General features: G+C 42.1%; 55 protein-coding genes (2 of these 55 only partly in view). 33 read left to right on the top strand and 22 right to left on the bottom strand.

Annotated elements, in window-relative coordinates:
* Positions 1 to 785, bottom strand: partial view of a surface lipoprotein assembly modifier gene (locus C727_RS0105065; protein ID WP_017444546.1) — the 5' portion only. Its footprint begins 568 nt before the window's first position; the window shows 785 of its 1,353 coding nt (coding positions 1-785); its start codon is at positions 783 to 785; its stop codon lies beyond the left edge, outside the window.
* Positions 786 to 926: 141 nt separating this feature from the next.
* Positions 927 to 2,015 (bottom strand): polysaccharide deacetylase family protein, encoded by a 1,089-nt coding sequence (locus C727_RS0105060; RefSeq protein WP_017444545.1) that lies wholly within the window; start codon positions 2,013 to 2,015, stop codon positions 927 to 929.
* On the opposite strand from C727_RS0105060, the gene C727_RS0105055 reads away from it, so the two are divergent.
* On the top strand, positions 2,006 to 3,319 hold the full coding sequence (locus C727_RS0105055) for an MATE family efflux transporter (RefSeq protein ID WP_017444544.1): 1,314 nt from the start codon (positions 2,006 to 2,008) through the stop codon (positions 3,317 to 3,319). The genes C727_RS0105060 and C727_RS0105055 overlap by 10 nt on opposite strands.
* On the opposite strand, the gene C727_RS0105050 is transcribed toward C727_RS0105055, so the two are convergent.
* From C727_RS0105050 to C727_RS0105040, 3 genes are all read right to left on the bottom strand, one after another.
* Positions 3,285 to 3,554, bottom strand: a complete 270-nt coding sequence (locus tag C727_RS0105050; protein WP_017444543.1) for a hypothetical protein — start codon at positions 3,552 to 3,554, stop codon at positions 3,285 to 3,287. The two genes, C727_RS0105055 and C727_RS0105050, sit on opposite strands and share 35 nt — an antisense overlap.
* Before the next feature lie 14 nt (positions 3,555 to 3,568).
* Entirely contained in the window at positions 3,569 to 4,147 is a 579-nt protein-coding gene (nfuA, locus tag C727_RS0105045; RefSeq protein WP_026052572.1) for a Fe-S biogenesis protein NfuA, read from the bottom strand.
* A gap of 88 nt (positions 4,148 to 4,235) precedes the next feature.
* Positions 4,236 to 5,117: a LysR family transcriptional regulator gene (locus tag C727_RS0105040; RefSeq protein WP_017444541.1), complete on the bottom strand. Its 882-nt coding sequence runs from the start codon at positions 5,115 to 5,117 to the stop codon at positions 4,236 to 4,238.
* 102 nt (positions 5,118 to 5,219) lie between these two features.
* Between C727_RS0105040 and C727_RS0105035 the strand changes: the two genes are divergently transcribed.
* The 5 genes from C727_RS0105035 to C727_RS0105015 all read left to right on the top strand — a co-directional run bounded on the left by C727_RS0105035 (position 5,220) and on the right by C727_RS0105015 (position 10,477).
* Complete coding sequence (locus C727_RS0105035; RefSeq protein WP_017444540.1) at positions 5,220 to 5,843, top strand: glutathione S-transferase family protein; 624 nt, start codon at positions 5,220 to 5,222, stop codon at positions 5,841 to 5,843.
* Between the two features lie 14 nt (positions 5,844 to 5,857).
* A complete protein-coding gene (locus C727_RS18035; protein ID WP_017444539.1) occupies positions 5,858 to 6,772 on the top strand; it encodes a pyridoxamine 5'-phosphate oxidase family protein in 915 nt (304 codons plus the stop codon).
* Complete coding sequence (locus tag C727_RS0105025) at positions 6,765 to 7,415, top strand: cupin domain-containing protein (protein WP_017444538.1); 651 nt, start codon at positions 6,765 to 6,767, stop codon at positions 7,413 to 7,415. Before C727_RS18035 ends, C727_RS0105025 begins: the two co-directional genes overlap by 8 nt.
* 22 nt (positions 7,416 to 7,437) lie before the next feature.
* Complete coding sequence (locus tag C727_RS0105020; RefSeq protein ID WP_017444537.1) at positions 7,438 to 7,851, top strand: nuclear transport factor 2 family protein; 414 nt, start codon at positions 7,438 to 7,440, stop codon at positions 7,849 to 7,851.
* A 208-nt stretch (positions 7,852 to 8,059) separates the two neighbouring features.
* Complete coding sequence (locus tag C727_RS0105015) at positions 8,060 to 10,477, top strand: M14 family zinc carboxypeptidase (RefSeq protein ID WP_155949174.1); 2,418 nt, start codon at positions 8,060 to 8,062, stop codon at positions 10,475 to 10,477.
* Here the strand turns inward: C727_RS0105015 and C727_RS18980 are convergent.
* On the bottom strand, positions 10,474 to 11,205 hold the full coding sequence (locus C727_RS18980) for a ComF family protein (protein ID WP_017444535.1): 732 nt from the start codon (positions 11,203 to 11,205) through the stop codon (positions 10,474 to 10,476). The genes C727_RS0105015 and C727_RS18980 overlap by 4 nt on opposite strands.
* 11 nt (positions 11,206 to 11,216) lie before the next feature.
* On the opposite strand from C727_RS18980, the gene bioH reads away from it, so the two are divergent.
* Together bioH and C727_RS0105000 are read left to right on the top strand one after the other, a co-directional pair.
* Positions 11,217 to 11,960, top strand: coding sequence for a pimeloyl-ACP methyl ester esterase BioH (gene bioH / locus C727_RS0105005; RefSeq protein WP_017444534.1), 744 nt, complete (start codon positions 11,217 to 11,219; stop codon positions 11,958 to 11,960).
* 52 nt (positions 11,961 to 12,012) lie between these two features.
* Positions 12,013 to 12,867, top strand: coding sequence for a putative metalloprotease CJM1_0395 family protein (locus C727_RS0105000; RefSeq protein ID WP_017444533.1), 855 nt, complete (start codon positions 12,013 to 12,015; stop codon positions 12,865 to 12,867).
* On the opposite strand, the gene pyrE is transcribed toward C727_RS0105000, so the two are convergent.
* The 3 genes from pyrE to moaE all read right to left on the bottom strand — a co-directional run bounded on the left by pyrE (position 12,864) and on the right by moaE (position 14,741).
* Entirely contained in the window at positions 12,864 to 13,505 is a 642-nt protein-coding gene (gene pyrE, locus C727_RS0104995; protein WP_017444532.1) for an orotate phosphoribosyltransferase, read from the bottom strand. The two genes, C727_RS0105000 and pyrE, sit on opposite strands and share 4 nt — an antisense overlap.
* An 11-nt stretch (positions 13,506 to 13,516) precedes the next feature.
* Positions 13,517 to 14,230: a ribonuclease PH gene (gene rph / locus C727_RS0104990; RefSeq protein ID WP_017444531.1), complete on the bottom strand. Its 714-nt coding sequence runs from the start codon at positions 14,228 to 14,230 to the stop codon at positions 13,517 to 13,519.
* Between the two features lie 67 nt (positions 14,231 to 14,297).
* On the bottom strand, positions 14,298 to 14,741 hold the full coding sequence (moaE, locus tag C727_RS0104985; protein WP_017444530.1) for a molybdopterin synthase catalytic subunit MoaE: 444 nt from the start codon (positions 14,739 to 14,741) through the stop codon (positions 14,298 to 14,300).
* A gap of 131 nt (positions 14,742 to 14,872) precedes the next feature.
* Here moaE and C727_RS0104980 point away from each other — a divergent pair, with 131 nt between their 5' ends.
* Both C727_RS0104980 and C727_RS0104975 read left to right on the top strand, forming a co-directional pair.
* Positions 14,873 to 15,433 (top strand): YfaZ family outer membrane protein, encoded by a 561-nt coding sequence (locus tag C727_RS0104980; RefSeq protein WP_017444529.1) that lies wholly within the window; start codon positions 14,873 to 14,875, stop codon positions 15,431 to 15,433.
* A gap of 17 nt (positions 15,434 to 15,450) precedes the next feature.
* Complete coding sequence (locus C727_RS0104975; protein WP_040459171.1) at positions 15,451 to 16,503, top strand: aldo/keto reductase; 1,053 nt, start codon at positions 15,451 to 15,453, stop codon at positions 16,501 to 16,503.
* Positions 16,504 to 16,531: 28 nt separating this feature from the next.
* On the opposite strand, the gene prlC is transcribed toward C727_RS0104975, so the two are convergent.
* The 5 genes from prlC to proB form a co-directional block, all read right to left on the bottom strand.
* A complete protein-coding gene (gene prlC, locus C727_RS0104970; RefSeq protein ID WP_017444527.1) occupies positions 16,532 to 18,568 on the bottom strand; it encodes an oligopeptidase A in 2,037 nt (678 codons plus the stop codon).
* Between the two features lie 99 nt (positions 18,569 to 18,667).
* On the bottom strand, positions 18,668 to 19,711 hold the full coding sequence (locus C727_RS0104965) for a substrate-binding domain-containing protein (RefSeq protein ID WP_017444526.1): 1,044 nt from the start codon (positions 19,709 to 19,711) through the stop codon (positions 18,668 to 18,670).
* A 140-nt stretch (positions 19,712 to 19,851) separates the two neighbouring features.
* On the bottom strand, positions 19,852 to 20,112 hold the full coding sequence (locus C727_RS0104960; protein WP_017444525.1) for a hypothetical protein: 261 nt from the start codon (positions 20,110 to 20,112) through the stop codon (positions 19,852 to 19,854).
* A gap of 88 nt (positions 20,113 to 20,200) precedes the next feature.
* On the bottom strand, positions 20,201 to 21,451 hold the full coding sequence (locus C727_RS0104955; RefSeq protein ID WP_017444524.1) for a glutamate-5-semialdehyde dehydrogenase: 1,251 nt from the start codon (positions 21,449 to 21,451) through the stop codon (positions 20,201 to 20,203).
* Between the two features lie 11 nt (positions 21,452 to 21,462).
* Entirely contained in the window at positions 21,463 to 22,563 is a 1,101-nt protein-coding gene (gene proB / locus C727_RS0104950) for a glutamate 5-kinase (RefSeq protein WP_017444523.1), read from the bottom strand.
* Between the two features lie 158 nt (positions 22,564 to 22,721).
* On the opposite strand from proB, the gene C727_RS18025 reads away from it, so the two are divergent.
* The 7 genes from C727_RS18025 (at position 22,722) to zur (ending at position 29,387) form a co-directional block, all read left to right on the top strand.
* Complete coding sequence (locus tag C727_RS18025) at positions 22,722 to 23,885, top strand: GAK system CofD-like protein (protein WP_017444522.1); 1,164 nt, start codon at positions 22,722 to 22,724, stop codon at positions 23,883 to 23,885.
* Positions 23,886 to 23,966: 81 nt separating this feature from the next.
* Positions 23,967 to 25,847, top strand: coding sequence for a biosynthetic arginine decarboxylase (speA, locus tag C727_RS0104940; protein ID WP_017444521.1), 1,881 nt, complete (start codon positions 23,967 to 23,969; stop codon positions 25,845 to 25,847).
* Positions 25,848 to 26,083: 236 nt separating this feature from the next.
* Complete coding sequence (gene rpoH / locus C727_RS0104935; protein ID WP_017444520.1) at positions 26,084 to 26,944, top strand: RNA polymerase sigma factor RpoH; 861 nt, start codon at positions 26,084 to 26,086, stop codon at positions 26,942 to 26,944.
* 75 nt (positions 26,945 to 27,019) lie between these two features.
* Positions 27,020 to 27,268 (top strand): YkgJ family cysteine cluster protein, encoded by a 249-nt coding sequence (locus C727_RS0104930; RefSeq protein WP_017444519.1) that lies wholly within the window; start codon positions 27,020 to 27,022, stop codon positions 27,266 to 27,268.
* Between the two features lie 12 nt (positions 27,269 to 27,280).
* Positions 27,281 to 28,462 (top strand): formate-dependent phosphoribosylglycinamide formyltransferase, encoded by a 1,182-nt coding sequence (gene purT / locus C727_RS0104925; protein WP_017444518.1) that lies wholly within the window; start codon positions 27,281 to 27,283, stop codon positions 28,460 to 28,462.
* Positions 28,463 to 28,465: 3 nt separating this feature from the next.
* Positions 28,466 to 28,855 (top strand): SMU1112c/YaeR family gloxylase I-like metalloprotein, encoded by a 390-nt coding sequence (gene gloA2, locus C727_RS0104920; protein ID WP_017444517.1) that lies wholly within the window; start codon positions 28,466 to 28,468, stop codon positions 28,853 to 28,855.
* 82 nt (positions 28,856 to 28,937) lie between these two features.
* Positions 28,938 to 29,387 (top strand): zinc uptake transcriptional repressor Zur, encoded by a 450-nt coding sequence (zur, locus tag C727_RS0104915; protein ID WP_017444516.1) that lies wholly within the window; start codon positions 28,938 to 28,940, stop codon positions 29,385 to 29,387.
* 1 nt (position 29,388) lies between these two features.
* On the opposite strand, the gene C727_RS0104910 is transcribed toward zur, so the two are convergent.
* Positions 29,389 to 30,924, bottom strand: a complete 1,536-nt coding sequence (locus tag C727_RS0104910; protein ID WP_017444515.1) for a CYTH domain-containing protein — start codon at positions 30,922 to 30,924, stop codon at positions 29,389 to 29,391.
* Between the two features lie 214 nt (positions 30,925 to 31,138).
* On the opposite strand from C727_RS0104910, the gene C727_RS0104905 reads away from it, so the two are divergent.
* Positions 31,139 to 31,750, top strand: a complete 612-nt coding sequence (locus C727_RS0104905; RefSeq protein WP_017444514.1) for a TIGR04211 family SH3 domain-containing protein — start codon at positions 31,139 to 31,141, stop codon at positions 31,748 to 31,750.
* A gap of 1 nt (position 31,751) precedes the next feature.
* On the opposite strand, the gene C727_RS0104900 is transcribed toward C727_RS0104905, so the two are convergent.
* Both C727_RS0104900 and purU read right to left on the bottom strand, forming a co-directional pair.
* Positions 31,752 to 32,132, bottom strand: a complete 381-nt coding sequence (locus C727_RS0104900) for an ATP-binding protein (protein WP_017444513.1) — start codon at positions 32,130 to 32,132, stop codon at positions 31,752 to 31,754.
* 6 nt (positions 32,133 to 32,138) lie between these two features.
* Positions 32,139 to 32,990: a formyltetrahydrofolate deformylase gene (purU, locus tag C727_RS0104895; protein WP_017444512.1), complete on the bottom strand. Its 852-nt coding sequence runs from the start codon at positions 32,988 to 32,990 to the stop codon at positions 32,139 to 32,141.
* A 95-nt stretch (positions 32,991 to 33,085) separates the two neighbouring features.
* On the opposite strand from purU, the gene ppa reads away from it, so the two are divergent.
* The 13 genes from ppa to C727_RS18970 all read left to right on the top strand — a co-directional run bounded on the left by ppa (position 33,086) and on the right by C727_RS18970 (position 48,937).
* Positions 33,086 to 33,616, top strand: coding sequence for an inorganic diphosphatase (gene ppa / locus C727_RS0104890; RefSeq protein ID WP_017444511.1), 531 nt, complete (start codon positions 33,086 to 33,088; stop codon positions 33,614 to 33,616).
* A gap of 265 nt (positions 33,617 to 33,881) precedes the next feature.
* On the top strand, positions 33,882 to 34,322 hold the full coding sequence (locus C727_RS0104880) for an Hsp20 family protein (protein ID WP_026052569.1): 441 nt from the start codon (positions 33,882 to 33,884) through the stop codon (positions 34,320 to 34,322).
* A 108-nt stretch (positions 34,323 to 34,430) separates the two neighbouring features.
* Positions 34,431 to 35,225 (top strand): HAD family acid phosphatase, encoded by a 795-nt coding sequence (locus tag C727_RS0104875; RefSeq protein WP_017444508.1) that lies wholly within the window; start codon positions 34,431 to 34,433, stop codon positions 35,223 to 35,225.
* Positions 35,226 to 35,234: 9 nt separating this feature from the next.
* Positions 35,235 to 35,693 carry a copper chaperone PCu(A)C gene (locus tag C727_RS18020; protein ID WP_017444507.1) on the top strand — a complete coding sequence of 153 codons (459 nt, stop codon included), beginning with the start codon at positions 35,235 to 35,237 and terminating at the stop codon, positions 35,691 to 35,693.
* A gap of 8 nt (positions 35,694 to 35,701) precedes the next feature.
* Positions 35,702 to 36,670, top strand: a complete 969-nt coding sequence (locus C727_RS0104865) for a DUF2333 family protein (RefSeq protein ID WP_017444506.1) — start codon at positions 35,702 to 35,704, stop codon at positions 36,668 to 36,670.
* A 154-nt stretch (positions 36,671 to 36,824) separates the two neighbouring features.
* Positions 36,825 to 39,353 (top strand): TonB-dependent receptor domain-containing protein, encoded by a 2,529-nt coding sequence (locus C727_RS0104860; protein ID WP_017444505.1) that lies wholly within the window; start codon positions 36,825 to 36,827, stop codon positions 39,351 to 39,353.
* A gap of 53 nt (positions 39,354 to 39,406) precedes the next feature.
* Entirely contained in the window at positions 39,407 to 41,005 is a 1,599-nt protein-coding gene (locus C727_RS18015) for a tryptophan halogenase family protein (protein ID WP_017444504.1), read from the top strand.
* 114 nt (positions 41,006 to 41,119) lie between these two features.
* On the top strand, positions 41,120 to 43,207 hold the full coding sequence (locus tag C727_RS18010) for a hypothetical protein (RefSeq protein ID WP_017444503.1): 2,088 nt from the start codon (positions 41,120 to 41,122) through the stop codon (positions 43,205 to 43,207).
* 90 nt (positions 43,208 to 43,297) lie between these two features.
* Positions 43,298 to 44,566 carry an extracellular solute-binding protein gene (locus C727_RS0104845; protein ID WP_017444502.1) on the top strand — a complete coding sequence of 423 codons (1,269 nt, stop codon included), beginning with the start codon at positions 43,298 to 43,300 and terminating at the stop codon, positions 44,564 to 44,566.
* Positions 44,553 to 45,605, top strand: coding sequence for a carbohydrate ABC transporter permease (locus tag C727_RS0104840; RefSeq protein WP_017444501.1), 1,053 nt, complete (start codon positions 44,553 to 44,555; stop codon positions 45,603 to 45,605). The genes C727_RS0104845 and C727_RS0104840 overlap by 14 nt, the downstream gene beginning before the upstream one ends.
* Positions 45,592 to 46,908 carry a carbohydrate ABC transporter permease gene (locus C727_RS18975; protein WP_017444500.1) on the top strand — a complete coding sequence of 439 codons (1,317 nt, stop codon included), beginning with the start codon at positions 45,592 to 45,594 and terminating at the stop codon, positions 46,906 to 46,908. Before C727_RS0104840 ends, C727_RS18975 begins: the two co-directional genes overlap by 14 nt.
* Before the next feature lies 1 nt (position 46,909).
* Positions 46,910 to 48,049, top strand: a complete 1,140-nt coding sequence (locus C727_RS18000) for an ABC transporter ATP-binding protein (protein WP_017444499.1) — start codon at positions 46,910 to 46,912, stop codon at positions 48,047 to 48,049.
* 15 nt (positions 48,050 to 48,064) lie between these two features.
* Complete coding sequence (locus C727_RS18970; protein ID WP_017444498.1) at positions 48,065 to 48,937, top strand: LysR family transcriptional regulator; 873 nt, start codon at positions 48,065 to 48,067, stop codon at positions 48,935 to 48,937.
* Here the strand turns inward: C727_RS18970 and C727_RS0104820 are convergent.
* The 5 genes from C727_RS0104820 to C727_RS0104800 all read right to left on the bottom strand — a co-directional run bounded on the left by C727_RS0104820 (position 48,934) and on the right by C727_RS0104800 (position 55,546).
* Complete coding sequence (locus C727_RS0104820) at positions 48,934 to 49,473, bottom strand: DUF924 family protein (protein ID WP_017444497.1); 540 nt, start codon at positions 49,471 to 49,473, stop codon at positions 48,934 to 48,936. The two genes, C727_RS18970 and C727_RS0104820, sit on opposite strands and share 4 nt — an antisense overlap.
* A complete protein-coding gene (locus C727_RS0104815) occupies positions 49,473 to 50,081 on the bottom strand; it encodes a beta-phosphoglucomutase family hydrolase (protein ID WP_017444496.1) in 609 nt (202 codons plus the stop codon). Before C727_RS0104815 ends, C727_RS0104820 begins: the two co-directional genes overlap by 1 nt.
* A 65-nt stretch (positions 50,082 to 50,146) precedes the next feature.
* Entirely contained in the window at positions 50,147 to 50,611 is a 465-nt protein-coding gene (gene ybaK, locus C727_RS0104810) for a Cys-tRNA(Pro) deacylase (RefSeq protein ID WP_017444495.1), read from the bottom strand.
* A 190-nt stretch (positions 50,612 to 50,801) separates the two neighbouring features.
* Entirely contained in the window at positions 50,802 to 52,736 is a 1,935-nt protein-coding gene (locus C727_RS17990) for a phytase (protein WP_017444494.1), read from the bottom strand.
* A gap of 92 nt (positions 52,737 to 52,828) precedes the next feature.
* Positions 52,829 to 55,546: a TonB-dependent receptor gene (locus tag C727_RS0104800; RefSeq protein WP_017444493.1), complete on the bottom strand. Its 2,718-nt coding sequence runs from the start codon at positions 55,544 to 55,546 to the stop codon at positions 52,829 to 52,831.
* 324 nt (positions 55,547 to 55,870) lie between these two features.
* Here C727_RS0104800 and C727_RS0104795 point away from each other — a divergent pair, with 324 nt between their 5' ends.
* Together C727_RS0104795 and C727_RS0104790 are read left to right on the top strand one after the other, a co-directional pair.
* A complete protein-coding gene (locus tag C727_RS0104795; RefSeq protein ID WP_017444492.1) occupies positions 55,871 to 56,749 on the top strand; it encodes a GGDEF domain-containing protein in 879 nt (292 codons plus the stop codon).
* On the top strand, positions 56,746 to 57,671 hold the 5' portion of the coding sequence (locus tag C727_RS0104790) for an AraC family transcriptional regulator (protein ID WP_017444491.1). It continues 79 nt past the right edge of the window; 926 of the gene's 1,005 nt are visible here — the first part of the coding sequence; it begins with the start codon at positions 56,746 to 56,748; its stop codon lies beyond the right edge, outside the window. Before C727_RS0104795 ends, C727_RS0104790 begins: the two co-directional genes overlap by 4 nt.

The raw sequence follows: 57,671 nt of genomic DNA, 5'->3' as shown, positions 1-57,671 counted from the left end.
CAAAATTTCTGCGCCATTAAACTTGTGTTGTACTCGTAACGACCTTGCTGACGACGATAACCAGCCATCAAATTTAAATAACTTTGCTCTAACTGATCCAGATCTGAATAAAAGGTTTTTTCCGCATTTAACGACACATAATAATGGCTATACTTGTTTAGTGGCTGTTGATATAGCGCCATAGCCGCGAGTTTTTGCAATTGTTCCCCTTGCTTTGGAAATTGAAAATCCGCAATGCCAATACCAGGAATAGGGATAGGGTACAATTCGTCACCTAAACCAAAATTAACGTTTGAATCATAACCCAAGCCGGCTTTAACAAAACCATGCCATGCACTGCCACTAGCTTCACGTTTTTTATCAATTTGGGCTAAATAAGCACTCACTTTATCTCGAATGCCTGGTTCGTTAGCTTGCTCTCGAGCCAATAAAAATTGAGTTTCAGATGCCGCTAAATTACCCACTTGATAATACTCTACGGCCAACGCTAAACGCGCATTCATATGATTGGGTTTTGCCATCAGAACGCGCTCAAATGCAAAAATTGCTTTTTGATGATAGTCATTGGCACGTGCCGTTAAACCATATAGATAGTCAAAATCCGCATCACCAGCATAGTCAGAAAATAGACTTTCTGCGGTTTGATACGCACTGATGTAGTCACCTTGTTGGATTTGCGCTATTAATAATTTGCGGGGGTCTTCACTGGCAGCAGAAACAAAAAAAGAGCTGCTTAATAAACAAGCTAGCATCAGAGAAGGCAATTTACCCGATGAGCAATACATACAATATTTTTACTCCATTTCACTACGCCACTCAGCTCGCACTAAGATCTGCCAAAAAGATTTACTAAGTGAACTTATTATAGTCTAATAAAGCTATTGTTATTGCATGCGGCGCAGTTTGCAACCAATAAGTTAATTTTATCAGTCGTGTTGAAGTTCAGGCTTATAAACCAACCAAAGCTGAGATAACCAATAAAAAACACCTGCTTTGTCAGTTGCCATAGTGCAATTATACCGCGAACGGCCATTCGGTAGCTCGCGATCAGCCGTCACTTCAAACACCCCATCCCCGTTTGATTCAACTTTACTTTTAGCGGCGCCACTAACAAAACAATTTAGATGTTTTACCGTTTTCATGGCAGTTAAATCGAGTTTAAGTCGTGGTGGGTTTTGTTCGCTCGCGACCAAAGGGCTTGGTAAATGGCTATGATCCATAGGAAAGGCCTCACTCATTAATTTTGTAGACAGAGTTTCTAAATCGGCATAATTACCCGAAGCAGGATAACGCGGCAAGGCGGTAAAATTAGATTGGGCCGAGACCGCACCACTATGCTGACCAAAACCAATTAAACCTTGCTCCGCAATCCAGTCCTGGATCCAAGTATCATATTCGCCATAAGGGTAAGCTAACATACCCGTAGTCGAGCCTAGATGTTTTTTAATTGCTTTTTCTGTTTGTTTAATCGACTTTTTAATTCTTGCCTGCCATTTTTTTTGGTCACCACGACCACCACGGACCCAATAATCATGCTGCCAACCATGGTTGGCTATCGTCATGCCTTTATCCTGCCATTCTTTTAGCTGCTGCCAGCTTAAATAATGTTGGTTATGTTGCTGTAATAAGCCCGGATTAACAAAAATGGTGGCAGGCCAGCCTTTTTCGGCCAACAATGGCAACGCAGAATCCGCTAAATTTAGATAACCATCATCAAAAGTGATCGCCACCGCATTTGCCGGTAACGCTTGTTTATTTTTTAACTTTTTAATCGCACTATGTAAATCAACCACGTTAAAGTTATGTTCAGCTAGATATTGCATATGTTTGCGAAACGTCTCAGCTGTCACGCTGGTTACAGGCGGCGTGCTGTCAGCAACATGATGGTATTGTAAAATGACCAAACCACCTCTTGTTAGTTCGGATTGTGCTGGGTTGGCGTAGGCTTCTTTGTTAACATAAACCACTGACAACAAAGTGACTGCCACAACAAGAAGTTTTTTTAATGTTTGCATTTAATTACCTTAAGTCCTCTCAATACAAAATTATTTTGGCAATCGCAGTGCCAATGATCATTTCTAATATCACTACCCCTTTATTAGGTCTGGTTGACACTGCGATTCTTGGCCATTTACCTCATCCACATATGCTAGCTGGGGTGGCGCTTGCCACCGCCGTTATTTCAAGCCTAGTTTGGTTATGCGGATTTTTGCGTATGTCGATCACCGGTTTAACCGCACAAGCGACTGAACAGCCCGATGCTTCAACTAAAACCACGGTTTTGCTTTACCAAGGTGTGTTTTTAGCTCTGCTACTTAGTTTACCTGTGTATGTATTTCACACAACCTTACTCGAGTTTGCACTTAGCCTGTCTGATACGACCAAAGAGGCTGCACAAAGTGCCACAAGTTATTTTTCAATTCGTATTTTGGCGTTTCCGGCCAGTCTGATCAACCTAGTATTAACTGGCTGGTTGCTTGCACAAGGGCAAGCTAAAACTATCATGTTTATGCAAATAAACATTAATTTGATCAATTTATTTTTAGATTTGGTTACTGTATATGGTTTTAACATGGGCGTTGAAGGTGTTGCCCTTGCAAGTATGGTCGCTGAATGGACTGGCACTGTGCTGTTACTTAGACCTGTTCTCCAACGCCTCGATTCGAAGGGGGTACGATCTGCTTATCAAGCCTTATCTTTAAAGCGCAGCAAAGCGTTTTTAACGACCAACACGGATATTTTATTGCGCTCTTTGTTATTGCAAAGCAGTTTGATTTTTATGACTTTTCAGGGCGCTCGATTTGGTGAAAATATAGTGGCCGCTAACGCGGTACTGATGAATTTTTTAATATTTATTGCATTAGGACTCGATGGTATTGCCTATGCCGCAGAAGTTTTATGTGGACGTCATTTTGGCGCGCATAACAAACAAAAATTGCACGAGACAATAATAGGTTGCGGCTTGTTAACCTTTTATTTAGCTGTGTTTTATACCTTATTATTTGCGTTTTCAGGTACATTTATTATTCAGCTAATGACAGACTTAGACAGTATACGTGCAACGGCAAATCAGTATCTCATTTATATTATTCTACTGCCGGCATGTGCAGCGGGCTGCTTTTTACTAGACGGCATATTTGTCGGTTTGGCCGACGGCAAAGCAATGCGAAATAGCATGGCAATCTCTGTGCTTGTGGTCTATTTTCCACTGTTTTTTATGTTACAGGAGCTTGAAAATCATGCCCTGTGGCTTGCTCTGCTGGCGATGATGTTAATGCGTAGCATTACTCTAACTTGGCGTTTGCGTCTTTATATTTAGCTTGTTGTATACGCAAACGGTAAATACGGTTGGCAAGTATCCCTAAATAACCAAAGCAGGCGATAAAAAAGTTAAGCAAAACTGCGGCAGCTAACATATAAAACTGCCACCTAGTCAAATATTCAAGCGATATGACTAAAACAATCGCAAACAGCCAAAACAAAACGGCGCCAAATAAAAAGCGCCGCCAGCTCCGGCTAGGCTGTTGCCCAAATCTTTCGCTCCAATGCATCACTTACAAACGACTCATTAATAATAAGAATGTGAGCCCGCTTGATGCTCGGTGACATCTTTAACGCCCGTTAACTCGTCTGCGAATTGCTCCAACAATTGCTTTTCGATCCCTTCTTTTAGAGTAACGTCAACCATAGAACAACCATTACAGCCGCCACCAAATTGTAAAATCGCAACACCCTCATCTGTAATTTCAATCAGATCAACTTTCCCGCCATGGTTAGCGAGTTGAGGATTCACCTGGCTAACCAAAGTGTATTGTACGCGTTCGAACAAACCAGCATCATCACTGACTTTACGCATTTTTGCATTTGGCGCTTTTAAGGTGAGTTGCGAACCCATTTGATCTTGCACAAAATCGATCACAGCTTCGTCTAAATAAGGTTCACTGTCAGGATCGATTACAGCGCTGAAAGGCCCATAATTAAACTTTAAGTCTTTCTCTTCAATGGCGTCGGGCGGACAATACGACACACCACATTCTGCATTCGGTGTACCAGGATTAACAACAAAAATTCGAATCTGAGTTCCCTCAGGCTGACTTTCCAATAATTTGGCAAAATGAGCCTGGGCCGACTCAGAGATAGACACCAGAGGTTGATTTTCACTCATAACTATTTACCTGACTAATTTACTCAAGAATAGACTATGATACCGAAATCAGGCTCAACAAAAAAGCTTTCTAAAACTTTTGCCGGATAAATTCAACAAAGCGCGCTATTTTAGCGGGCAAATATTGGCGATGCGGATAAATTAAGTACCAACCAATCTCACCCGCATGATATTGGCTTAACACGGGCTGCAAATTGAAGTTGGCGCAGGTTTGTTCAGCAAAAGATTTGGGCAATAAAACGATGCCACCTGAATGGGCTGCCAAAGAAGCACCCGCTTGTGAGTCATTCACGGCAATTGTCGTATTGAGCTGGGGTAGATGAGATTGACCTGCACTGTCTAATAAACGCCAATAGTCTAATTGGCTGAAGTTATTATCGATAATGCATTGATGACTGGCCAGATCCACTAACTGGGTCGGCTCGCCAAAAGTTTTTAAATAGTCAGCGCTCGCGTACAAACACATAAGATCACTTTTCAAATGGCGCGCAATCATGCTTGAGTCATCAAGTCGTCCTACTTTAAAGCGCACGTCAATACCTTCTTCAACCATATTGACAGCTCTGTTATTTAATTTTAGTTGCACCTTCAAATGCGGATGCAAACGCTTAAACTCAGTAAGCCAGGGTGGCAGCGTAAGGGTGCCAAAAGTAAATGGTGCACTTATCGTTAAAATGCCATGTAGTCCTTGCTGTTCGCTGCGTGTATTTTCTACCATTTGTTCGTAAGCCGATATTACGTCAATGGCGTTTTTATAATAAATTTGGCCAGCTTCAGTTAACCATACACGCCTTGTTGTACGGTTAAACAGTCGCACACCCAATTCTGATTCTACTTGTGTAATGTATTTACTTAATAAGGCTTTTGATATTTCTAGGCGCTCACTAGCGGCCGTGAACGAGCCTGTTTCAACAACCGCAACTACCGCCTGCACACCGAACATAGAATCCATTATTGTTTACCACACGTTGACAATTATTTTATAAAACACGGGTTTATCTAAAAATGACCAACAATGATAATAACACCATGATTAAAAGTTGAGGAATCATTTATGTCTGAACGAATTTTGCACCAAGTGACCCTATCTGGCCATTGTCACAAAGTACGCTTATTTTTATCGCTACTTGGTTTAAGCTTTACAGTAAAAGAAATTGATATGGCCGCCGGTGAACATCAAACCAGTGCGTTTTTAGCACTCAACCCGCTGGCACAAGTCCCGGTACTTATTGATAAAGGTCTGGTTATTACGGATTCCAACGCCATTCTAATTTATTTAGCACAAACTTACGCCAGCGGCTCTCACTGGTACCCTGACAATACGTTAGTGCAAACACAAATCCAAAAATATCTATCACTTGCCGCTGGCTTGTTAGCCGAGGGCGCGGCGGCGGCACGTTTGATTAACGTTTTTAAAGCACCGCTAGATAAAGCGGCTTGCTTGCGTAAAGCCGATAGATTATTGACTTATTTAAACCAAGTGCTCAGTAACCAAAACTGGTTAGCCGCTGAACAAATTAGCATTGCTGATATCGCTCATTATTCTTATATTGCTCATGCACCAGAAGGCGATGTTGATTTAACCCTTTATCCAGCCGTTCAGCAGTGGCTGCAGCGAATAGAAACGAACAGCCGATTTGTTGCCATGCCAAAAACTTTTGTTGGTTTACAAAAATAAACAGGTCAAATCAAATGAAATCGCCCTTTCATGATGGTGAGCGTCACTTGCAAACTCAAATAAAAGTACAGGACAAAATCGCCTCAGTGGGCGCTAGCTATGTTCGTGACTATCTCCCTTTACAACACAGAAACTTTTATCATCAATTAGCGATGATTTTTACCGCATGGATGGATCATAGGGGACACGTTTGGGCCTCTGTATTATGTAACCCTGCTGGGTTTATCAAAAGTCCCGATGAGCAGCATTTGCAGATTGTTGCATCTCCTTTGCCCTGCGACCCTTTAAACCAGCTTTCGACTGGCGATCATTTAGGTTTGCTCGGTTTGAGTTTTCATAACCAACGCCGAAATCGAGCCAATGGCTGGGTAACCAAACGCAGCAGTGAAAGTATTCAAATTAAAATAAAACAAACGTTTGGGAACTGCCCCAAACATATTAAGCAACGTTTTGCCCAACACCGCACTGACTTTAGGCTTAACCCACACACCTGCAAAACCGTGCAAGGTTTGGATAATAGTGCCGTTGAACTGATTAAAAATGCTGATACATTTTTTGTTGCCAGCGCGAGTGGTCAAAAGTTTTCAATTCAGCGGGCATCCGATGGTTTGGATATTTCTCATCGTGGGGGACCTGCTGGGTTTATTCAAATGATCAGTGATCGAACTTTGTTAATACCAGACTATAAAGGAAACCAGTTTTTTAATACTTTAGGTAATATATTGCTCTACCCACAGGCAGGATTGTTATTTATCGACTTTAATAAAGGACACCTATTGTCGTTAAGCGGCACAGCTCAACTGCTCCCCAACGTCCAGCCGTCGTCCTCGGCACTGCAGCGCCCGCAAAATTGGTCTTTTACTATCAACCAAGGGGTTTGGTTGTATCATGCCCTACCATTTTTTTGGAGAAACAAAAACAATGCTTAATATGGATTTCAGCCAAATGGTCAGCATCAATACCAACGAACAAAACTGGCAAAGCAGCCCCAAAAACGGCGTCTGGCGTAAACTACTGGCGCGTGAATTCAAAGAGCATGGGCATGCAACCAGTATTGTAAAATTTGCGCCCGGCGCCTCCTTTTCGTTACACAAACACCCCGGCGGCGAAGAAATTTTTGTATTAGACGGCGTTTTTTCCGACCATACGGGCGACTATAAAGCCGGCCACTACTTTAGAAATCCACAAGGTTTTCATCATGCTCCTTTTACTAAATCCGGTTGCCTTTTATTAGTTAAACTACATCAATTTGCGCCAACTGATACTCAGCATATTCAGCAAAAAGTGGAATTAGACTTTGCCCGTATAACCCCGCAAAACATCAGTATACAAGTACTGCACGAGTTCGATCAGGAGATCACTCAAATTGAATACTGGCTGACGGGTAGCTCGCAAATGGCGCCAATCACATCATTTGGAGAAGAAATTTATGTCATATCTGGCTGCCTGAAAGATGCGGATAAAACCTACCCTGCCGGCACTTGGCTAAGAACACCGACCGCCCTACAAGGCCCTAGAGTGGCCCTACAAGACACTATTTTATTTAAAAAAATTGGCCACTTAGGTCGCTAATTTTACCTTTTTAGGAGCTATTATGAGTGAACAAAGACACCCGCTACCGCCCTTCAACGAGGCCACAGCCATACAAAAAGTGCAAGCAGCTGAAGATGCTTGGAATACGTGTGATGCGAAAAAAGTAAGTCAGGCTTACAGCCTAGATTCACGCTGGCGTAATCGAGCTGAATTTATTGAGGGGCGAGCGCAAATCGAAGCATTTTTGACCCGGAAATGGCAAAAAGAGCTGTCCTATAAGCTCAAAAAAACTTTGTGGGGGTATACCGACAACCGTATTTCTGTGACTTTTGAATACGAATGGCACGATGATTCAGGCAATTGGTTTCGCAGTTATGGCAACGAATTGTGGGAATTTGACAAAAATGGTTTAATGGCGCACAGGATCGCCAGCATTAATGACGCCCCGATCAAACCCGAAGAACGCCGCTTATAAAGATATCTTAGGCTGCTGATCGCTAAAAAATGAGCAGCCGACTCGTCTCGCAACAGAACTTAAACGGTTTAGATCCTATCACTTACGAATTATGATATAGTGCTAAGGTTTTTTCACTTTAGTGCGGAGTTCTTAAACAGTGCGAACGGCCTTGCGTATTTTTGTGTGTTCAATATTGATATTAGTACAGCAGCCTGCTTGGGCAATAATGAGTTTTGCAGAATATAGTCACCCGCTTCCAAACGGGCATTTTGCCGATTATCAGCTCATTTTAAACTACCAAAACTACCTTGCTGAGCAAAGCCCTAATGTCGCTCTGATCGATGCAGGTTATAGTCGCGAATACCGTAAAATGCAGCTATTAGCCGTCTCTTCTCCAGCCCGTATCAAACAACTAAAAAAAAGTCCAGACAGCCTGCCAAACTTCGTCAAACAACCACTGGTTATCTGGTTAAGTTTTGCCGTGCATGGCAATGAAATTAGTGGCACTCAAGCTGCACTAAAAATTCTTCATCAGTTAACCTCTACTCAAGACCCGGATACAGCTGCTTGGTTGGAATCAACAGTGATCCTATTTGAGTTGGTTGGCAATCCCGATGGTTACCAGAGATTTATTCAGAAAGTAGGTCAATACCTAAGTGCGTATCCGGTCGCAGATCATCAGCACCAACAGCATTTAACGCCCTGGCCAGCAGCCCGCGGCAACCATTATTGGTTTGATCTCAACCGTGATTGGCTGGCAGCCAGTCAACCCGAAACGCAAAACCGAATGCAACTTTACCACTTATGGCAACCACATTTATTAGCCGATTTTCATGAAATGCCAAGCGGCAACCGCTACTTTTTTCAACCGGGTGTTAAAACTCGTATTAATCCACTCAGTCCGACACAAAATTACCAGCTGACTAAACTGTTTGCTAGTGCATTAGCTCGCCAGTTTGACAGTGAGCAAACTCGCTACTTTAGCGAAGAAGAGTTTGATGATTTTTTTATCGGCAAAGCCTCAACCTACCCTGATTTGCAAGGCGGCATAGGTTTATTATTAGAACAAAGTAGTAGTAAGGGACAGTTATTGGCAACCGAAGATGGACTGCTGAGTTTTCAACAAAGCATAGATAACCAAAAAGTAGGTATTCGATCTGTCATCAATACTGCTATCGCAAGCCATCAAAAGTTGCTCAGCTATCGGGATAATTACCAACAAAAAATTCAAACACAGCAGCAAGCAGATCCCCTCTCCGGCTATCTAGTGACAAGCGGCGGAAACCGTTCCCGTCTGCAAGACTTCCAGCAGCTATTAAACATGCACAATATCGACAGCCTAATACTCAGCCGCGATATGCAAATAAAAAATACTCTATATCCCGCAAATAGCAGTTTATTTATTCCACTAGAGCAAAAACAGTATCTGCTGATAAAAAGCTTATTTTCACAACAGAATAAGTTTAAAGATACCTTGTTTTATGATGTCAGTAACTGGAACCTGGCGCTCGCTTATCATTTGCAACCCGTGGCGGTTAGTAAATCACAAACACAACCGCAAACTCGTCCAGGCAAGGTCCAACTTAAACAAGCCACTGAATATCCGGGTATCACTGCACCTCCGTATGCCTGTTTAGTCGATTGGCATGAGGACACAAGCGCACCTTTGCTGTATCAGTTATTAAAACAAAAAGTCAAAGTAAGGGTAGCCAAAGAAGCTTTTCGAGGGATTAACATGCAAGGTCCTGCTAACTACCCGGCTGGCAGCTTATTGGTTTTATTAAGTGAAAATTCGGCTACAACAATGCTGCACGCCATGCAAACAATGCAAGAACATAATGCACCGTGTCAGCGTCTGCTTAGTGGTCATACCGAGCAAGGACCAGACTTAGGCAGCCGCCAGTTTACCCAATTGCATCCGGTGCAAGCGGCCATTTTAACCGGCGAGGGTACCCAAGCCAGCGAAGTTGGTGAAATCTGGTATCACTTTGAACACCAGTTAAAAATGCCGCTAGCGTTATTAGACAAATCAGATGCTGAACAACTTAGTTTAAAAAACTATAGCCATTTAATTATGACTGATGGCAACTTTCAGGATTTACCGTCGCAATTTGTCAGTCATTTAGAATTCTGGTTGCGCCAAGGCGGCACTTTAATTACCACCAAAAGAGCCAGCGTGTTTGCCAGCCAACATAATCTAATTCGCAACGAGTTTTTATCAGAGCGAGATTTAAACTCGTCATTTGCACTGGATAATTTAACGTTCGCCGATAAAGAAAAATTACAGAGCAAAAAAATGCTGACTGGTAGTGTTTTTAACGTTGAACTCGACCTTAGTCACCCACTTGCTTTTGGTTTTAAACAAGCAAAAATACCATTGTTTAGAAACGACCGTATTGTATTGTTGACTGCCGCCAAACCTTTTTATGACGTAGCCAAATATACTGACAGTCCACTGCTGGCTGGTTATAGCAGCTATGAAAATATCCGTATGATTAAAAACTCTACGGCGTTGACCACCCATAAACATGGTCAAGGACAAGTGATCGCTTTTGCCGATAATCCTGTATTCAGGGGTTACTGGCGAGGCACAGCCAGATTATTGAATAATGCGCTGTTTTTTGCACCGCTTGTTGCGCATTAATAACCACGACTGACACTTGCAGCCGCTGACCAACTGATAGTCACAGCATTGACATGCTCAATACCTGCCGCTTTTAAAACCTGCGCCAAAGTATTGAGCGTTGTGCCTGTGGTGACCACATCATCGACTAAAAACACCGGCTTCGGCCATTGCATTGAAACAAAAGCAGCTTTATTTAATACAAACGCATCCTGCAAATTTTTACGCCGCTGTAACGCTTCTAAACCAGCTTGGCGCTGAGTGTATCGAGTTCGCTTTAATAATGGTAAACACTGTCCTTGATATTGCTTTGCTAACTGTTCTGCTAGCCAGTTTGCTTGATTAAAACCACGGTACAAACGGCGTAACCAATGCATGGGAACAGGAATAAAAATAGCGTTTTCAAAAGCCTCCTGATGACAGTACGCCATTAATTCGATTAAAGCGGAACCGGCTAACAAGTCTTGCTGGTATTTGAATCGCCGGATCAGCGCCGCTACTTGTTGCTGATGCTGATTTAAACAATAGATGTGCGCCAAGGCGCTTGCGTTAAGTGTTTTTTTAACACCGGGCATACTCAGGATATCTGCCCAAGCCAAACATTCTGAGTGCTTCCGCCAGTCATTGAGGCAATAGTGACATACGCTGTTTTGCTCTGCCAGTGGCCCATCACAAAACAAACATAACCTAGGCACAAGTTGCTTAGCTTGTGTTAATATTGGCGATACTAGGCGCTTAATCAATATCACGCTATTTTCCTATGCAAAAAAACCTCTATTTTATTCATGGCTGGGGCATGCACTCTGCCGTTTGGCAACCCATTGCCAAATATTTTGATGACACTTTTAATGTCCACTTAATCGACTTGCCGGGTTATGGTCGCCAGGCCAATCACTGCCCGTCAGATTATAGTCTAAACTCTATTAGTCGGCTGGTTGCCGAACAAATAACATCCCCCGGCATACTCATTGGTTGGTCATTAGGCGGCTTAGTCGCGCAACACATTGCTTTGGAGTATGATTGTTGTGAAGCATTGATCGCAGTCGCCACCAGTCCTTGTTTTTCTTCCCAAAACAATTGGCCAGGTATTGATGCGCAGGTACTAAATAATTTTGCCACTATGTTAGAGGCTGATGCCAAGAAGACCTTAGAGCGTTTTATCGCAATTCAAGCCATCGGCAGTGAACATGCAAGGCATGACATTAAAGCATTAGTAGAGCTGCTAGCCGCAGCACCTGCGGCCAATCAAACCGCATTAACGGGTGGTTTAGATATTTTAAAAACCGCTGATTTAAGAACACAAATAAGTGGTATTTGCTGCCCGACTTTAAGACTCTATGGTCGCCTAGATAGCCTGGTCCCGAGCAAAGCAGTGACGATGATCCAAAATCAGCAACCAAATTGTGTTACGCAAGTCATATCAAAAGCAGCCCACGCGCCTTTTATTTCGCACCCTGATGAATTTAAGCAGAGGGTGCTTAATTTTATGCAAACATTAAATTAATTTATCAGCAATAACTTCCCCTTTGAGTAATTATGGTTAATAATTAAGCGATATGAATATTTCGCCGCAGTACCCGACTAACTTAACTTTAAATCTTGCTAACCCGCAGACAGAAGCGGTAAGGCGAGAGGTATTGTCACCTCAAAAGGTCACAGAAAATCAACCGAACCAAGCGCAACCGCGCGATCCTGGTGTGTCCTCGCGGCCAGAATATCCCAAAGCAGCCAGCCAAACTCCGCTGACTTACGATTACATTCGATCAAATATCTATCAAAACAGAGTCGCTCAAAACAAAAACAATGCTTCTCAACAGCAAAATAAGCAAGAAGATGGCAATCTCACTAAAAATAACAAGCCGTATAGTGAGCAAGAGCAAAAAGAATTAACCGAGTTAAAAGCACGTGATCAAGAAGTCCGGCAACATGAACAAGCGCATGCAACCACAGGTGGCCAATATGCAGGGGCACCCAGTTATGAATTTGAGCGTGGACCTGATGGTAAAAACTATGCAGTGGGCGGTGAGGTACAGATTGATGTATCTGAAGTAGCCAACGATCCAGCGGCAACCATTCAAAAAATGGCACAAGTTCAGCGTGCTGCGCTAGCCCCTGCAGAACCTTCTGCCACCGACCGTCAAGTCGCAGCAGAAGCAGCACAAAAAGCGCAGCAAGCACGGGCTGAGTTACAACAAAAAAACGCTAAAGAGACTTTGCAAAATAATCAGCACGCAAGTCGCCAAACAACGGCTGCCGATGTATTTACTTCTCAGCCTACCCCTAGTTATCAAGCACCCGAAACACTCGAAGTACGAGATGAACGGGTCAATGCTCGGGCATTAAAAATAGCCTCTTTTTACGCAGCGAGCAGCCGTACGCACGAACAACCTGCTTTTTCGCGATACGCTTAAATACCGTATTGATTTCTATATTCAGTCACTTGCGCCAAAGTTTCGGCCTCTTCACCCTGCTCTGTTAAATAAGCAATTAAATCAGCTAACTGAATAATTGAAACGACTTGAGTATCAAAGTCGCGCTCTACTTCTTGAATGGCTGACAATTCACCCTGACCTTTTTCTTGCCGATCTAAAGCGATTAAAACGCCTCTGAGGTTAGCACCTTGTTGCTGGATAATTTGCATCGATTCACGGATCGCTGTGCCGGCAGTAATTACGTCATCAACTAGCATAATATCGCCTTTTAATTCAGCCCCAACCAGCTGACCACCTTCGCCATGATCTTTTTTTTCTTTGCGGTTAAAACAATAAGCGACGTCTTGCTGATGCTGATCTGCCAAAGCGATACTCGTGGCGGTCGCAATTGGAATGCCTTTGTACGCTGGTCCAAACAGCACATCAAACCGAATGCCTGCATCTTGCAATGCAGCGGCATAAAAACGCCCTAACTGTGCTAAATCACCGCCAGTTTTAAACAAACCCGCATTAAAAAAGTATGGACTTGTACGACCCGATTTAAGCGTAAATTGACCAAATTTAAGCACCCCACGAGACAATGCAAATTCGATAAATGATTTTTTATAAGCTTGCATCTGGATCTCCGTTAGGCTAACGCGGCTTTTTGAATATCAAAAATTTCGCGGGTGGCGTTTTTAGCGTACGTCAGCATCTCTTGCATTTCGTCAAAACTATAAGGTTCTGCTTCAGCTGTGCCTTGAACTTCGATTAAACGGCCATCTTCAGACATCACTACATTCATATCTGTTTCTGCGACAGAGTCTTCAACATATTCTAAATCAGCGATCACTTCGCCTTTGTAAACGCCGACCGAGATGGCAGCAACCATATGTTTAAGTGGATTAGTTTTTAAAATGCCTTTGCTGCGCATATAAGATAATGCGTCAACCAAAGCGACACAGGCACCTGTAATAGAAGCAGTTCGGGTACCACCATCAGCTTGAATAACATCACAGTCTAACGTGATAGTATTTTCACCTAAAGCTTTCAAATCAACGGCTGCCCGTAATGAACGGCCAATTAAACGTTGAATCTCTAATGTTCGGCCACCTTGTTTACCACGCGCTGCTTCACGGTCACAGCGGGTGTGGGTTGAGCGAGGCAACATCCCATATTCAGCCGTGATCCAACCTTCGCCTTTACCTTTCATAAATCTGGGCACACCTTCATTCACAGAAGCCGTACATAAAACTTTAGTATCACCAAATTCAATTAATACCGAACCTTCGGCATGCATAGTGAAATTTCGGGTAATGGTAATAGGTCGGATTTGGCTGGCAGTTCGGCCACTTGGACGCATATGTGTCTCCTCATAAAATGCGAAAATTTTTTGCCATTATACCTGTTACACAACAAGATGCAGCTAATTACCAGTTATCCGCTGCTTTTATATCAGACTCTCTAGCTTCAACCCAGTGATTACCTGTTTCTGTTTCTTCTTTTTTCCAAAAGGGGGCTTGGGTTTTGAGTTTATCCATAATAAATTGACTGGCTGCAAACGCAGCTTGCCGATGCGCACTGGCCACACCAACAAAAACAATCTCGTCGCCGATCAACATACGGCCGACCCTATGGACTAGGCTGACAGCTTGCAATGGCCAACGCCGCTCTGCTTCGTTCACTATCTCGCTCAACACTTTTTCTGTCATTGCTGGATAATGTTCTAACGTCAGCGCTCTGATGGTTTTATTTTGGTTGTAATCCCTAACTTGACCGACAAAAAATACCACAGCGCCTGCTGCCGCATTATTATTTGCAAGGTTTTGATAAATCTCTCCCACATTGAAGGGTTCAGTTTGAACTTTAATCATTGTCAGCCTGTATCATTTAGCAAGATTCAAATTTGAATTTTGTTTTAAACGTCTCAATATTGCAAGCGAACGCTTTACTTAAGATTCGCATGAATTAAGATCAATTCACTTTTATAGCAACGGAGTATTATATGAACATTAGAATTAAATCTGCCGCCATTATCCTGGCCACCCTGTCTAGTGCGACAGCGACTGCCAGCACGTTAACAACAGATATCAGCAATGATGCATTTAAAGTAGAAATCGCGACAGGTAATTTTGCTAAGGACACCCATTTTGCCGCTTCTGCGATGCATAACGACGATACCGATGTCAATTTATTCACAGGTACTGCCGCCGTGGTAGGTAATATTTCCCGCCAACCAAACTTTACAGCAGGTTTAGGTGGCCGTTTATATTATGCAGATACTAATGGTGACGATATGCAGGCATTGGGATTAGGTGGTTTTGCCAAATACCGCATCCCAGAAATTCAGGGGTTATCGCTGCAAGGTGAACTCTTTTATGCTCCCGGTATAGTCGCTAGCGACGAGCTAGATAACCAATTTGAGTTGGGTTTACGCGCTAATTATCAGCTTTTACCTAATGGTGCAGTTTATGCTGGCTACCGCCATATTAAAGCAGATATTGAGAATGGTGGTGAATTCGTGTTAGATAATGGCTTTCATTTAGGATTTGAATTTAGTTTCTAACCGGAGCCAATTACATTATGCAATATTCATCACTGGGCGCCAGTGGTCTCAAAGTGTCCAGGATTTGCCTGGGCACTATGACCTGGGGTTTACAAAACACCCAAGAAGATGCCAACCAACAACTTGCGTACGCACTCGATAAAGGGGTTAACTTTATCGATACTGCCGAAATGTACGCAGTCCCGCCAAGCGCCGAGACCTATGGTAAAACAGAAACCATATTAGGTCGTTGGTTAGCCAGCAATAAAAACAAACGGCAAGATCTAGTGATCGCCTCAAAAATTGCCGGTAAAGGGGTCCCTTATATCCGGGGTGGTAGTGATATCACGGGTGCCGCCGTGACCAAAGCGATAGATGACTCATTGCAACGCTTACAAACGGATTACCTTGATTTATATCAACTGCATTGGAGCAACCGCCCGCATCCGCATTTTGGCCGCCATCATCCAAACCAAATCAAGTTTACGGACGTTGATCGCGCAGCGGAACGAGATAACTTTTTAGATATTTTGCAAGCGATAGGTCAAGCAGTCAGTGAAGGAAAAATACGCCATTTTGGTTTATCAGATGATACCCCTTGGGGTATCGAAAGTTATTTAAAACTAGCTGATGAATTTAACTTGCCTAGAGTCAACTCAATACAAAATGAGTTTAATCTTTTGCATAGCAAAGATTGGCCTTATTTAATCGAAACTTGTGTACATAACGATATCGCATTTTTGCCTTGGTCACCATTAGCTGGTGGCATGTTAACTGGTAAATATTTAGATGGTCAGCGGCCTGCAGGCAGTCGTTGGACAATGTCGCAGCGTAATGGTTTGTTTAGAAATACCCAAGCCAGTGATGCGGCTATCCGGGGTTATATAGAAGTAGCTAAGGCACACAATATCACGCCGGCTCAGTTGGCTTTGGCTTGGTGCAACCAAGTAGACGGAGTGACTTCTACCATTATCGGCGCTACCAGTTTAGCTCAGCTCGAAGAGGATATTGCAGCATTTGATATCAGCCTAACTGAGCAATGCTTAACGCAAATAGGCCAAGTATTAAACCAATACTTGGCCCCCTTTTAATTAAGTCAGGGTCCCAGACCCTGATTATTTACTCGACTGAAATACCTGAGTGGCGCAATAAAGCATCAACTTCAGGTGCTCGCCCTCGAAACGCTTTAAACAAGTCCATAGGTTCGCGCGACCCACCCATCTGCAAAATATTCTGGAGAAAATCCTGCCCAGTTTTTTGGTTAAAAATGCCTTCTTCTTCAAACCTTGAAAACGCATCTGCCGACAGCACTTCAGCCCACTTATAACTATAATACCCAGCGGCATAACCGCCAGCAAAAATGTGACTGAAACCATGCTGAAAACGGTTGAATGCAGGCGGCTTGTTCACAGCTACTTTATCTCGAACCTGATCTAATTTGGTTTGTATGTCATAGTCTTGGCTGCCCGCTTCTGCGTGCATTTCAAAATCGAACAAAGAAAACTCTAATTGTCTGGCCATCATCATCGCGGACTGATAGTTTTTTGCCGCCAGCATTTTTTCTAATAAGTCGCTAGGTAGCGCTTCACCTGTTTCATAATGCCCAGAAATAAATGCAAGCGCCTCACTCTGCCAACACCAGTTTTCTAAAAACTGACTAGGCAACTCAACTGCATCCCAAGCAACACCATTAATGCCTGCCACATCACTGACAGTGACTTTTGTTAACATATGGTGCAAACCATGACCAAACTCATGAAACAAAGTTTGTACTTCGTCATGAGTGAATAACGCTGGTTTATCACCAACGGGTTTATTAAAGTTGCAGGTTAAATAAGCGACTGGTAATTGGATCTCGCCCTGGCTGTTTTCCCGCTGGCCAATACACACATCCATCCAAGCACCGCCTCTTTTTCCTTCGCGAGCATATAAATCCAGATAAAAGCTGCCTTTTAAACGCCCATCGGCAGAAAAAATGTCATAAAAACGAACGCTATCATGCCATACCTGTACATTTTCCCGGACTTTGATGGTGATATTAAAAAGCTTGCCGACCGTTTTAAATAATCCTTGAATGACCTTATCTTCAGGAAAATACGGACGTAATTCTTCATCAGAAATGGCATACTTTTGCTGCTTGAGTTTTTCTGCATAATAAGTCATATCCCAAGCTTCTAAAGAATCCACCCCCTGACTTTTGGCGTAAGCGCGGATTTCATCTAACTCTGCTTGCGCTTGTGATTTACTTTTAGCGGACAGATCATATAAAAAATCTAATACTCGCTGCGGTGATTCTGCCATCTTGGTAGCCAACGACTTTTCAGCATAATTGTCAAAACCTAGCAGCTTGGCAAGCTCATATCTAAGTTTTAAAATATCTTGCATGATCTGGCTGTTGTCCCATTTATTCGCGTTGGGGCCTTGATCTGATGCTCGGGTTGCAAATGCTGTATAAATTTCTTCTCTAAGCTGGCGATCGTCGGCATATGTGATCACAGGCAAATAGCTTGGGAATTCTAAGGTGAACAGCCAACCCTCTTTATTTTTACTTTCCGCTGTTGCTTTTGCTGCATCAATAGCACTTTGTGGTAAACCTGACAACTGCTTTTTATCGGTTACTAGCTTATGCCAGCCTTGTGTCGCGTCTAACACATTATTGGCAAACTTAGTGGTGAGTTCTGACAATTGTTGGGCTATCTCACCATATCGTTTTTTATCTTGCTCCGGCAAACTAACACCTGATAACTTAAAGTCTCGCAAAGAATTATTGATAGCTTTTTGTTGTGCTTCACTGAGATCGTTAAAAGAATCCGACTCACGGATCTTTTGATAAGCTTGATATAACCCTTGATGCTGGCCGACATAGGTAGAATATTCAGATAATAATGGCAAACAAGCTTCATACGCTTGGCGCAAGCCTTCACTGTCCGCAACAGAATGCAAATGCGAAACAGGCGACCAAATTCGGTTCAACCTATCGTCGGCTTCGTCTAGCGGCTGAACAAAATTTTGCCAAGTGTATTCTTCTTGAGCAACAACTTTATCTATCGTCAAACGGCACTGCTGGATAGCATCCTGCACCGCTGGCAGCACATGCTCAGGTTTGATGTTTTCAAACTCGGGTAAACTGCTTTCAGTCAGTAATGGATTGGTCATGGGTATCCTTTTGAAAAATTTTGTTTTGCGCAAATAGCGTAATAGCAGATATTTGGGCGCACGAGGAATTTACAAGCCCGCCCAACAATGCTGTTTAAATTACAGCGGTAAAATAAAGTTATAACCTTTTTCTTTTACCCAATTATTATCTGATTGGGTATAACTACGAAAATTGGTGTCTAACCATCCTTTTTTATCAAACCATGTTTTCACTTCTTGTGCATTTTGATGATTTAATAAACTCAAAGATGGATGTATTACTGTAGACTGGTTCGCTGGAAAAGGTTCTGCATAAAAGTGATCGTGAATCAATACCATAGCCCAAGCGCCATAGGCGCTTTGTCCACCAAACGAAAAAAAGCCAGGGTGCTGCTCGGCCAGTTCGAATGCAGGTTCTTGCCAGCCCACAGAGCCTAATAAAAAGTGCTTTGGATTAACATTTAACAACCGCTTGGCTTCATATACACCTTTTGCTAACGCGACATCGGCAGTCCAAACTAGGTTGATATTTTTTTTCGCTTTGAGTAAAACTTGTGATTGTTTAATGGCTTCTGCGACATCAAGTTTACTATGCATCACTGGGTTTAAATAAACTTTTTCGTTTGCTTGCATTACCTGTGACAAGCCATTTTGCCGCTGTCGACCTGCCGTATCATGTTTGTTACTGCCCAGTGCCATCATTTCAATTTCACGCTCAGTGAGCTTATTTTGTTTGGCCAGATTTAATAAACGTTCGGCTATCATGCGCCCTGTTTGCTCATGGTCTTGCGCTAAATGCGCAATCCAATAACGTCCGTTTTGAGTGGGTAAACCAATTTTTTTTAGTTTTTTGTCCTGCATATCAATGTCAAGTGAGACAAAATGGACTTTATTCTCAGTTGCCAAACGTATGATCTGTTTTTCAACTTCTTGGGTAAACAGGGCAATTAAATAGTCAGGTTGATGGCTAAGGATTAATGATTGCAACTTGCTAATGTAAGCAAAACGCCCTTGCTCGCCTGGTGCGAGTTCTTCAATCATTAAATTTAAATTAAGCTGTTCGGCGGCATGTTGTGTAATGTCTTTAAACGCAGGCCATTTAGCCACTTTATGCTCAGACATTAATAATAATACTTTAGCCTGCTCAGGCGCCATTAAACTCATTTGTGTAGGGCTTTGAGCCTTGCTTGGAAAGGACCAAAAAAGAATAAAAATAAGTAGGAAACTATATATCTTAGCCACGTCTATACTCCGTTAAATTGGGTCAACTCGACGGTATAGCATACGCGAAAAAAAGTAAAAAGTTATTTTAATCCGTTTTGTGACGTCAAAGTTGCTCGGTCACCAACAAAAGCCACTTTAATATGGGTACCCTGGTCGCCCCAGTAACAAAAACGGCCTTGATCCAAGGCGCTACATTGTACGGGTTCACCAAGAATTGCAACTATTTGAGCAAACTTCATACCAACTTCGAGTTTGGCATAATTATCAGGTGTGATTTTACTGCAGGCAGATAGACATAAGATAGTTATTCCTAAGCCTATAAAAAATATTTTATTAACCATATAGAACCTCCATTTAAACCAGTCCAGTTACAAAATAACTACAGACTGTTAAAAAGAGGCGCTATATTAACGTTAAATTAACACTCAATCAAGATCTAACTTGCCCATCACCCATCACAATAAACTTTTGAGTCGTTAAACTTTCTAAACCCATAGGACCATATGCGTGCAGCTTAGAAGTTGAAATACCTATTTCTGCCCCTAAACCTAATTGACCGCCATCAGAAAAACGAGATGAGGCGTTAACCATAACCACAGCACTATTGACCCGACGGATGAACTCGTTTGCACGGCTATAGTCTTGGCTACAGATCACTTCGGTGTGGCCCGAGCTATATTGTTCTAAGTGGCTGATAGCATCATCAAAGCTGTTTACTACTTTAACTGCGATTTCTAACGCTAAATACTCAGCCTCCCAATCCGCTTCAGTGGCTGGCACCGCTTGCTCAAAATAGCTAATACTGTTTTCACAAGCATGGATTTTAACACCTTTTTCTAATGCCATTTGGTTTACCGCCGGCAAAAACTCTGCCGCAACTTGGGCGTCTACCAATAAAGTTTCGAGCGCGTTACAGACCCCTGTTCGCTGAGTTTTTCCATTAATAAGCAAGTTCATAGCAACCTGAAGATCGGCAAATTGATCAACATATAGATGGCAGACGCCTTTAAAGTGCTGAATCACAGGAATACGGCTATTTTCAGTGACAAAACGAATCAAACCTTCACCACCCCGTGGAATAATCAGATCAATATCTTCGCTTAGTGTCATTAATTCGTTCATCACAGCTCGATCTGGGTCTGGAACAACTGAAATTGCATTAGGATCTATGTTCTGTTCTAACAATGCTTCGTGTAAACATTCAGCGATCACTAAATTAGAATGCAATGCTTCTTTTCCACCCCGCAAAATCACAGCGTTGCCCGACTTTAAACATAAAGCTGCAGCTTCAGCAGTTACATTCGGACGTGCTTCATAGATCATTGCAATCACGCCCAACGGAATACGCATACGGCCAACACGCATGCCATTAGGTCGTACTTTCATATCCGAAATGCTACCAACGGGATCGGTTAAGTTGATCACTTCTATCAAAGCGTTGGCTAATTCTTGAATTCGGTGCGGTGTTAATCTAAGCCGATCTATCATAGCGTCAGTTAACCCGTTTTCACGGCCTGCCGCTAAGTCACGTTCATTTTCTTCAATAATAAATTCGGTTCTTTCAATGAGTTTATCCGCCATCGCTTTTAACGCGGCGTCTTTTTTTGCTGTACTTAGATTAGCCACCGAATGCGACGCTTTACGTGCATCTTTAGCCATTTTTGCAATTGAAAATGTCATGCTACCTACCTTTAAATTAACACAAGATCATCTCTATGAATGACCACGTCACTCGGACAATACCCCAAAATGTCGGCTATCTGGCGACTTTGAATACCTTTTATTTTTGCGAGTTCTAACGCGCTATACTGACTGATGCCCTTGCCCAAAGGGGTGCCGTCGGGCGCGCATACTAACACCGCATCGCCTTTATTAAATTTGCCACGAACGGCTTGAATGCCTATTGACAACAAAGACGCACCTTTTTTACTTAACGCCGCTTGAGCCCCCAGATCAACTTGGATTTCACCATGCGATTTCAGCGTATGCTGCAACCAGTATTTGCGCGCTTTTTTTGGACTTGCTTGACGTTCAAACCAACTGCCAAGCAGTTCATTTTGCAATAAACGATCAAAAACCTGGCCGTTACGACCATTCACAATTAACGTGTGAATACCATTTAATGTCGCTTTTTCAGCCGCTTCTATTTTGGTTCGCATCCCACCTGTGGCAATTTTATTCGTGGTACCACCGGCTAACGCATATATTTGTGGCGTTATCTTTTTAATATGAGGAATCAACTCGGCATCAGCGTGAGTACGCGGATCAGCCGTATATAAACCGTCAATATCGCTGCATATCATCAAGAGATCTGCATCTGAAACTTGCGCGACTAAAGCGGCTAAATTGTCGTTGTCACCTACTTTTAATTCTTGCGTCGCAACAGAATCATTTTCATTAACTATGGGTAAAATACCATTATTCAATAACTCGCGTATGGTGTTTTTAATGTTGACGTAACGGCGACGGTCAGCTAGGTCTTCATGAGTCAATAAAATTTGCGCACAAGGAAAATCAAAAAAACGCGACCAGTTCGCCATCATTTTTGTCTGGCCTACTGCAGCCATCGCCTGTTTTTCGGCAATGGATGGAATTTCACCATGCGCGATTAAACTTCTACCTGCAGCAACACTACCGCTGGAAACTAAAACAACTTCGCGATTAAGTCGTCGACACTCATTGATATATCGAGCGATTGAAAGTAAATATTGTCCGCTGCAAGGACCGCCTTCTGGTGCTATCAGCGCACTGCCCACTTTGATTACCGCCCGTTGCCAGCCAAATAAATTCATTTAATTCCTGTCTGCTGCAATGTAAAGCACATATTATACCCAATATGAGATAAGTTGCAGTAATTGAAAATGCCAGTTTACCTTTTAAAACACTTGCTGTTATTATGCTCATTTAGCGTGGCGCAACTTTAATTACAGCTTAAAAGAGTTTATTGGGCATGAAGGACCTATATCAGCAATATCCCAACCCCAGCCAGAGCTCGGCTAAAATTTTATTTTTTAGCGGTGGGTCAGCGTTGGCGGAGTTCAGTTATGCGCTCAAACATTTTGCGCCTAACAGTACTCATATCATTACTACATTTGACTCTGGCGGATGTTCAGCGCAATTACGGCGCGTATTTAATATGCCTGCCGTTGGCGATATACGCAATCGCTTGTTAGCACTGGCAGATGATAGAGATAGCGAAGTTGCTCATTTAAAAAAAATTTTAGGGCTAAGATTTGCCCGCCAAGCCAATCCCGCACAATTAAAACAAGATTTTTTTAAAATGGCAGCCCCGCAACACCCTGTATATGCCATGCTGTCAACCGAAAATCGCATATTATTAGCCAACTATATTGCTTATTTTATCGATCAGATACCATCAGAATTTGATTTGCGTAACGCCAGTTTTGGTAATATTTGTATCACCTCAGGTTACCTGCAAACGAACAAACAACTGCAACCGACAATAAATATTTTTAGTCGGCTGCTAAAATTACGGGGCAATATTTTACCTAGCTTAGATGGTTATTATGATCTAATTGCCGAAATGGCTGGTGGCTCCGTCATACATGGGCAGCATAACTTAACCGGGAAAGAAGTCGCGCCATTAAACGAAAAAATCTACAATATTTATTTAGCAGATGCTGCGAGTGGCTCGATCACACACAGCTTTAATGCTGCCCATCATATCCTTCAAGCCATTGAGCAAGCCGATTTAATTTGTTTTCCGCCCGGCAGTTTTTATTCAAGTATCATAGCTAATTTATTGCCCAGCGGGATAGGTAAAGCGGTCGCGAATGCACGTTGTAATAAGGTGTATATTCCCAACCTAAGCGAAGATCCTGAACAAATTGGCTTACGTTTACCTGATTGTGTTGCAACTTTATTAAATTATTTACGGCGTGATTGTGGCGAACAAACACACTCAAATGACTTATTAAATTTTGTTTTGTTAGATAAAGATCACATGCTAAATATGTCTAATGAGCGACTCACCCAAGTTGAATCCCAAGGCGTACAATTATTAAATTACCCTTTGATTAGTGAATCCTCAATTCCTTATTATGATCCAATCAGACTAGCTCAAAGGTTAATCAGCCTAGCAACGAATCAATAACTAACAACAAGCGTACAAAAAATATAGCGATATAAGATAAATCGCTTTACACTAGGCGACTTTTTTTGGGTCTAATTTTGTATGTCAGTAAAAAATACCGAACACGCCAAGCAGATTTATAATATCAATAACTGGAGCGATGGTTATTTTGATATAAACCAGCACGGAGAGGTAGTGGCCCAACCCAAAGGTCAACCAGCGCAACAAGTACCTTTTACTCAAATCATTCAATCTTTGCAAGAAGCTGGTTTACGTTTACCTGTTTTATTACGTTTCACCGACATACTGAGCGATCGTGTTGTCAATTTACACAATGCATTTGAACATGCCATCAAACAACATCACTACCAAGGCTGCTATACACCCGTTTACCCGATAAAGGTGAATCAGCAGCACAGTGTCGTTGAGCAGTTGTTAACCAGCCCTGTCGAATTAGGGTTAGAGGCAGGTAGTAAAGCTGAGTTATTAGCCATCTTAGGTAGTAGTACCAAAAAACTGACCATTGTTTGCAACGGTTATAAAGATTTAGAATTTTTACAACTTGCGATCGCTGGTCAGCAGATGGGACATCAAGTGCATGTCGTCATCGAAAAGGTATCTGAACTAAAACTTTTGTTAGCCGCCAGTGAACAAATGCAAGCCTGCCCTATTATTGGCATCCGGATCCGCTTGAATTCAACTGGCCGTGGGCGTTGGCAAAACTCAGGTGGCGAAAAAGGTAAATTTGGGTTAACCGCTGAGCAATTGTTACAGGCGATTGAACTGATTAAAAAAGCCGACAAACTGGCTTATTTTAACATGGTCCATTTTCACATCGGATCTCAAATTGCCAATATCCGCGATATTCAGATTGCAATTCGCGAATGCGCTCGCTATTACGCTGAGCTTAGGCTGATGCAGGTCCCGATCAATTTGGTGGATGTCGGTGGTGGTCTCGGTGTTGATTATGAGGGCAGTGGCTCTCGTAGTCATTGTTCTACAAACTACGATATGCATGAGTATGCACGCAATATAGTGGCAGGTTTAAACGAAGTTTGCCAACAATACCAACTGCCACACCCAGACATTATCACCGAATCTGGCCGAGCGATGACCGCACACCATGCTGTTTTGATTACGAACCTTATTGATCAAGAAGCCCCGACACAAAAACTACCGCCATTTAAATTAGCGGCCGACGCCCCCAGTGAAACGCAAGAAATGGCCGCACTAGTCAATCATTTATCACCACGTAATGCGTTAGAGGTTTATCATGACGCTGTGCATTATTTTAGCGAAGCACAGCAAAAGTTTACCTTAGGTTTATACTCATTGTCTCATTGGGCCGAACTTGAGGGATTATACTTTTCGGTCCTTGCTTTGGTCAGACAACAGCTTGACAATAAAGCCCGTGCTCATCGCCTTATCAAAGATGAACTTGACGAAAAACTGGCAATAAAAATGTTTGCAAACTTCAGTTTATTTCAGTCGTTGCCTGACGCTTGGGGAATTCAGCAGATCTTTCCGGTCCTGCCACTGAGTCAACTTGACCAGCCACTGACACAAAGAGCGATTATCCAAGACATTACCTGTGACTCAGATGGTCAGATTAAACAGTATGCCGACGGCATGGGTACCGAAACTAGCCTGCCTGTGCCGCCTTACCGTCCCGAAACACCTTATTATTTAGGCATGTTTATGTTAGGTGCTTATCAAGAAATTTTAGGCGATATGCATAATTTGTTCGGCGATACGGATTCAGCACATATAGAGTTTAACGCTCGAGGACAGTTGAAAATCAACCGGATTTTACACGGCGATACCGCAGAGTCCGTATTAGCGACCGTGCATTTTCAGAAAAACAGCTTATTAGAAATGTACCAGCAGCATTTAGCTGCAAGTCAGTTAACTGACGAGCAAAAAGACGCTTTATATCTATTATTAAAAAATGGCTTGGAAGGTTATACCTATTTTGAAAATTGATAGATAAAAATAGCGTGCCACTAACTGATCGAATTGGTGGCCGCTGACGTTAATAAAAATGCAAATAAACGCACGAATTTTCGTCAATCAGGCAGCTAGGTTCTATTTATTGCTTGAACTTATTTGACTTTTGAGACTCAATAAGTAAAAGTCAATATTCAGGTAATTGAGCTGCGTTATCAGCAGTGATAAAATAACCAACGGATAAGCAACATATAGCACAACTGGAGTTAAACATGGCCACTACAGCATCAACACAACTTATGCTAGTCCCACAAACGGGTAGCCTTGATGCCTATATACAGTCAGTCAACAGTATTCCGGTATTAACAGCGGAACAAGAAAAAAGCTTAGCTGAACGTCTTGTAAACGAAGGCGACCTAGAAGCGGCACAGCAATTAATTATGTCGCATCTAAGATTTGTGGTTCACATTGCTAAAAGTTACGCAGGATATGGTTTACCGCAAGCCGATTTAATTCAAGAAGGTAACGTTGGATTAATGAAAGCGGTTAGGCGTTTTGATCCAACTGTCGGTGTGCGTTTGGTTTCTTTTGCAGTGCATTGGATCAAAGCCGAAATTCATGAATATGTTTTAAAAAATTGGCGCATTGTTAAAGTTGCGACCACTAAAGCCCAGCGTAAATTGTTTTTTAACTTGCGTAAGTCCAAGAAGCGTTTAGGTTGGTTTAATAACTCGGAAGTTGATCGAGTTGCTGATGATTTAGGTGTCTCTCGTCGTGAAGTATTAGAGATGGAAAATCGCATGAGCAACCAGGATCAAGCTTTTGATTTAGGCAATGACGATGATGACTCTAGCAACTTTGCCCCGGCGCAATTTTTGGAAGACAGCCACTCTGATGTTGCGGTATCGGTAGAAAATAATCAGTGGGAAAACCACGCAAACAAGCGTTTATTAAACGCCATTGCAACTTTGGATGAGCGCAGTCAAGACATCATCCGAGCTCGCTGGTTAGACGATGGCAATAAAATCACTTTGCAAGAATTAGCGCAAAAATATAGCGTTTCAGCGGAGCGTGTTCGTCAGCTAGAAGCGAATGCAATGAAAAAACTTCGTAATGCGATGGGCGAACTTTAAGTCGTCCGAGTATCCAGCATAAATTAAATAGCCAGCTTAGCCTGGCTATTTTTGTATTTAGGAGGTGCATAAAAAATGCAATGCCGTGCCCATTGTGGTGCTTGCTGTATCGCACCTTCAATTTCATCAAAAATTCCCGGCATGCCAAACGGTAAAAAAGCCGGTGAGCTTTGTGTGCAATTAGACAGCCAATATCAATGCAAAATTTTTGGCCAGCCAGAAAGGCCCAAAGTGTGTCGTGAGTTTCAGGCGGAACCACAAATTTGTGGCAATAATCGAGATGAAGCTTTATATATTATTGAACAATTAGAAATTGATACTTAAAAGGTAAGCACTATGTTAATAGGAACAGCCAAAGCACCAGGTGCCACTAAAGTCATGTTATTAGGTTGTGGTGAGCTTGGCAAAGAAGTGGCCATCGAGCTGCAAAGACTCGGTGTCGAAGTACTCGCCGTAGACCGATATGCCAATGCACCAGCAATGCAAGTCGCCCACCATAGTTTTGTCACTGACATGCTTGATGGCGAAGCTTTAGAGCAACTGATCCTAGAGCATAAACCCGACTTAGTGGTACCTGAAATTGAAGCCATTGCGACAGATACACTTGCAAAATTAGAGCAGCAAGGGCAAAAAATCGTCCCCACGGCAAGGGCGACTCAATTAACTATGAACCGCGAAGGCATTCGCCGATTAGCCGCCGAAACATTAAAGCTCCCCACATCAAGTTATGCATTTGCTGACAACTATGAAGACTTTGCCGCTGCCGTTGAAAAAATTGGCACGCCATGTGTTGTAAAGCCGGTAATGAGCTCTTCAGGCAAAGGCCAGTCGCTATTAAAAAACAACAGCGAGATTGAAGCTGCTTGGCAGTACGCCCAAGAAGGTGGCCGGGCCGGAAAAGGCCGGGTCATTATCGAAGGTTTTGTGGATTTTGATTACGAAATTACTCAATTAACTGTCAGTGCATCTGATGGCATTCATTTTTGCGCCCCCATTGGCCATCGCCAAGAGGACGGTGACTATCGTGAATCTTGGCAGCCAGCAAACATGTCTGCTGAAGCCATTAAAAACGCTCAACATATCGCCCAGACCGTGGTTAAAGAATTAGGTGGCTATGGTTTATTTGGCGTCGAGTTATTTATTAAAGGTGATGAAGCGATTTTTAGTGAGGTATCACCACGCCCGCATGACACTGGTTTAGTCACCCTGATTTCGCAAGACTTGTCAGAGTTTGCACTGCATGTACGTGCGATTTTAGGCTTGCCAGTGCATAGTATAGAACAATATGGACCTGCAGCCTCTGCCGTTATTTTACGCGAAGGCCACTCAAATGACATTGCCTATAGTGGTTTAGAAATGGCGCTGGCACACCCAAAGAGCCAAATTCGTTTATTTGGTAAACCATCGATTGATGGTCGCCGTCGATTAGGCGTCGCGTTAAACCGCGCAGACTCTATTGAGCAAGCAATCAAAAATGCCGTTGAAATTGCTGCTAGTGTTAAGACTCATTTTGAATAAATTATGCTTAAATTGAACAAAATTCATCATGTTGCCATTATCTGTTCGGACTATGCAAGATCTAAACACTTTTACCATGAGTGTTTAGGCCTGCCAATTGTAGCCGAAACATACCGCGAACATAGAGACTCCTATAAACTGGATCTCGCGATAAATGAACATAGCCAAATTGAGCTATTTTCATTTCCTAACCCACCCGCGCGTCCCAGCCAACCCGAAGCCCAGGGCCTTCGGCATCTAGCTTTTGAAGTAGACGATGTGAGCCAGGCTAAACAGAATTTGCTTGCTCTAGGTATTGAAGTGGAAGACATTCGGGTTGATGAACTCACAGGTAAACAATTTACCTTTTTTAAAGATCCGGATGGTTTACCACTAGAGTTATATCAAAAGTAAATTTTTTATTCATAACTAGATAATATTTTTTTTAAATTCGGGTAAGATACGCCAGTATTAAAATCATCAACTCAAGGTTAGCATGACAGAATCGCAATTACTCAAGCAAGCGCGCGCCGTATGTTTAGAAAACGGCGCTAGATTTACTCCGGTTCGTGAGCAAGTATTTAGCTTTTTAGCCGCTGCACCAGGTGCCGTAGGCGCTTATGACTTGCTTAATCAATTGCAAGCGGTCGATGCAAAAGCCAAACCACCAACAATCTATCGCGCACTTGACTTTTTAATTGAACAAGGCTTCGTACATAAAGTTGAATCGCAAAACGCGTATGTATTATGCAGCCACTTTAGTAAACAACATAAAGCTCAATTATTGATATGTGATAGCTGCGGTTTTGTTAAAGAAATTGATAATAAAACCATACACCAAGCGCTGCTAGAAGCCGCTGACAATAATGGTTTTGAAATCCAAAAACAGACCGTAGAGGTTCATGGTTTATGCAGCAACTGCCAATCGGCAGCCGCTGATCAATAAATTACCAATAGGGTGACATTTTTAACGCTGATTGGCGAGACTGCTCCATAATTTCAACCAGCTTTGCAATTTTGTTCTCGCCCCAACTGCGTAGTTGAGCTTCATTATCTTCGCGGTAGTTTTCTAGATAATAAATAAACAAATTCAGTGTTTTGAGATCTGAAATACCTTGCAATATATCTAACCAAGGTGAGCGGAAATTCTCTCGCAATTCACTGTCGTATAGGTTGCCAACACAAGCGCCTGTTAACAAACCTCGGCTAATCGGTCGCTCTGATGCAATATAATCAGCCAACTCAAACTCTTTTTTCAGCGGCATTTGCTTTTGAATCTTTATCCAACTTTGCTGGTTAAGCTCATTCGCCACTGTGGCGATATTTTGCGCTAATTTTTGCTCCTCAATCTCGCTATAACAACGCCAGCCGCGCTCTATGATCCAACGCATTAATTTTAGAATAAGACGGTTATAACGCGCACTGTAAAACAAAGGGATCACTGCGTTTTCTTGCACTTGTGATTCAAAGCTTTTTTCTAAATAAGCTAAAAGCTTTTCATCCTCACCAATGCGTTTACGGTAATTGCCTTTTTTTGAGGTTAATTGTTTGACATGTAACGCCTCGTCTAACCAGTCAAATTGGCTGCTGAGCCATTTCAACTCTTTTCGAATTTCGGTCGATGCTTTTTTAGGAATAAAACTTCGATACATCCATAACGTGTGACGCACTAACCAGATACCAAGCAAAACTCGTTGCAATGTTTTAATTTTGCCCTGGCTGACATAGTTTTCTTCATGGTACTGCCAAAACCCTAAACCGTGCTGGATAGCCTGTGAAAACGCAGTTTCCACGTCCATGTCAGGTTGCACATCAACCACACCTAAAGCAGGTTTATCGGCTGGCGTTTGCCCTAAAAATAGTCGATAACCACGTGCTGCTTTGCTGTCATTAGACAAGCGTAATGGTAATTCATCAAGCAGTTGCTCAGCTAGGTTAAATAGCTCTCGCATATCACCGTCGATGAGTTCCATTTCAATTTCATGGATAGCTTGCTGACTGTTTTGTGCGGCCACTTCACCTATATCGTACACCACTTCGATTTCGCTGCCATTCAATACCACACGCCAAGTGGTTCTGGTAAAGTCTGTCGTAAACAAAGGCGTTAGTTCGGCCTGTAACTCTGCAACATTGACCCCTTCTGGCCATGCCTCGGCTGGAAACAAATCTAAGTCAGGGGTGTTATGGTTAATTTGAATGTTAAATTCCGGCCGTTTATGTAAGCCCCCTATCGAGCTACCAGCGGTTTTTAAGGTTTGCTCAACATAATCATCTCGGGTTCGTACACGCAGTCCACAATCATACGCCCTTAGCTTTTGCTCTGGCGTATCAAAATAGGTATTTATTAAACGTTTTTGTACATTGCCTTGCACTTGCAAGTAAGGGGCTAACAGAGATTCAATCAACCCTGCGACGGGTGCGGGTTCGCCTTCCTCGTCATCATTAGAGGCTACGGCAAATTTTAACTCTATTTCTGTATCCATAAACGGGTGGGTTTCAAATTTGTTCTCGCAGTATGCGAAATATATTCAGGTTAAGCAAAAATACCTGAGCATGCGATTTAGTTCAAGTTTTGCAACCGGAAAAGTTAATATATTCGAACAAAGTGAACAGACCCCTAGTAATTTTTTGCAATAAAGTTTTAAATAGACGCTTCAAATCTAACAAGACTTAACCCAATAAGCATGTGGAGCCTCAATGAAACAGACTATTTTTATTTTTTTTATCTATGTATTTTGCACGGTGGCGAAAGCAGCTGATAATCAAACAGACACAGCTTATATCTCAGACGAATTAACTGTATTTGTTCACACCGGCCCCACCCGAAATTACCGTATTGTTGATACTGTAATTGCTGGCAGCCCGATAAAGTTGTTACAACGGTCAGAAGACGGCAGTTTTAGTCAAATAGAATATGGCAATGAAAAAAAAACAGGCTGGATAGAAAGCCGCTATATTTCTACTGATGAAAGTTTACAGCAAGCTTTTGAGCGCACCCGCGAGGCATTAGAAGAAAAAACAAGCGTTTTAGCACAAACAGAATCACTTTTAGAGGGTGAGCGCAGCGAAAAAGCCAGTTTACAAACCCAGCTATCTCGCTATACACAAGATAGCAAAACATTGCAGGCTAAGCTCAATGCAGCCGAAACAGAACTAAACAAACTCAAACAAGCCGATGCTGAAAGCCAGGAAAAAATTAAAATGGACTGGTTGATTAAAGGCGGTATTTTAGCCGTTACGAGTTTATTGATTGGCTATATTTTAGCGCTAATGCCACGCCGCAAAAAGCGTACCCCTGATTTATTTTAATTCAGTCTTGCCACCTGCGACGCATTGAAGCAAGCGTGGCCGGTGGCACTTGATGCTGATTAGCATAACTGCCTCGACAAACCAGCACACAAAAATCAGCTGCTTGCGCTATGGCGATTCTTTTATACGCAAGCATCTCCCAATGTTCAACAAACGTATTAGCAACAACAACATCTTGCTGCTTTAACTTTAACTCAGTTTGCTGTTGACACCACAGATGCGCATCCTTTAACTGGCGCGCTGAAAACCGATAATGGCCATTACCATCAATAAAATATTGATCGGCTTCCAAATGATACGCACCCGTTTGTTTTGCCAGTTTAGCGGCCAGTGTGGACTTACCTGATCCAGGCAAGCCTCGAATAAGCGTCAGACAAGTCATTCAGGTTTAATCAAAGACCACTGTTTTGTTGCCATTGATGATAACTCTGTCTTCAATATGGTTACGTAACCCACGAGCAAGTGCTTGTTTTTCACACTCTTTTCCTTTTCGAACCATATCATCAACTGAGTCACGATGAGAGATACGAATAATTTCTTGGTCAATAATAGGTCCCGCATCCAAGTCGCCAGTGACATAATGACAAGTTGCCCCAATTAGCTTTACGCCACGAGCGTGAGCTTGGTGATAGGGTTTAGCGCCAATAAACGATGGCAAAAAGCTGTGGTGTATATTAATCACCTGGCCAGCAAACTCTTTGCATAAGCTGTCTGGAAAAATTTGCATAAAGCGGGCTAACACTATGCTGTCTGTTTCGTACGATAGAATTAGCTCACGCACTTCGTCAAACGCAGCTTGTTTATTATCTTTTGGAAACGGCACATAATGATAAGGGATACCATGCCATTGCACCATTTGACGTAAATGTTCGTGGTTAGCAATCACAGCCACAATATTGCAATCCAACTCTCCGCTGTGCCATCGATGCAATAAATCTGCTAAACAATGAGATTCTCTACTGGCCATTAAAATAACATTTTGTTTTTTTGATGAATCCACCAGCTTCCAATTTAATTCAAAACGATTGGCGAGTTCGGCAAACGTCTGCTTAAATTGCTCAAGTGGCATTTTGATAGAGTCTGCGTGAATTTCATTACGCATAAAAAACCAATTTGCCTGCTTGTCGGTATGATGATTAGACTCAACAATGTTGGCGCCTTGTTCAGCCAAAAAGCCAGAGACAGCGGCGACTATACCCACACGATCTGGGCAATCTATTACTAAACGGTAACTTTTCATCTTATCTACTATCCGAGTTAAATTAATTCGCCATTTTAGCCTGTGACGTTATAATAAAGCCAATTTTTATAAAACCATATTAATAAGGACACCTTATGAGCTTATCTGATGTAGCAGCAGGTAAAAACCTGCCAGAAGAAATTAATGTAATTATTGAAATTCCAGCCAACGCTGATCCCATTAAGTATGAAGTTGATAAAGATACTGGAACCGTTTGGGTTGACCGTTTTATGGCCACACCAATGTTTTACCCATGTAACTATGGTTTTGTAAACAATACATTATCATTAGATGGCGACCCAGTTGACGTATTAGTGCCAACCCCTTACCCATTAGTACCAGGTGCAGTTATCAAATGTCGTCCAGTGGGTGTATTAAAAATGAGCGATGAATCAGGTGAAGATGCCAAAGTCGTTGCAGTACCAGTGAGCAAATTAACTAAAATTTATGATGACGTAAAAGACGTCAATGATTTGCCTGAGTTATTAAAATCTCAAATCACGCACTTTTTTGAGCGCTACAAAGAGTTAGAAAAAGGCAAATGGGTTAAAGTTGAAGGCTGGGAAGATGCCGCAGCCGCTAAAGCTGAAATTGTTGAATCTTTTGAGCGTGCTCAAAAAGCTTAATAAAACTCGCTTTAAAAACTTAGCTGAGTAACGGCTAGCCACTAGCAGATTACTGGTGTGGATTAGCCAGCGATCTTCAGCTAAGCACAAACACGGCGCTGCGGCGCCGTTTTTTATATTTTTTGCATTATTTTATAAATCCCGCCTTGAAATCTTATTGCTTACCCCTATTTATTATTAAGACGCCGCTTGCGGGTCACCTCAGCAGTCGCCCAAATGGGGACTGATTAACTTTAACATATTGCTTAATAGTGAGAATATGCAAATGAAAAACTTAGATTTCACACCACTTTACCGTTCTTTTATTGGGTTTGATCATTTAGCCAATTTAATGGATTCGGCTGCCAGAACCGAAAAAGCAGCGGGTTATCCACCCTATAATATTGAAGCAACCGCCGAAGATAAATATCGAATAACATTAGCAGTGGCCGGATTTGACGAAAGTGAATTAGATATCAATTTAGAAAAAAACACGCTCACAATCACAGGCCGCCGAGCAGATAAAAATAACCAAGATGACGAGCAAAGATTTATTTATAAAGGCATTTCTGAGCGCAATTTTGAACGTAAATTTCAGCTTGGTGATCAAGTTAAAGTCAGCGGCGCGCATATGGACAAGGGCCTATTATACATAGATTTGTACCGTGAAGTACCCGAGGCATTAAAACCCAGACGCATTCCAATCGGACAAGCACTAGATAATTAATAATCTCACACAGGCCGCAAATGCGGCCCGTTTAGTTTTTGTTTTACTTTAATTTTAACTATATTGGCTTTATGATTTAAGCATCCCTGTTTAGCTTAGGTAACCATTATGCGCGTATTTGCTGTGTTTATAGTTACGTTATTCGCGTTAACCGCCCAAGCCCAACCCCCAAATACAACCGCAGTCGCTTGGATGCAAACCTCGGCCGAATACCAAGCCAATGTGATGCAAACGTATAAAACTGCCACCGCTAAATTGCCGCTATTAGTGCGTTTAAATAAAACCGCTCTACTTGAACAGCTACAACAAAAAAACAGTGCAAACTTACCCAAAGCATTACTCATTGATTTAGACGATACACTAATTAGTACCAGTGCTTATCAAGGTCAGCTCATTAAACACAGGCAATCAAATACCGAATCACGTTTTACCCAGTGGGCTGCCACAGAATCTGCCCCTCTATTACCCGAAGCGCTAAATTTAATCAAAAAAGCCACCCAGCTTAATGTCCGGGTCCTTTTGATTTCAAACCGTATTTGCCGTGACACCCCCAGAGATCCTTGCCCTGCTAAAACACAAACACTGGCGATGTTAAAAAAACTTGGACTTAATTTCCCACGTAATCAGATGTTTTTTCAAAATGAATATGCTGAATGGGGGGCTGATCAAAGTAGTCGACGTGAATTTATTGCACAGCGCTATCTAGTACTCATGATAGTAGCGGATGATTTAAACCAAATGATCCCCGATATGACTTCACTACCATCCGAGAGCCGGCTAAAACAATTGCAACAATATCGGTCACTGATTGGCGAACAATGGTTTATTTTACCTAATCCTGTCGCCGGTAGCTGGCGAACAAATTTACCTGACAATTTACAATCAATCATTCAAGGTTATTAAGGAATTATGATGAAAAAAATCTTCATTGCTGTCTCTATATACTTTTCTACCATGGCCTTTGTTTATGCAGAGCTCAGCGTAACTGATGCTAAAATCAGATTATTGCCAGCCACACAAAGTCAAACAGCCGCATATTTCACATTGCAAAACACTGGGAGTGAAGATATAACAATTACCGCAGCTGCCAGCGATATTTCTCCGTACGCTGAACTCCACACCCATACAATGCAAGATGGTATGGCACAAATGGCCCAACTGGACTCTGTTACCATTAAAGCCGGCGAAACCCTGCACTTTAAACCAGGCAGTTTTCATTTAATGCTATTTTCTTTGCAAAAAAACTGGCACAAATTAAAACAAGCACAACTATATTTATACGATGAGGATCGCAATAAATACCAGGTGACGGCGCAAATTACCAAACATATTTCGATGGGCTCCGGCCATCAAGATCACAAACATCATTAGGGGGGAGTATGCAAAAAAATACACTTCGTTGGAGCCTAACAGGCGTTGGTTTTATATTGTTATTGTTATGGGTGATCGCATTATGGTGGAGTCAAGAGCCTGAAATAATAGATATTAGAAGTCAGACACAATCCCATCAGACTCCAGGTTATGCCACCAGCACCGCCTTGTTATCGGTTACCAATACACTACTAAACAAACCCGGCGGCTATTTATCTAACGATGTGCTGCCACCTGGGGTATTAATGGACAATATGCCAGCTTGGGAATTTGGTGTGCTTGAACAAGTTAGAGACATGGCACTGGCACTGCGTAAAGACTTTAGCCGATCTCAATCACAGTCCGAAGAAGATAAAGACTTAAAACTTGCCCAGCCACAGTTAAACATAGACTCTACAAGCTGGGCTTGGCCAAGCGCAGAAGGTGAATACAAAAAAGCACTGAACGCCATTCGTTCCTACCGCGCTCGTTTAATTGACAATAACCCTCAAGATGGCCAATTTTATTCACGTTCAGATAATTTAAGAGACTGGTTAAAAGAAGTTGAAAAACGCTTAGGTTCCACTTCACAAAAACTCAGCGCCAGTGTCGGTAAAGAATACTTTAATGTTAACTTGGCCGGCGATGCGTCCGCAAAAGGTGCAAAACTTGAAGCGCCAACCAACAACAACCAAACCTCATGGTGGAAAATAGATGATGTATTTTATGAAGCGAGAGGCACTGCCTGGGCGCTCATCCATTTTTTAAAAGCCGTAGAAATTGATTTTGCGGACGTGTTAGCAAAAAAGAATGCCACTGTCAGCTTGCGCCAAATCATACGTGAGTTAGAAGCCACGCAAGAAACCATCTGGAGTCCAATGATTTTAAATGGCAGTGGATTTGGTTTTTTAGCCAATCATAGTCTCGTCATGGCCAATTACATCTCACGCGCGAATGCGGCTTTAATTGACCTGCGTGAATTGTTAGCACAAGGCTAAAACATCATTCAATTTGGCTGTATTAATTTAAATCATACAGCCTTCAATTTTATTCATGAACAATTAATTAACAAATTATCTACCAGCGATTAGTCTAGTTACAAGCCTTATAACAGTAACGGCAGTTATTATATTTTTATCACTGGAGATAATCATGCAAACTTTATTTTTCAGATCCGCGTGCAGCTTAGCAGTCACTGCTGCGCTAACTTTCAGTAACAATGCAGTCGCTGCCACAGACGACGCAGAAAAAAAACCAGCGAAAAAGAAAATGGCAGAGACCATTATTGTAACTGGCTCCAGTTCTGCAACTCGCACAGAGTTAGAGTCGTCCGTTGCTATAACCTTGATCGATGAAGCCGACCTAATACGAAAAGCGCCACGCTCTACTGCCGATGTTCTAGAACTAATCCCAGGTTTTGTCGTTGAAGATACAGGTGGCGAAGTTTCTAACAATTACCTAGTTCGAGGTCTGCCTGGTGGCAGTCAAAGGTTCGTCCAAATTTTAGAAGATGGACTACCGGTGAAATATTCTAATGGCTTGGTTGATGCAATTGTCAAATACGATGTTACTATGGACAGAGTAGAAGCCCTGCGCGGCGGGACCTCTGGCATTGTAACCGTACAAGGCTCTGGCGCAGCTGTTAATTTCATTTCACGTCGCATTGCTGATGAGGCAGAAGGAACCATCAGATTCACTGGTTCAGATTACAATACCCAAAAGCTCGAACTCTATTATGGAGCTCCACTAGGAGCCAACTGGTATACTTCTGTCGGTGGTTATTACCGCGTCTCGGATGCGGTTAGAGATACCGAGTTCACAGCTGACCGCGGTGGTCAGATGAAATTTAGACTAGAGCGAAGAGATGCAGAGGGTAAATTTGGGTTTACCGCCAAAATAGTCGATGAGCACAACACCTTTTTATTACCAACACCATTCAAAAACTTTAACGATCCACAAGCTATTGCTGGTTTTGATGCCCTAGAAGGTACACTCCTGAGTGCAGATAATTCTTATATGATAGGCCGAACAACCGAAAACTCAGGTGCTCCCTCTGTCGTGACCCATGACCTCACAGAAGGCTTTGCAACTGAAGCAACACAGCTTGGCTTTTATTTGGAGCGTTACATTGGTGACGAATTCAAGCTGAATGTGAACAGCCGATACATAGATCATAAATTTGTCGCGAATGCCGTTTTTAGCGAAGGTAACTCAAGCTTAGTACCTGCTGTTGATAGAATAGATCCCAGCAAATACGATGATGTACAAGCTATGTTAGATCGCTTTTCTAGCGATGGAGCCGTCCGAGCAGGTTTGCAAGAGGTTTCCAGTGGCTATCTCTACTCAGATTCTGAATTAGCAACATTAAACCAAAATGGCTTATTGGTAAATGGTATCAGTCGCTCTCCTTGGGATACAACTCAGGAGTTTGTCTCTGACATCAAATTAACTTGGGAAACCGACAATAACGCGCTCTCGGCTGGTATCTTATATTTTGATACGCGTTTTGAACGCGGTGAGGCGGGAATGAATACCTTTTTAAGCGAGGTAACTAATAACCCTTCACGATTGGACCTAGTTGCGTTAAATGACGATAACGAGGTCGTTGGTTACCTGACAGAAAATGGTGTCTTAAGTTATGGCGCATGGGGGGAATCTGCCGCACATGAGAATCGCAGATCAACTTCTTTTTATGTCAATGACGAATATCAAGTAAACGATGATTTCCGCTTGGACTTCGGGGTGAGATACGAAACTTTAGAAGGAAACTCAAAAGAACGACAAGGGTATAGTCAAACTGAAATTGCTGGTGCATTTGATGCACAAGGCAATGACACAGATAACATTATCGCCAATAACTATGTGATAGGTGGCACAGGTACTACCTACTTAACTCGTAGTGGCGAAGAATCTGATGTTACTTGGACTATTGGTGGTAACTACAAATTAGATGACAATACAGCCGTTTATGGTCGCTACGTAAACGCCCATAATATGAATGCTTTTTGGAATGATGCCTCTGAACTTAAATTTACCGAGCTGGGTATCCGCTACCAAAACAATAGCTTACAAACTTCAATGACACTATTTCGCAGTGAGTATTCTGACTTTTCCTACGAAACAGGTACTCGTGGATTCACTGACTTTGTCCGCGCGACCGGTGCATTCGATATTACCGGTGTTGAAGTTGATTTAAGTTGGCAAGCATTAGACGTACTCAGATTTGATGTTGTCGGTATGTTCCAAACGGGGGGCTTGAGTCAACTTGAATACCAAGAAGGTAATTTAGATGCATTAGGTGACTTATTGACACGCGTCGATGATCTGGAACCGCCACGCTCTCCACAAGCCACTTATACATTATCGGCAAGTTACTCCTTACCTGACGATATCGGCGAGATTTATTTCTCCACCCAATATATGGGCGACCGTTTTTCCGACACAGGCAACAGCATCACACTCCCATCGTACCAAACGATTGATGCGGGTGCGATCTGGTTTATAAACCAAGATCTCACCTTTAATATCAATGCAAACAACCTAACCAATGAAATTGGCTTGTCAGAAGGCAACCCGAGAGACGGCTTTATTGAACGTCCCGACGGTTCTGACTCAGATGTATTTTTAGCCCGCTCAATTCCTGGCAGAAACTTCGTTTTTAGTCTGACCTACGACTTCTAACTTAATCGGGGTATGGAACTTTCCTACCCCTCGCCTATCATTGGAGGTCACCTATGAAAAAGATAATCATTGTTGGCGGCGGCACCTCAGGATGGTTAGCAGCTGCCTATTTAGCTGCACGCTTAGGTTCAAAACAAGCCTCGGGATTGTCTATCAGCTTAATCGAAAGCCAAGATATTTTACCTATTGGTGTCGGGGAAGCCACCACACCATCGATCCGAGCAACGCTAGCTGATATAGGCTTCAACGAATTTGAAATAATGCAAATGACAGATGCCACTTTTAAACAAGGTATCTTGTTTAAAAATTGGTTTTCAGAAAATCAAGAGCATGCTTACTTTAATCCATTTGAACGTCCGCTTAGGGCTGGTAGCGAAGGCTTAGAACAATACTGGTTAAAAGGACTAGATCCACTCAAACGAGACTTTATTGACGCGGTTGGGATCCAATATAGATTGGCTCGTTTAAATAAAGCCCCAAAAACAATGCATGATCGTCAGTACGATGCCCCCCTGCCTTACGCATACCATTTGGATGCTGGCAAACTGGCCGCTAGTTTAAAAAAGGCTGCACTTGCCCGCGGTGTGACGCATCAAATTGCACAAGTTGTAAAAGTTGAGCTGACGGCCAATAAACAAATCCACGCTTTGAGTTTAGCTGATGGGCGTAGTATACAAGGTGATTTTTTTATTGACTGTAGCGGCTTTAAAGCCTCTCTTATCAAGACTATCGACCAGCAAGACTTTAACGATCAAAGCCATGTATTATTTTGCGATAGTGCGCTTGTCTGCCAAACGCCAGCTGATCGGAAAAGCCGTAAACCCTACACCTTGTCGACCGCCATGCCAAGCGGCTGGGCTTGGCAAATCGAACTTATGACAAGGACTGGCAATGGTTACGTATACAGCAGCAAACATACCAGTGACGAGCAAGCCAAACGCGACTTCTGTCGACATTTGGCTGTGCCTGAAACGACAGAGTTAAAAAAACTCACTTTTCCTGTTGGTTATCGAAACAGACCTTGGTTACAAAATTGTGTCGCTATAGGCTTAGCGGGCGGTTTTATAGAACCTCTCGAAAGCACCGGCATACACCTAGTAGAGCAAGCTGTATGGGCATTAGCAGCTATGTTGCCTGGTTATTTCAATCAGGCCGAATGTGCTGATGAGTTCAATAGACTTATGTGCCAACACTATCAGCACGCAATCCATTTTGTGAAATTTCACTATATTTTAAGTCAACGCAAGCAGACTCAATTCTGGCGAGATAACCAGAATACCTCAAGTTGGACTGACTGGTTGCTGGAGAAACATAAAAAATGGCAAGCCTGCCCACCCGACATTTACGATTTGCAAAACTTGCATAGCATTTTTGATCACGCCAGCTATCAATTTATTTATTTTGGTATGCAACAAAGTTCAAAACCGACAGAACTTTCAGCGCGCAGAGAAGCCTTTGCTCAACGCATTTTTATGCAGACTCAAAGCGCCTACGAAAAAGCCAAAAAGGTTTTACCGGATCATTGGCAACTTCTGCAAGCGATTGCAAATGAGCCAAAAAACAAAACCGATTATGTGCAACAAAGCTTACAAAACACACGTATTCACGCATCGATTAGGAACACACCACAAAACTACAAAGCGAGTTTATAACGCATCAATATTATTCATGTTGACCTCTATTTTATTCATGGGAAAAGCTTTTTAAATCATCAGTTTAAAGCTTACTCTATCCAAGTTAATTTACCCTCTAACAAGGTGCTTATTATGTTGAAAATACCCACTTTAAAACTTACCCAATTAGCAGCCAGCTGTGCTGTTTCACTTTCACTACTGCAAATGGTCGGCTGTACTTCAGCACAACTGCCAACGAGCTCAAACGAAAACTCGCGCGCAGAACAAAAAGTCAGTAAACCAGCTGAGTTAAGCTTTGCACTAACCGAAGGAAAAGCCTTAAACCAATTTTATCGCAACGATGAAATTGCGACACATTCCATCTTAACCGGTGGTCACAATCCTCGCTTAATTGTTGCTTTTGCCGCAGATAACAGTGGCACAGGGCTTTGGTTTGAACCCACTTCGCAAGACGTTAGCTGGACTGAAGATCCAAACCGCAGCGGTGTCATAGAGCAAGATGAAAATGGACATACCTTAAGAGGCGTACGCTGGCAGACGCAAAGCAATGCCAGCGAACTAACCGTAAAAATGCCGGTTTTGAGCAATATTCGAATATTACGAGACTATTTATGGACAGAAAAAGTCCCAGAGACGATCGTAAACCAGCAAACAATAGAGAAAGATACAGTGACTTGGTATCGCGAGCGACTCGATAATCAAAGCGCGTACCAATTAAAAATTAAAGTCATCAATGGCTCGATTGCTGAGCGGCAAGGAAAAGTAGTATTTACTGCTGATGCCGGAAAAAAGCTAGCGTTTGAAATCACCAGTGCGCTGGCGAATAGCCCCTTAACTCCAATCGAGGTTGACGATGTACTAAAAACTGAACGAGCCAGTGATTACCGCACCCAGCAGTTATTGGCGTTTTTATCTTATGAAGAGAAATTATTTGCCGGTTCATGGCGCTTTTTAACCTATTTTGGCCGTGATACTCTGTTATCTGTCCGTCTACTTATGCCTGTTTTGTCGGACAAAACTATGTTAGCAGGCTTAGGCTCTGTATTAAGTCGTGTAAACGACGCCGGAGAAGTTGCTCATGAAGAAGATTTAGGCGAATTTGCCGTCATTCATAATCATCATGATGGCAAAGGTAAAACAGACCAACCTCGTTTTGACTATAAGATGGTAGATGATAACTACCTATTAGCCCCTATCTTTGCAGACTATATCGCCTCTCAATCTCTCAGTGACGCCGAGCTATCAGCATTTTTACAACAAACAGCTTTTAATGGGAAAACTTATGCCGAACAACTTAAACAGAACTTGGCATTTGTCTATCAAAGCGCTCTCGCCTATGCCAAAGATCCAAAGTTTGATAATTTAATTGCATTAAAGCCGGGTAGCTTGACTGGTGAATGGCGTGACAGCCACGAAGGCTTAGGATATGGTCGTTACCCCTATAATATAAATGCAGTTTTTGTTCCTGCTGCACTGAACGCAATCAAAACTTTGTTACAAGATCCTATCGTTGGTCCTCTTATTGGCAGTGAATCCTTTGCTAACATTGAGCAAGTTTATCAAACTTGGTACCAGCAAGCACCGCTACATTTTAAACAAGAAGTCAAGGCATCAACAGCCGCTGAGTCGTTAAAAGTCTACGCCAAAGAGGCCGCTATTGAGCCTGAGTTAGCGCAAGCGAACGCCAGTGATGAGAGCTTTTACGCTTTGGCACTGATGGAAGACGGGTCACCTGTGCCAGTGATACATTCGGATGTTGGTTTTGCACTTTTATTCCAACAACCAAGTGCCCAAGAATTAAAACTCTTGTTAAAGACTGCCCTTAAGCCGTATCCATACGGTCTAATCACTGATGCGGGCGTTTTGGTGGCCAACCCTGTGTATGCAAATCAAAAAACGCGGGAGATATTCACAAACCACTATTACCATGGTGCTGTGGTTTGGTCTTGGCAACAAGCTCTAATGCTGTCTGGCGTCAACAAGCAGCTACAACGTTCGGACTTACCGGCAAATATTATGCAGCAGCTTAAAACCGCACAAACAAGACTCTATCAAGTGGTTAAAAATACCGATGATATAAAAAACAGTGAGTTATGGACATGGGAATACAAACAAGGTCAATTCGAAATAGTCCCCTTTGGGCAGACTAGTGGCCACAAATCTGAGTCAAATGCGGCCCAATTGTGGAGTACGGTTTATCTTGCCATCCCTGGCCTATGACATCTATGCATATAATTCATAAGTAAAGTCTTTACCTTATCCAACAGGCGTTCTAAAGTTATTCTATTACACGCTGAACGCCTGTTTATCATGTTTAAGAGCTTATTTTCGCTGACTATTTGTTTGCCTTTAATTTTTTTGTTCACGCTCCAAAAAGCTTCGGCTGAAACTGTCGTTCTCTCTGGATGGGGTGGCTTTGACCGCTTAGTCATCCAAAAAATTCTCTCTGACGTGGTCGCAACTGAGCTCACCCAAGCGAACATTCAAGTTGCTTACACAGCGCTAGAAAGCAGCCATAATTCATTTTTACTGAATCGTTTTTCATCTGGCAAAGCCCCAGATGTTTTTTACGTTGATGTGTCAGATATTCATCGACTGGCCAAACTCGATCTATTATATAATTTTAGCTATGGTGCGCCCGAACTGGTCAACAGAATTTATCCTGAATTGAACCAATTATTTACTATTCGAGGTGAAACCTTTGGCATAGTTAAAGACTATAATACTATCTCAATGCAATTTAATAAGGACTTGTTTCGCGCTGCAAAAGTCCCCTTTCTAACGGATTCAGAAACCTTTGCTAGTTTAGAGGATAAACTAGCAAAGCTAGCGGCTCACTTAAAGCCTAAAGGGCAAATTTCTATATGTCTGACACCTGACTATGCATCATTTGCCCCCTTTGCCCTATCAGCTGGGTGGCAGCCATTTACTGAAAATGGGCAAACCCAGTTAGATGAAAACTTTATCACTGCATTCCGTTTTTATGTCGGTTTAGTCCGTAAAGGCATTGCCGCTGTGCCTAACAACGTTGGCCATACTTGGAGCAGTGGCTGCCTAACTTCTGGTTTGTCTGCCGTCTCTGTTGAGGGTACTTGGATTAATCAGCATATTCAAATTCATGCTCCAAATTTAAATTTTGCCACCGTAGCCCCACCCGTCTCGTCTGCAGAAAAGAAACCCGGCAATTTGATCTTTGCGGTAGCTTGGGCTGTGAATAGAAATTCAGCACAACTTGATAAAAGCCTGCAACTTATCCAAATTTTGACTAGCCAAAAAGTACAGCACTTTATTTGGAACAATGCCGTCGCACTCCCCGCTAGCAATCAAGTCATCATGAAGGCTAAAGCCGGCAACACAGCGAGTGAAAACCAGCTATTTCAATCTACCGCCCGCATTTTAGCGACGAGTCAATTATATCCTTATCAATTTGAACGGTATGGCAGTGCTTGGATGGCGCCAATCAATAAAGCCCTTAGATCGGCCATGTTAAGTAACCGTCCCCTTGAACAACTTATCCAAGAGGCTCAAAAAGCTTACTTGGCTATGTACAAGGAGGTTTATGTAGATGCGCAGCCTTAATTTCAATTTATTATGTTGGCTACTGCTAGCGCCACTTGTAGCGAGTTTAAGTTTGTTTATCGTCTACGCGTTTGGCAAAACCATATGGTACAGTTTACAAAGTTATAATCTCTTTAATGCGCCTAACTGGGTTGGCTTAAATAATTTTGCCCAACTTATGTTTGATGAGGTATTTTGGCAAGCAAGTATAAATACCCTACTGATGAGCACTATCGGCAGTATCATCCAAATAAGCGCCGCTTTATTTATTGCGCTGAGTTTGCATAAGCATATGCATAGCCATCACTTTTACCGAGAAATTTTGTACCTTCCAGCTTTATTCTCAAGTGCTGCTTTAACTGTTATTTGTTTATTTTTGATTCAATCAGAAGCAGTTTATACTTTTTTGCAAGCGCCCAAAGAGTTTGCTATTTGGTTTATTTCGACGGCTAGTATTCTATATGTTGTCTTTCAACTACCGATTAAAAAATTTAAAGCTGTTGTCCGGTGGAGCATAGTCATAATACTACTCATTTTAGGATATCAATATATTCCTGCTGCGAGTATGAAGTTCACTAGCAACCCTTTATTAAGTAGCTATCAAAGCTGGTTAGGGCTAAGTCCACCGCTTTGGTTGATAATTATCCAGAACTCCTTGTTAAACGTGCCCATGTATTGTTTATTATTGTTTTGCGCACTCAATAGCATCCCATCCAACTTATACCAAGCGGCAGCCTGTGATGGAGCAAGCCGAGCTCAAATGCACCAATGGATAACCTTACCTTTGCTTGAGCCACTGCTACTACTTTTGCTTATTTTAAGCCTGATCAGTGGGATGCAAACCTTTGAGCAAGTGTTTTTTTTAGGCAGCGCTGTGCCTATCGAGTCTAAGCTCACGTTAGCACAATATATTTACCAGCATGTTTTTCCAGCAAATCAGAACCCTAGCGCAGGCATAGCAAGCGCTGCCGCTGTTGTTATGTTTTTGTTTATATTAACGCTGATCGTTTGGCCGCTTAAGCGTTTGCTTAAACATCGGAGTTTATATGCTAGCCGTTAAAACTATCAAACCCAGTGGCTTTAATTTGTTCATCTGCATTTTGGCGATAGCCCTGATGACATTAGGGACTTTTACCTATGCCTTGTATGCTAGTTTAAGTGAAGTCAGAACTACTTCCGGTCGCTTACAAGCAGATAGCAACTACTTAAAATTAAGTTATTTAGGCCAGAGTATTAGCACTGGCTACCAAGGCGCTTTTTCACCTTTTTCCGGTGGCTTTACGCCAAATCACTCCATTAAATTTAAAATGCAAATTAGTAGTCTTACCAAACCAGACCTAAACAATATAGGCGTCAAGGTTAATACGCCTAATTGGTTACAACAATTGCAACGCCCTGGCTCAAATTTTGCCTCACACGAAGCAACCCAAATTCACCTAGAAATGGACCAGCTCAGTCAAGACACCTTTCAGGTTGTCATCCAGTTAAAAAATATCAGTGAGCAATTTTTTGCGACTCTACCGCTGCAAATTAAATTACCAGATGGCGTTGAAGCCTTAAGTTATAGCCTGCCACCGGACCATATAGAGCAGGTCGGCCAACTACTTAGCTGGGGTAATATCTCCCCTGGCTTATTCAACTATCTATTTCATAATTACCGCGACTTAAATCAGTCAACTTATGCCCCAGAGCTCGGCCACAGTTTGATTTTCAGCTGGTTATACAACTCTATATTTATTGTCATCTGTAAATTAATTTTGAGCATGGTTATTGCGGTCGTTGCTGGCTATTTATTATCTAAATATTCATTTTCAGGGCGGCGACCTCTGATATTTCTGCTAGTATTCAGCTTGGCTATCCCCCCACAAGCTATATTTATCTCAAATTATATGTTGTTTAGCAGTGTTGACTTACTAAACTCTCCTTGGGCACTTATCTTAATGTGCATACTGTCTGCCCAAGTTTTGTTAATGAAACATTTTTTTGATGGACTGGACAAAAACCTATTGTTTGCCGCCAGAGTGGATGGTGCAACTCATTGGCAAATCTTTCGTTACATCTATCTGCCGCAAGCTAAACCCGCATTAATCAGCGTTGCCGTATTAACAGTGCAAAGTGCTTGGAATGATTTTTTCTGGCCTTTTATATTGTTAACCGCGCCTGAAAGTACTTTTACCCTTCCACTAGGGTTACTTTCTTTACGCAACTCTGTCGGTATGTCGACCAGCTGGGGGAGCTTGCTAGCTGCTTGTTTTATTTCTGTGTTTCCGATGTTGTTATTATTTATTTTCTGTCGCCGTAGCTTGTTTCAAACAATGAACCAACAGTGGCACTTTGATCGCTTAATGAAAAAGGTTAGTTAAGATGCCAATTGTCAGCTTGAAACAAATCAATAAAAAACATCCAGCGGCAGATAGTAGTCGAAAAATGCTATTAAACAATATTTCTTTGACTGTCGATTCAGGCGAGTTTTTATGTATTCTTGGCCCATCTGGTTGTGGTAAGTCAACCCTTCTCAATATTATTGCGGGTTTAGTTGAGGCCGATTCAGGCTGCTTATATTTTAATAATCAAGATATCTCCCAAACACCGACATCGCAGAGAAATATCAGCATGATTTTTCAAGATTACGCGCTATATCAACATATGAACGTTTTTAATAATATCGCGTTTCCACTGCAAGTAAGGGGAGAAAATGAGAGCGAAATAGCCCGTCAAGTGATCCAAATTTCGAAACAATTGCAAATAGAAGATAAGTTAGAGCGATACCCTACTCAGTTGAGTACTGGCGAACAGCAAAGAGTCGCTATGGCGCGAGGCTTGATAAAAAAACCTGGGGTTTTTTTGCTAGATGAACCTTTTTCCAACCTAGACCAGAAGCTAAAACAGCAAATGTTGTTAGAGGTTAAAAGGCACCACAAACTTAATCAATGTACAAGTATTTTTGTTACCCATGAAGCGGATGAAGTCATGGCGCTAGCTGACCGAGTGGTGTTAATGAGAGAAGGAGAAATCATTCAAGTCGACACCCCCTTGGCTCTATACGAATTCCCTTGCAATCAATTTGCCGCTGAAGCATTCGGACAACACCAAATCAACCTGCTGAAAGTCACCTTTATCAAACAACAAGGACAGCATGCACAAATAAGTTTAAACGGTTTTTTAATCTTAATTAGAGTGGACGCTAGCAATATTTCACCTGGTAGTCTTCTGACGCTGGGCTTTCGAGCAGAAAGTATTTTTGTCGGCTCAGATGACGACCCACTGGTCTGGATCAAAAACGTGCAATACCAAGGCCATTTAACCTATATACATGCGACGCTTGATGGCAGCGATGAGCGCTTGGAATTTAGTATTCCTGGCTCAATTAAAGTTCAAGAAGGTAGCGCCCTAAATTTAAAAATTTTGGCAGAAAAAGCACACTTATTTACTCAGGATGGTAAAAGTCTACCCAGAACAGTGACTATGGAGGAAGTTACAACCCCTGCAGAAATGCTCATTTAAGCAAGGTGGTCAACTATGAGTAAACTTGCCAAAATCGATCTTAACCTGCTTAAAACATTAGATGCTTTGTTGACAGAAAAATCTGTCTCTAATGCGGCTTTAAGGCTTTTTCGAACTCAATCGGCAGTTAGCCATGCGCTACAAAAGTTACGGGAAACTTTTTCAGATCCATTATTAATTCGAGAGGGGAGAGAAATGCTGTTAACGGATAAAGCGAAAGCGCTCAGAGGCCCTTTACAACAAATTTTAGCAGACATAGAACTGCTTGTTGAAAGCAATCAGGCATTTGAGCCAGCAACCTCTCAACGGGTGATCAATATCACGGCACCTGATATTTTTTTGTGGGAGTTGAGTTTATTCGTTCAACAAATCAAAGCACTTGCCCCTGAACTTACGATAAATATTGAAACCCATGATAAAGACCCATCCGCTTTAACAAGTTGCCGTACTGATTTGCTCTTTGCTAATGAGTTAGAACTTCAAAGTAGCCAGGTTGAACATTTAAATTGTGGAGAGCTAAAATGGGCACTGCTGGCGCGTAAAGATCACCCCATAAGTCAACAACCCAATTTAACTGAGTGGCAAACATACTCACATATACTAGCCGATCACCCAGATTTGACTGGGGTACAGGCGAATACATTAGTAAAACTAAACCATGATTCTTTTTGGGCAACGCTGCCGTTACTTCACAACTCGGACGCACTTTTGACTTGCTTAGCGATAGCGCCAGAAAAATACCAGAGCTCATTAAACCTTAAAGTTACATCGAGCCCAATTAGCCTGAAAAAATATCCGATTAATGCTTATTGGATGGCTGATCGAGCCTATCGAGATGATGCCATGCACTGGCTGATTGATAAACTAAAAAAATTCTATACTGCTTAAAAACCTGACCCAGGCTGTTTTAAAAACTCAATCTCAGCAGGGGTTGAAGCCCGCGCAAGCAGTTTATTACGATGTGGATAGCGGCCAAATCGATCAATGATAGCTTTATGTTTAAGCTCAAACTTATAGCTGTCATTGACGTCGTTATTGGCAAACAGGGTTACCGCGTGTAAATGCACTTTTGCCGACTCACTATGCATATAGGGCATATATAAAAAATTGCGTTCGATAGGATTTAAATCAGCATCTTTATTTGCTAATACGGCTTCTTGCGCTAAACAAAGCGCTAGCGGGTCTTGAGCAAACGCAGTGGCGGTGTCTCGGTAAATATTGCGCGAGAATTGATCAAGCACAATAATTTCGGCTAACCGCCCCCGTGCTGTATGACGCCAATCAAATAATTCACAAGCAGCGGCTTGCTCGACTAATCCAGAAAATTTGCGTTTTATTTCCTGATCAAGTTCGGCATCTTTAATAAACCATTGTTTAGAAGTCAGTTGGTTAAACCAAAAGTCTAATACCAGTTCAGCGCTCATTATTTATTGTCCAAAAAATAATCGTTTTTAATATTCAGTGTCTGCAAAACATCTACAACTTCCATTCCTGCACGGCGAGCGGCTTGCATGCCAGCAGGTGCATCTTCAAATACAACACAGTCAGCAGGGTTTACTTTTAAAAGCTTAGCACAGTGTAAATAAGTGTCTGGCGCTGGTTTTGGCTGAGTAACCTGATCAGCGCCTACCACATAGTCAAAATAGGGGGATAAACCACAGGCTTTTAAAATCAGCTCTGCTTCGTCTGTATAAGCGCCAGTGCCAACCGCCATAGGCTTTTTACCATGGTACTCTTTTACTACCTCAAGTAGAGGTGTCGCTTGCACATAATCTAATAAGGTTGCACGGACAATCGCTTCTTTGAAATAGTTCATCTCATCACTAGAGACAGCTAAATCTATTTCAAAATGATCTGCGACTATTTCTATTGTTTGTTTAGTTGGCACGCCAGCAAGTGAGCGCATAAGCGCATAATCCACTGGAATTGAGTAGCGGTTAAATGTTTTTATCCAAGCATTTTGATGTAACTGACCACTATCAACCAAGGTGCCGTCCATATCAAAAATGAGTGCTGCATACTTTTGGTACATTAAGCCGATCCTTGTATTTGTTATAATTGATATACTATAACGTATTTATCTAACAATTGGATGACTCAACACAAAGCAACCGCTTTAGCATTTAAAACATTTATTAAATTTTGTGGCGCAAGTTCAATTTCTAGCCCTCTTTTACCGCCACTAACAAAAATACTATTGTGAGCCATAGCGCTGATATCAACTAGCGTCGCTAGCTTTTTTTTCTGCGCAAACGGGCTTACGCCCCCAAGGATGTATCCAGTTGTTTTTTCGGCGATCGCCTTATCAGCCATTTGCATTTTTTTACAACCGGCTGCTTTTGCGGCAAGTTTTAAGTTTAATTGTTGGCAAACAGGCACAATAGCTACGAACAGCTGTTGTTTTTCGTTACAAACTAAGAGTGTTTTAAATACTTTTTGCGCTGGCACTGCTAACTTTTCAGCGGCTTCTAAGCCGTAACTGGTAGCTTTTTCATCATGTATGTATTCATGCAGGTTAAAATCAATTTTGAGTTTTTTTAATAAATTAACGGCTGGTGTCATATCCTGTTATCCGCTGTATAGTCGCTGTTGTAGCAACTATACAGAGACTGCAGATGGATTTCTCTCAATCTGGGTTAATTTGTATTGATTATTTGTTTTATTGATGCTCGCAACCAGGTTCCCGGTAAAATGGCAGCCAGCACTTTTACCACCTGGCTACCAATCGATTGTTTTGCCGTGAATACGCAGCTTATGGTTTTTGTTGCTCGATTAAAGCAGCCACTTTGCGCCAATCAAGCAACTTAAAGTTTTGCGGTTGCACTGGCATGACATTCCGTCCATCTTGCACAACGAGTGCACCTTGCGGATAGGCATCTCCTAAAGGCTCAGATATCACCGCCAAACCATCAGTTTCAGAGGTTCCATCTATGCCATTAGTCGCATCAGCACCAATTTTAAACCGAGCGGCCAACTGACCTGTGCTTAAATCAAACACTAAATAACTATTGTTGCCTTGGCTTGAAACCACTAAATAATCTGGACTCAAAGCTGACTGTGATTTGTAAATAGACAAACCCTCAACATCGGCAAACAAAACTTCATTGTCAACTTGATAAAACAAGCTCAGTGCTTTTCCATCTGGCTCAGCACTGATAGACCAGATCGCTTTATTTTCTTCACCTAAATAAAGGGTTTGTGTTCCTGTATCGGCGACACAACCTTCCGGCTGAGATGAAACCGCAAACTCTCTAACTAAATTAGCTGTAATTTTTTCGTTTGATAAATCCAACTGATATTGTTGAAAGCGACCCGATTCGTCATTGATAAACACATAAGCGGCGCCATTTAATGGCGATTGATAGGTGCACAAACCATATACATCTGGCAAGCTGGTTGGCAACCCAGGTAACTCTGTGAGCTGACCATCTTGCGCGATACGATACAAAGCAATGCTATTATCGGTGCGGTTACTGGCGGCGGCAAAATCCCAGCGCTGCCCTTGCCATTCGAGCTGGCGCAAAATATCTATGTTGTTAATTCGTCCCGAGGCAATATCAGCGACTTCTTTGCCCGATAAGTCGTATCCCTTTAAACCATAAGTTTTGTCTGTTGCTAATATCAAACTTTGAGCCGGATTAGCACTATTAAACCAAATCTCGGGATCGTCCGCCGCGTCGGCAAAACGTGCTACTGGATCGGTTTGCATATCCGCTGTTAATATAGCAATGTTTAGCGCTTTTTCTGCTCTTTTACCAAGCAATAAGTTGATTGAGCTACTAATATATCGTCCCTGTTTATCGTCATACAAGCTCAGAGTCCACTGTCCTTGATTAAAAAAAGCAGCAACACTTTCGATCACGCTGTCGGCAACCGAATAGGTTTTCACTTTGCCCCGCCCTAAAGGTTGTTGATAGTGGTGAATTTGTCCTTGTTCTGGTAACGCCACTAAAAGACTGCCGTCTGGTAAGCTTTGTAGATCTTTAATCTCGCCGGTAATCGCACCAAAAGGGTATTTAATTGCAATAGGCTCTCTTACCAATTCGGCTTCTGGATCAACCGGATATTGCCATACACCGACCGTTTCTTCGACTATGTACAAAAAACCACCCGCGTCGTCTACTCGGCATGCTTCGCTACCCGGCGGTGATGAAAACTGACGGATCAAGTGAACTTTGCCTTGCGTTTGATCAATTAAATATTGTGCTACCTGATGCTCAGCCGTCAATAAAAAGACGTGTAAATCACCGCTTGCCGGATCTTGATACAGACATTGATTGTTGATGACACTGTCGGCCAACGCTATTTCGAATAAAGGCTTAAGCTGTTCTGCTTGAAGATCTAAAAGCCATAGCTCAAAACGCCCTTGCTCTTTTTCGATACTGCTGACAAACCATTGTTTTGTACCGTTTGCCCGCACATCAAGCGATTCATAATTGCCGCTGTGTTTTAATTGGATATTTTGATCTGCATCAAATACAAATAAACCCAAATTTTCACTGTTGGCCAACCATTGCTGTTTGGTGATTTGAATCACCCGATTGCCATTTAATTTGTCCACCGCAAAGCGGGTCACTGGTGTTAAAGATTCTTGTTGATCTGCATTGTCTACCTGGGAGACGGAATGGCTGCAAGCGATAGCCATAAAGATAACCACGATCGCCAGCATTGTTTGCATAAACTTCATTAATGATAAAACCTGATATAGATAAAATGGATATAGCGCTTTCTGGCGGACAAAGCGTACTGACCGCCAGAATATACGTTTTACAAAAGTTTTTAGAAAGATGTCCAACTAAAACCAAGCTCAAAAGTGCGACCGTAAGTTTCGTACTGGGCATTCACATTGGATTGGTCAAAATAATGGTAAAGTGGCTCATCATTTAAATTCACCCCATTAAAATACACATGCATCTGTTGATTAATGTAGTATTTGGCTGACAAGTCTATTTGTGTATGGTCGTCTTCATAGCGCAACATATCCCCATCAATTTCTTCTAAGTTTTGACTTTTATAAACGCCGGTCAAACGAATACTAAACTGCTCAGATTCATAACCTATGGTTAGATTAGCTGTTTCATCTGATTGGTTTGGCAACTGGGTAGTAAAGGTTTCACCGTCTAAAAATGTTGTCGCTTCTGAATCCGTAATTGTTGCATTCGCCGCTAACAATAAGCCCGACTGGAAAGATTTAACCCAAGCCAACTCAAGTCCATGTAATTCAGCGCTGTCACCATTGATTGGCTGGAAAACTTCGTCGTAATCCTGCCAACCATCACGGCCGGCCACATCTGCAATAATGATAAAATTATCTATGTTTTTATAAAAATAACCCGCTGAAAACATACCAATATTGCCTGGGTAATACTCTAATGTCAGGTCGAAGTTATCCGAAAAATAGGGTTTTAGATTTGGATTACCCACTTCTGCTTCACGTTCGGTTACTAGCTCACCTGTGTCTTCATCACGCTCACTTGAGCTATCAATAATTTGAAATGCAGCCGCATCTTCAAACTTAGGTCTGGCGAGTGTTTGTGTATAGGCGGCACGAGCAATCAAGTTTTCATTAAACTCATACCTAAGATTGACACTGGGTAAAAATTTATCATAGTCGTTTTCTGAGGCCCAATCCGTCGTAATAACCTCTTCAGAATCAATATCGTTCAACTCATCTTCAATCGCAACAACTTCAACCTTTTGACCATGAGTCGAGAATTCAGTTTTTTCATAACGAACACCAGCGACCACATGAAGTTGTTCAATATCAAAGCTTGCCATTGCATAAGCTGCAAAAATATCTTCTTCTACCAAGTAGGAGGCACCGGCTGATTCTGCATTCGAATCATTCTCTTCAAGCTCTAAGTCGGCAAAATTATCGGCAAACATATTTTTAAGTTCAGCACGTTTTAACGCCGAGCCAAATTGACCTATTGACCAATTGGGTTGACCGCCTTGCAGCGCAAGCAAGTCAAAGTTATCGAACTCGCCACCAAATATTTTAATATTCGCCATAGCTGTTTTTTCACGCTGACGATATTTTCCACCAAACTTTAACTCGACTAGCTGTCCCTGAATATCAAGCTTTTTAGATAAATCTAAACTTAAGCTGGTTTCTTCATCTTCCGCTTTTTCACTCTCATCTGAAATTTCGTCAAGCTCATAATTCGCAAAGTCACTGACCTCATCAGACTGTTCAATCGCTGGGGTTTTCCCTTGCATATCACTGCTAAAGTCCAATTCTTCCGCCACTAAAGTGTAATAAAGGGCGTTTGGATTTTCTTCTTTAGATTTTGAATAACCAAGCTGGTATTCTAGCGTCCAAGTGTCGACAATATGCTCAGCACCTGCTGTTAAGCTCATTATTTGCTGTGTTTCTTTACGATCTTTACTGGCTCGTTCTATTTCTGTTTCGTCAGCAAAAACAAAAGTATTTGACAACCTAAATTCATCATCGCTAAATTCACTAAATAAAGTTCGAATATAATAGCTGTTATTAAAATCAGGACGAAAATCTAAGTTCACCGCCGCACCCAAACGCTCTCGCGTAATATCATAAAACCTTTGCTCTAGCTCATCATCACCGTTTGACTCTAAATTGTCAGAACCAAATTTTCGTTCAGAGTATGAAACCGCTGCGGCCAGCGCTAAGCTATCATCAAATATTTTGCTATAACTGGCTTCTAATTTAGGACTGGTTTCGTCACGTAAGCGGTTATTTGATAAGGCGACTGTCGCGCTCATGCTTCCATCAGGTCGGTCAAAACCACTTAAACTTTTAACTTCGATTGAACCACCGATCGCACTTGCGTCCATATCTGGCGTGACTGATTTAGAAACTTCTAAACTGCCTACTAGTTGTGATGGGATCACATCAAGCGCCACAGAGCGCACCCCAGCTTCAGGTGATGGAACGTTTAAGCCATTAATAGTGACATTGTTCAAATTAGGGTCGATCCCGCGGATGCCAACAAAACGACCTTCCCCTTGATCTCGCTCAATAAATAATCCTGGTAATCGCTGCAATGCTTCCGACACATTTTGATCTGGAAACTGACCGATCGCATCTGATGAGACAATCGATTTAATGCTAGCAGCATTTTTTTGCATGTTTAACGCACTGGCTTGACCTGTTTTTTGTGCATAAACGACTAGATTTTCGATTGTTTTGGCCGAGGAGATCACTAAGTTTTTCTGTTCAATACCTGTCTCTGGCACGCGAATACGATAATTCGTCGGTTGTTCACCTAAATAAGTCACTTCCAATGTATATTCACCTGCGGGCAGATCACTAAATCTGTATTGGCCACGCTCGTCAGTCGTCGTACGAATGCCAAGTTCTGTAATATTGATTTGAGCGCCTTTAAACAATTGCTTTTGTTCTGGCCCCGTTACTTTACCTAACAGAATACCCGCATCGGCTGAAGTAGAAGCGAATGTTAAAGCTGCAGCACAGGCCAACAGCACTTTATTTTTTTTAAAATTGCTTTGCATAAACATAAGTTTGACTCCCTTAAAAGTTGGCAGCAGTTAACCGTTTTGTGTTTTTAATTGCTATGAAACATTTATGACAGAAGTTAAAAACAGGCCTTTAGGGGGACCAAATTGGGTGATAAACAGGCTGGTTTGAGCCAAAAAAACCTCACATAAAATAAATAAAAATCAATTAGTTAAAAAAAACCAATGGATAAACCTATAGTCAAGAACCCATACTAAGCCCCTTTAGGTGAAATTGACTGAGCTAAATTAACCCTTTGCAGTTCGAAGATTTTTCGCTACTGTTCGCGCGACTTAAATTGAGCGAGCGACAAGATGGAATTTTCAATGTTAAAAGGCCACAGTAAATTACTTATGTTTATCATAGGGATCTGCTGTAGTTTGCTGTTAATCGTATTTAGCCAAGGCACATTAAAAGCACAGTCAGACTCAGATTATTTAGATATTCTTGGGGAAGGCGGGATGTTAATAATGACGGGGTTATGGCTGTTTTTTCTATTAGCTAGCCGTCCTCATGGACGGGTTACATTATTATTAGCTGTTGGACTAAGCTGTTTTTTAATGAGCTGCATGTTAGATCTATTAGATGAATTTTTTAGCTACCCAGATAAAGATTTTTGGCTCTATTGGGTTGAGTCTTTGCCTGCGTCGATCGGCATGATATTGATGAGTTGGGGGCTATATTTATGGCACCAAGAGCAAGTCAAGTTGCATCAACAGCTTAGCCGCAGAGAAGCTTTTTATCGTGAACATAGCCTAATTGACTATGTCACTCAATTGTATAGCGCTGAATATATGCGCACGCATTTAGCCAAACTCAATCGGGCGGGTACCCCTTATTCACTTGCAATGTTAGATATTAATAATTTTGCCGCATTTAACCGCCAATATAGTCACCTTGACGGTGACAGGTTATTACGGGAAGTTGCTGATATTATTGTAATGAACTTACGCCACGCGGATCTCGCCTGCCGGTATGCGGGTGATAGATTTATTTTAGTTTTGCCAGACACCTGTGAGCGAGAGACCGGTGAAATTATTACGCAAATTCAAACAGCCATTAATCATTTAGCGTTCAAACCAAGCCGCACCGGTAAAGCTGTTTATCATAAAGTGTCTGCAGCTTGGCAGCATATGCTCGCGGGCAGCGATATTGAAGACGCTATTAAACAGGTCAATTTAAAATTGGAACAAGCCGCAAATTGAAATCGCTTATCCAGCCAGACCATAAGGTCATTGCAGCCCATCACTTGCCCGCAAGTTTAATCGACTTAGCGGTCAGTCGGGGTGTATCTATCGATAAGTTATTAAGGGGTACAGGCATTTTTAAAGAAGATTTGGCAGGCTCAAACCATCTCATATCCAGCCAACAATTTTTACAATTAATAACACGTGCTAAACAACTGATCCCTGGGCATGACGCCAGCTTTTTATTGGGTCAACGTATCTTGCCTGGCAACTTCGGATACTTAAGTCAGGCGCTGTCCAGTGCCCAAAACTGTGCTGACTTTTTAACCCTTTTAGGACGCTTTAAAACTCAAATCAGCCCGTTTTTAGGCTGTGATAGCCATACCGGGCAAGGTTATTTAACTGTTTATTTTTATGATATTTATGGTTGCAAAGAACTGTATCAGTTTATTTTAAACTACAGCTTTACAGCCCTGCACGCGGGTTTAAAATACCTTGCACAAAAACGCCTACCCATCGAATATTATTTTACCCAACAACGCCCCAAACAAATTCAAGAATACGAACAAAACCTGGGTTTAAAAATAAATTTTTCGCAGCCTTTTGATATGTTTAAAATCCCGCTCAGTGCACTACAACAACCTTGTTTTTGTTATAGCCCTCTTACTCGACAATATGCGTTGCAACAAACCAACAAGCAAGTGACCCCAACGACTATTGTGGCGCAAGTTCAGCGTTTATTAAATCGTTATGGTCCACTCACGTTAGAAGAGACCGCACAGCACTTTAAAATGAGTGTAGCCACACTCAAACGTAAACTTAAACAACATAATACGCGCTATCAAAACTTATTGGATAATTACTATCGGCTCCGAGTCGCACAATTATTAAGCGAACAACCGCAAACTACAGAAGCGCTTGCGAAACAATTAGGTTATTC

Origin of the sequence: Gayadomonas joobiniege G7, assembly GCF_000300815.1 — a bacterium.
Classification (GTDB): Bacteria; Pseudomonadota; Gammaproteobacteria; order Enterobacterales; family Alteromonadaceae; genus Catenovulum; species Catenovulum joobiniege.
Note: the sequence above shows the minus strand (reverse complement) of the source record. Positions and strands in the feature narration are given on the sequence as shown.

Bases quoted from the DNA above. Each gene is read 5' to 3' on its own strand.
- C727_RS0104800 (WP_017444493.1), bottom strand. From the start codon at position 55,546: ATGTTTATGCAAAGCAATTTTAAAAAAAATAAAGTGCTGTTGGCCTGT.
- proB (WP_017444523.1), bottom strand. From the start codon at position 22,563: ATGAATTTATTTGGCTGGCAACGGGCGGTAATCAAAGTGGGCAGTGCG.
- C727_RS18010 (WP_017444503.1), top strand. From the start codon at position 41,120: ATGTTGAAAATACCCACTTTAAAACTTACCCAATTAGCAGCCAGCTGT.
- C727_RS0105060 (WP_017444545.1), bottom strand. From the start codon at position 2,015: ATGCAAACATTAAAAAAACTTCTTGTTGTGGCAGTCACTTTGTTGTCA.
- purT (WP_017444518.1), top strand. From the start codon at position 27,281: ATGTTAATAGGAACAGCCAAAGCACCAGGTGCCACTAAAGTCATGTTA.
- C727_RS0105020 (WP_017444537.1), top strand. From the start codon at position 7,438: ATGAGTGAACAAAGACACCCGCTACCGCCCTTCAACGAGGCCACAGCC.
- C727_RS0105000 (WP_017444533.1), top strand. From the start codon at position 12,013: ATGAATATTTCGCCGCAGTACCCGACTAACTTAACTTTAAATCTTGCT.
- C727_RS18020 (WP_017444507.1), top strand. From the start codon at position 35,235: ATGAAAAAAATCTTCATTGCTGTCTCTATATACTTTTCTACCATGGCC.
- C727_RS0105055 (WP_017444544.1), top strand. From the start codon at position 2,006: ATGTTTGCATTTAATTACCTTAAGTCCTCTCAATACAAAATTATTTTG.
- C727_RS0104900 (WP_017444513.1), bottom strand. From the start codon at position 32,132: ATGACTTGTCTGACGCTTATTCGAGGCTTGCCTGGATCAGGTAAGTCC.
- C727_RS0104975 (WP_040459171.1), top strand. From the start codon at position 15,451: ATGCAATATTCATCACTGGGCGCCAGTGGTCTCAAAGTGTCCAGGATT.
- C727_RS0105015 (WP_155949174.1), top strand. From the start codon at position 8,060: ATGAGTTTTGCAGAATATAGTCACCCGCTTCCAAACGGGCATTTTGCC.
- C727_RS0104910 (WP_017444515.1), bottom strand. From the start codon at position 30,924: ATGGATACAGAAATAGAGTTAAAATTTGCCGTAGCCTCTAATGATGAC.
- C727_RS0104865 (WP_017444506.1), top strand. From the start codon at position 35,702: ATGCAAAAAAATACACTTCGTTGGAGCCTAACAGGCGTTGGTTTTATA.
- prlC (WP_017444527.1), bottom strand. From the start codon at position 18,568: ATGACCAATCCATTACTGACTGAAAGCAGTTTACCCGAGTTTGAAAAC.
- C727_RS0104875 (WP_017444508.1), top strand. From the start codon at position 34,431: ATGCGCGTATTTGCTGTGTTTATAGTTACGTTATTCGCGTTAACCGCC.
- C727_RS0105040 (WP_017444541.1), bottom strand. From the start codon at position 5,117: ATGGATTCTATGTTCGGTGTGCAGGCGGTAGTTGCGGTTGTTGAAACA.
- C727_RS0105025 (WP_017444538.1), top strand. From the start codon at position 6,765: ATGCTTAATATGGATTTCAGCCAAATGGTCAGCATCAATACCAACGAA.
- pyrE (WP_017444532.1), bottom strand. From the start codon at position 13,505: ATGCAAGCTTATAAAAAATCATTTATCGAATTTGCATTGTCTCGTGGG.
- C727_RS0104795 (WP_017444492.1), top strand. From the start codon at position 55,871: ATGTTAAAAGGCCACAGTAAATTACTTATGTTTATCATAGGGATCTGC.
- C727_RS0104930 (WP_017444519.1), top strand. From the start codon at position 27,020: ATGCAATGCCGTGCCCATTGTGGTGCTTGCTGTATCGCACCTTCAATT.
- ppa (WP_017444511.1), top strand. From the start codon at position 33,086: ATGAGCTTATCTGATGTAGCAGCAGGTAAAAACCTGCCAGAAGAAATT.
- C727_RS0104840 (WP_017444501.1), top strand. From the start codon at position 44,553: ATGCGCAGCCTTAATTTCAATTTATTATGTTGGCTACTGCTAGCGCCA.
- purU (WP_017444512.1), bottom strand. From the start codon at position 32,990: ATGAAAAGTTACCGTTTAGTAATAGATTGCCCAGATCGTGTGGGTATA.
- C727_RS18970 (WP_017444498.1), top strand. From the start codon at position 48,065: ATGAGTAAACTTGCCAAAATCGATCTTAACCTGCTTAAAACATTAGAT.
- C727_RS0104880 (WP_026052569.1), top strand. From the start codon at position 33,882: ATGAAAAACTTAGATTTCACACCACTTTACCGTTCTTTTATTGGGTTT.
- C727_RS0104980 (WP_017444529.1), top strand. From the start codon at position 14,873: ATGAACATTAGAATTAAATCTGCCGCCATTATCCTGGCCACCCTGTCT.
- speA (WP_017444521.1), top strand. From the start codon at position 23,967: ATGTCAGTAAAAAATACCGAACACGCCAAGCAGATTTATAATATCAAT.
- C727_RS18025 (WP_017444522.1), top strand. From the start codon at position 22,722: ATGAAGGACCTATATCAGCAATATCCCAACCCCAGCCAGAGCTCGGCT.
- C727_RS0105035 (WP_017444540.1), top strand. From the start codon at position 5,220: ATGTCTGAACGAATTTTGCACCAAGTGACCCTATCTGGCCATTGTCAC.
- rpoH (WP_017444520.1), top strand. From the start codon at position 26,084: ATGGCCACTACAGCATCAACACAACTTATGCTAGTCCCACAAACGGGT.
- C727_RS0104965 (WP_017444526.1), bottom strand. From the start codon at position 19,711: ATGAGTTTAATGGCGCCTGAGCAGGCTAAAGTATTATTATTAATGTCT.
- ybaK (WP_017444495.1), bottom strand. From the start codon at position 50,611: ATGACACCAGCCGTTAATTTATTAAAAAAACTCAAAATTGATTTTAAC.
- C727_RS18035 (WP_017444539.1), top strand. From the start codon at position 5,858: ATGAAATCGCCCTTTCATGATGGTGAGCGTCACTTGCAAACTCAAATA.
- C727_RS0104815 (WP_017444496.1), bottom strand. From the start codon at position 50,081: ATGTACCAAAAGTATGCAGCACTCATTTTTGATATGGACGGCACCTTG.
- C727_RS18015 (WP_017444504.1), top strand. From the start codon at position 39,407: ATGAAAAAGATAATCATTGTTGGCGGCGGCACCTCAGGATGGTTAGCA.
- C727_RS0104905 (WP_017444514.1), top strand. From the start codon at position 31,139: ATGAAACAGACTATTTTTATTTTTTTTATCTATGTATTTTGCACGGTG.
- rph (WP_017444531.1), bottom strand. From the start codon at position 14,230: ATGCGTCCAAGTGGCCGAACTGCCAGCCAAATCCGACCTATTACCATT.
- C727_RS18975 (WP_017444500.1), top strand. From the start codon at position 45,592: ATGCTAGCCGTTAAAACTATCAAACCCAGTGGCTTTAATTTGTTCATC.
- bioH (WP_017444534.1), top strand. From the start codon at position 11,217: ATGCAAAAAAACCTCTATTTTATTCATGGCTGGGGCATGCACTCTGCC.
- zur (WP_017444516.1), top strand. From the start codon at position 28,938: ATGACAGAATCGCAATTACTCAAGCAAGCGCGCGCCGTATGTTTAGAA.
- C727_RS18000 (WP_017444499.1), top strand. From the start codon at position 46,910: ATGCCAATTGTCAGCTTGAAACAAATCAATAAAAAACATCCAGCGGCA.
- C727_RS0104960 (WP_017444525.1), bottom strand. From the start codon at position 20,112: ATGGTTAATAAAATATTTTTTATAGGCTTAGGAATAACTATCTTATGT.
- C727_RS0104845 (WP_017444502.1), top strand. From the start codon at position 43,298: ATGTTTAAGAGCTTATTTTCGCTGACTATTTGTTTGCCTTTAATTTTT.
- C727_RS0104820 (WP_017444497.1), bottom strand. From the start codon at position 49,473: ATGAGCGCTGAACTGGTATTAGACTTTTGGTTTAACCAACTGACTTCT.
- C727_RS17990 (WP_017444494.1), bottom strand. From the start codon at position 52,736: ATGAAGTTTATGCAAACAATGCTGGCGATCGTGGTTATCTTTATGGCT.
- gloA2 (WP_017444517.1), top strand. From the start codon at position 28,466: ATGCTTAAATTGAACAAAATTCATCATGTTGCCATTATCTGTTCGGAC.
- moaE (WP_017444530.1), bottom strand. From the start codon at position 14,741: ATGATTAAAGTTCAAACTGAACCCTTCAATGTGGGAGAGATTTATCAA.
- C727_RS0104860 (WP_017444505.1), top strand. From the start codon at position 36,825: ATGCAAACTTTATTTTTCAGATCCGCGTGCAGCTTAGCAGTCACTGCT.
- C727_RS0104955 (WP_017444524.1), bottom strand. From the start codon at position 21,451: ATGACATTTTCAATTGCAAAAATGGCTAAAGATGCACGTAAAGCGTCG.